The organism is Streptomyces sp. NPDC044044 (assembly GCF_056434405.1).
Genome location: NZ_JBWKFG010000012.1, coordinates 1 through 55408, shown reverse-complemented (window position 1 = coordinate 55408; position 55408 = coordinate 1). Strand labels below are relative to the sequence as shown.

The following is a 55408-nucleotide window of genomic DNA, read 5'->3' as shown; positions in this document are numbered from 1 at the left end:
GCGGGACGCCCCAACTGTTCGCGCCGGGCGAGCGGTTCTCGTACAACAACGCGGCCTACTGCGTGCTCGGCCGGGTCGTCGAAGTGCTGCGCGAGAAGTCGTACGACGCGTGTCTGCGCGAGCACCTCTTCGCCCCGCTGGGACTCACCCACGCGGCCACAGGACCGTACGAGGCGATCCTGCACCGGGCCGCGGTCGGCCACATCCGGGCCACCCCGGACGCCGATCCGCGGCCCGCACCGGTGTGGGCGCTCGTCCGCTCCAACGCCGCGGCGGGCGCGATGCTCGCCATGCGGCCCCGCGACCTGCTGACGTTCGCCCGGATGCACCTGGCCGACGGCGTGGCACCGGACGGCGCGCGTGTACTCGGCGCCGACAGCGCGCGAGCGATGCGCCGACCGCAGGTGGACGTACCGCGCCTGGGGCTCATGGGCGACTCCTGGGGGCTCGGCTGGGAGATCTTCGACTTCCCCGGCGGCACGGTCGTCGGCCACGACGGCGGCACCATCGGCCAGTCCTCGTTCCTGCGCGTCGTGCCGGGGCGCGACATCGCGGTGGCGGTCCTGACCAACGGCGGCAATCCGTTCGGCCTCTACACCGAGATCGTCGGACGCGTCCTGCGCGACCTCGCGGGCATCGAACTGCCCGCGCTGCCGGTGCCGGACCCCCAGGCGCCGCGCGTCGACGCGTCACGGTACGCCGGGACGTACGCGTCGTCGGTCGCCGACACGGTGGTCAGCCAGGACGCCGAGGGGCGGATCTGGGCCGAGCGGACCCCGAAGGGGATCTTCGCCGAAATCGGCGGCGTGCGGGAGCGGATCGAGCTGGTGGCCTCGCGCGAGGGCACGCTGATCGCCGTCGAGCCCGAGAACGGCGTGCACCGACTGCACTCGTTCGTCGGCGACGACGGCAAAGGCCACGCCCAGTTCCTGCACACCGGACGGGCCGACCGCAGGGTGGCGCCGTGAGGGCCGGGTGGCCGTGAGGGCCGGGAGGGCCGGGAGGCCGTGAGGGCCGGGAGGCAGTGAGGGCCGGGAGGCAGTGAGCAACGTGGGCGCCCTGAGCACCGTGGCCGCCGTGAGCGACGTCAGCACTGCGAGCCCTGCCAGCCCTGCCAGCACCGTCAGCACTGCCAGCACCGAGACCACCGCAAGCACTGCGAGCTCCGCCAGCACCGCAGGCACCGAGACCACCGCGAGCCGTGCCAGCACCGCGAGCACCGCGAGCTCCGCCAGCACCGCGAGCCCTGCCAGCACCGTCAGCGCCGCAAGCACCGAGACCACCGCGAGCCGTGCCAGCACCGTCAGCACCGCGACCACCGCCAGCACCGCGACCGTTTACGCCGCCTGAACCCGCGCCCCGGACCGGAGCCGGACCCGCACCGCCGGAGCCCGCGGCAGCGCCCGCCGCACGCACACCACCGCACGCCGCCACGTTCCACCACGTACCACCACACACCACCCACCACCCACCGCAGGGAGACACAGATGAGATCTGCGCGCATCGCCGCGGCAGTCATCGGCGCCGCCGCTCTGGGCCTCACCGGTTGCGGCGGGGCGCCGGACGCGGGCGGCCCCGCGGCTTCGGGCGGCAGCCTGGCCGACGGCAGGAGCTTCACCATGGCGATGCCGTCCGACCCCGGCACGCTCGACCCGGCGATGACCGTCATGGCGACCGCCATCCAGGTCGACCGCTTCCTCTACGACCCGCTGATCCACGTGGCCAGGGACGGCGGTGTGACGGCGGGTCTCGCCGAGAAGTGGGAGGCGGACACCACCACGGCCCGCTTCGCGCTGCGCCCCGGCCTCACCTGCGCGGACGGCGCACCGCTGACGGCGCGCGACGTGGCCGCGAACATCGCGTTCGTGGCCGACCCGAAGAACAGATCGCCGCTGGCCGGCCTGTACGTGAACCCGGGCGCCACGGTGAAGGCCGACAACGGGACCCGTGAGATCACCGTCACCAGCAAGATCCCCGACGCCTTCCTGCTGCGCAACATCGGCATGGTGCCCATCGTCTGCGGTAAGGGCCTGGACGACCGCGGCTCGCTCGCCAAAGGGCAGCACGGCACCGGCATGTTCACCCTCACCGATGCGGTACCGGGCGATCACTACACCTTGACCCGGCGCGAGGACTACACCTGGGGCCCCGGCGCGTGGCAGGCCGGCCAGAAGGGGCTGCCGGACAAGGTCCACATCCGCGTCATCGCGAACGAGACCACCGCGGCGAACCTCCTCCTGTCCGGCGAGCTGAACGCCGTGAGCCTCGGTGGACCCGACCAGCAGCGGCTCCTCGGCCGCGGCCAGTTCCACGCCGATTCGACGTCCGCGCGGGGCGAGATGTGGTTCAACCAGGCTCCGGGGCGCCCCGCACGGGACGAGCCGGTGCGGCGCGCCCTCGCCAAGGCCGCCGACCTGGGGGACATCGGCAAGGTGCTCACCGCGGGGACGGGCAAGCCGTCGCGGGGGCTCCTCACCGTCGCCCCGAAGCCCTGCAAGGGCGACGCGGTGTCCGGGAACCTGCCCGCCCACGACGTGCGCGCGGCCAAGTCCCTCCTCGACAAGGCGGGCTGGAAGGAGAACGCCGACAACATCCGTGTGAAGAACGGAAAGCGCCTCACCCTGACCCTCGTCTACCCCAGTCAGATCGGGCAGCCGGCCGCGTCGGCCGCCGAGCTCGTCCAGAAGGCCTGGCAGGACGTGGGGGCCGACGTGACGATCAAGGGAGTCGACAACACGGGCATCAATCAAGTGGTCGCGGGCAACGCCTCCTGGGACGCCGCCGTGCTGCCCCTCGGCCTGGCACTCCCGCCCCAGCTCAGGCCCTTCGTCTCCGGGCCCAAGCCCCCGGACGGCACGAATTTCGCCCACATCGAGAACGACGCGTACGCGAAGCTCGCCGACAAGGCCTCGCGCATGCCGGGCGCCGAGGGGTGCCCCACCTGGAGCCGCGCCGAGTCGGCACTGATCTCTTCGGTGGACGTGGTGCCCTTCGTCGACGCCGTCGTGCCGACGTTCGGGGCGGGCGCGCGCTTCGAGCTGAGCCACGGCAGCATCACGCCGTCGTCCGTACGCATGTACGGGGGCTGAACGGAAGGCGAAACGCAGGAGTACGCCGCCCGCGGACGACGGCCCTCCAGCGGTCTCGTAACCAAGTGACGCTACGCTGCCCCACGGCAAGGGAGTGATCACCCCTCGCTCTCACACCTCCCGCATACCCATCACATGACCGCACCCGCAGCCCATGATCCGTAGTTGGACGGCGCAGTTTCCATGTCTTGGCTTGAATCCTTCATTCTCGGGCTCGTCCAGGGACTGACCGAGTTCCTCCCGATCTCGTCCAGCGCGCATCTGCGGCTGACCGCGGCTTTCGCCGGATGGCACGATCCGGGGGCCGCGTTCACCGCGATCACCCAGATCGGCACCGAGGCCGCCGTGCTGATCTACTTCCGCAAGGACATCGCGAGGATCATCTCCGCGTGGTTCGGCTCCCTCTTCGGGAAGGTGCCGCGCTCGGACCACGACGCGCAGATGGGCTGGCTCGTCATCGTCGGCTCGATCCCGATCGGCGTGCTCGGCGTCACGTTCAAGGACCAGATCGAGGGACCCTTCCGCGACCTGCGGCTCATCGCCACGACACTGATCGTCATGGGCATCGTCCTCGGCATCGCCGACCGCCTCGCGGCCCGCGACGAGACGGGCGGCAAGCACCGCGCCGTCAAGGAACGCAAGAGCCTGAAGGAACTGGGCGTCCGCGACGGCCTGATCTTCGGCTTCTGCCAGGCGATGGCCCTGATCCCCGGCGTCTCCCGCTCCGGCGCCACGATCAGCGGCGGCCTGCTCATGGGCTACACCCGCGAGGCCGCGGCCCGCTACTCCTTCCTGCTCGCCATCCCGGCGGTCCTCGCGTCCGGCGTCTTCGAACTGAAGGACGCGGGCGAGGGCGGACACGTGTCCTGGGGCCCCACGATCTTCGCGACGATCATCGCGTTCATCGTCGGGTACGCCGTCATCGCATGGTTCATGAAGTTCATTACGACGAAGTCCTTCATGCCGTTCGTGTACTACCGCATCCTGCTCGGCATCGTGCTGTTCGTACTGGTGGGCATGGGTGCGCTGAGTCCCCATGCGGGTGAGTCCGCAGGGTGACGGACGGCTGACCGAGGCCTCACGCCCTGATCAACTCCCAGTCGTCTCCCACTCTCCTGCCCGGCAGCGCAACGGCGGCCCCGCGGACGTGAATCCGCAGCGCCGCTGTTTGGCACTTCCCTGAGGGGCCCGGGTGGGGGGCGCCACCCCCTTCTCGGGCTTTCAAGGCCCCTATCGGTACCGCCCCTCGCCGACCTGCTCCTCCTCATCGCCGACGCCCTCGACGTCCCGCTCCGCCACCTCGTCTGACGTCTCGACTGAGTCCCCGCGAGCGGCCGCCAGCGCTTTGCTGCGGCTCCGGCTGCGAGTTCACCCAGGACGCGAACTCGGCGGCATGCTTGCTCACGCCTCGCTTCCACGCAGTAGTCGATCCCCCCGCGATCTCCCGCCACAGAGCCGCGGTCGCCTCACCGAACGCCGCGACTGCTTCCGGTGAGGCGCTTCGCCACGACGGGACGCGGCCCGCGAACTCACCTGCCTGCTCGACCCGATGCCCGCCATCCATAAGGCGCAGCGCCAGCGCGCCCGGATCGATCCACGCCGCGCCCCGCCCGCGTAGGCCAAGCCCAGTCGACGGGCCGGGCTCGTTCGCCGACGATCAGTACGTCGTCGGGTGCGAAATCCGTGTGCAACGGCGCGTCACCGTCGGGGCCGCGATTCCTTGCAGCTCGGAGAGCGCGCCGCTTCCACGAGCGGGGGATCCGACGACCCGGGCTTGCAGTCGGCGTGACGACCGTCGACCACCTCGTATCCGAGGAGGCTCCAACCATCGAGCTCCGGGTGCGCGTACAAGCTGCCGCTCTCGGTCTCCGGGACAGAGGCGATGCCGCTGCACGACCCTCGCGTTCCCCGTCGAGACGGATGATCTCCGCACGTTCCTCTTCGGTGGCCCCGGGTATGCCCCTGCGTGCGGCCATGGGCCACCACCTTCGGGCAGGCGAGGCCCCGGCCCCTCACAGCGGGAGGGGCCGGGCTGGTTCAGCGTGGATCGGTCAGTATTTTCCGTTCGAGAGGATCTCGCCGCTCTTGTCGTAGACGGTCACCAGACCGTTCTCCGAGTCGTAGCAAGAACCGAACGCGCTCGCAATGAGCTTCCCGTCTGACGCGTGCGGACCCATCATCCCGCCGGTGAAGTCGGTGAACACTTCGGCCGCGTCGAGGATGTCGTTGTTCTTGCCCGCGCCGGTGACCTTGGTGACGTGCTTGGCTGCTGTCTTCTCGCTCGCTGTGCCGCCCTTGGCGACGCATGCCTTGAACTGGTCCGCCTGGCTCCCCTTGTCTTCGGCGGGCGGCTCCTTCTTCGCGTCGTCGGACTTGGGCTTGTCGTTCGTCGTCGCGGACTTGTCACTGCTGGAGGCGTCGGTGGAGTCACCGCCAGTGGCTGCACCGATGGCAGCGATCACGACGAAGAGGGCGACGACACCGAGGCAGCCGAAGCCAAGGATCTTCCCGGTTCTGGACTTCTTCGGGGGCTGCGGCTGAGGCTGGGGCTGTTGCTGTGGGTGTTGCGGTTGGCTCATGGTTCCCCCCGGGGGCTCTGCGCTAAGGGGAGCAGCATGAGCCGGGCGTACCTGCCGTGGAGGCGGTATGACGCGCTGTGACACGAATGAGTGGGAACCAAGGAGCGTTGACGTTCCGGATTCGCCCGCCAAAAGGGGCCGTTCGCCCCCGTGGCATCCATCACACCCGAACGCCAGAACCTGGAGAAGAACGCACCGATGATCATGCCCAAGGTCGCGTCCAAGCAGGAGGCTTGCTGCATCATCACGCTGCACCCGCGGACGCACAGCGAGGCCCGTACCGTCGGGGAACACCTCCGTGAGGGTGGCCCGGTGATCATGAATCTGAGAGAGATGGGCGACTCAGGAGTGAAGCGACTTGTCGACTCTGCCGCCGGTCTGGTGTTCGGCCTGCATGGCAGCATCGAGCGAGGCGTGGCACGCCGTTAACTGGTGTCGACAGCGCGATAGTTGCCCACGCAGGAGTGCTCTCAGCAAGCAGTGGAGGACGGGAACACGCTCAACCGAGCCCCGGGGCAGCCCGCGTCATTGACCCACCCTCGCCGGAGCCATGTGGGGCATCCTGCTGCCGATCAGCTGAGGAGACCAGCGCTGTACGTTGTCACCGGTCCGCCGGGCGCAGGCAAGTCCAGCAGGATCAAGGCGCCCGCCAAGACGACGGGCACCATCATGAACCTTGGCCTGGCGGCGTGGACCATGGGCCACCATGCCGGGCTGCCGGATGCGGAGAGGCTGCTCGATGATCCGACGTGGGTGAAGTGGCGGAGCGGACGGGCGGGCGCACCACCATGCGGCGGCTCAGGTGGCCTGCCGACCAGCCACGGAGGAGGTGCCGCGCGGCCGCTCGGGATGAGCGTGACGCACTACACGCCGTTTTACCGGACACGGATGCGCCGAAGATCACGTTCACGATGACGCCGGACGGCGGCCCCTCGCCCCTGGCACGGGCGGGTCAGTACGAGTCCGTCCGCGTCAACCTGTACGCGGACCAGACGGACGCCGACGCGGCGGCCGAGGCCGACCGGAAATCGCCGCAGGACCGGCCAGCCAAGGGAGGGCCGTCTCCAAGGAGCTCGCCGGGCTCTCCTAGACCCCGCAGGAGCTCTGCTGCCCGTCCGCCGCGCCGGCAGGCACCGCGTCCCTACGATCGCGGCACGCCTTGCAGAACTCCAGGCCCACCCAGATCGCCACGGCGGCGACGGTGGCCAGGACGGTGAGGCCGACCAGGAACGGGATGATCATGCGGGGAGCTTACCGAAGAGCCGCGGCCCCGGACGTGGCCGGGGCGTTGTGACCAATGGCATGCCGAAAGACCCTCTTCAGGAGGGTTTGCCCGGCCTACGGTGATGGGATGTCGCCCCTCGCCCGCATCAGCGCCTCGTACGCCCCGCGCTTCGCCGAGTTCGCCTTCGAGCCCGGCTTCACGGCCGCCGTGGACCAGCACGTCGCGGAGCTTCGCGAGCGGCTCGAGATGCGTGGGGCCGACCTCGTACCTCCGGCGCCGGATCCGGAGATCCTCTCCGACTACGCCCTGGGGTTCCTCGACGCGCTCTCCGAGAACGGGTGGCGGGAGCCGGTGGGCCACGACTACGCGGTGTGCCGCCTCACCGCCATCTCCTGGCTCGTGAGGCGGCACGACCTGGTGCCGGAGTCCTCGGGGTCCTGACGGGCCACGAGGGAGGCGCCGGTCACATGTCGTTGCGTTCGCGCTCCTGCACCGGCTGGTTGGTCATCGCGTCCTGCCGGCCCGCCTGGTAGGCGCTGACGCTGCCACGCGCCTTGGCCGTCTCCTGCTCCGCCGTGTTCAGCCAGCGCTCCCAGCGCTGCCGCATCGGGCCGATGAGCCCGCCGCCCACACCGACGATCAGGATGCCGGCGCCGGCCGCGAGGGCCGCGTACAGGACGGGCTGGGTGACCGTCGTGGCGATGCCCGCCTGGCCCAGCGCCGCGATCACGCCGAGCGCGACGATGCAGGCCCAGACGATCGTGCCGACGGTCTTCCCGTACGACATCGAGGACAGGGCGCTGGTGACGATGTCCCGTACGACGTTGGCCACCGCCATGGCGACGACCATCAGGACGATGGCGACGACGGCGCGCGGAATCCAGGAGACGATGCCGTCGAGCATCGTGGAGACCGGGTTGCTGCCGAAGACACCGAAGCCGAGCTGCAGGGTGATCAGGAGCAGGGCGTAGTACACGACCTTGCAGACGATCCCCGTCATGTCGTACTTGGAGTTCTCCAACATGCGGGACGCGCCCGCCCGTTCGGCGAGTTTTTCGGAGCCGACCTTGCGCAGCACCCGGTCGAGGACCCGGGCGATCATCTTCGACACGAACCAGCCGATGGCCAGGACGACCAGGAAGCCGATCAGCTTCGGCACGAATTGAGCGACCTTCGACCAGGCGTCGTTGAGGCCTTGGGTGAAGTCCACGGAGAGACTGATGTTCTGGGACATGAGTGGTCCTCCACTCGGTGGGCCCCGGTCGCCACGACGGCGTCAGGGCGATGGATCCCCCACGGCGCGCGGCTTCCGGCGCGTCCCTGCCCCCTGGATATCAGGGGCCACGGCCTGGCACGGCGCGGTGATGGGCCGTACGAGTGAAGGCCGGGTGACGTGGCGATTACTGTGCGGATGCTCACTTGGAGGATCTGCCCAGTAGCTGAGAGTTCCGATTGTCGTAGCTATCCCCTAGGCTTGACGCATGCCCTTAAACCCCCAGCCCCGTGGTTCAGCGCGCTCTGCCGCGGAATTGAACGAGCGAATCCGCGGCCTGTGGATGCGTGCCGGCGGCCGCCTCTCGCCCGAACAGCGCCGCGAGTACGAACAGTTGGTGACGGCGTGGGCGACCGCCGTGCGCGAAGAGGTCGTGGAGGCGGCCTAGTTGACGCCGCCTAGTTGATGCCTCGGCGCCCTGAAGGCGCCCCGGGGATGCCCTGAAGGTGCCCTGGGGGTGCCCTGCGATCCTCGTCGGCCGGCGCCTGGTGACAGTCACCGCCGAGCCGTGAACTCCTCGACGCGCGCGATGGTTTCCGCCGTTCTGCTGTGCACGTGACCGTCCATCCCCAGCGCCCGCGCGGCCGTGACATTGGCGGAGGTGTCGTCGATGAACAGCGCCTGCGCGGGCTCGATGCCGAGCAGCCGCAGCGCGATCTCGTAGATCCGCCGGTCCGGTTTGGCGCATCCCGCCTCGCAGGACAGGACGAGGTGGTCGGTGATGTCCGACAGCCCGCCCCGCGCCATGCGGGCGCGGAGGCCGGGCCAGGTGTTGCTGACGACGGCCGTCGGCACGCCCCGCGCCCGCAGGCCGCGCAGGCCCGCCACGAGCTCCTCGTCCCAGGTCTCCCTGGACGCCAGGTCCCGGCGCAGCTCCGCGATCACGTCCGGCCCCGTGCGCAGCCGCTCCCGGACGGTCTCCCACCACGCGTCCGCGCTGACGCGACCGATGAGGACCCCGGAGTCGTTCCCCTCGTACAGCGCGGCCATGAAGGCGGCGGCCGAAAGTCCAAGACGCCTGCCCCAGGCAGCCGAGGCGGCGGGAAGGTACTCGCGGACGAGCACACCGCCGACATCGATCAGTACACCGCGGGAGTGCGGGCTCATGAGCCGTACCTTCGCCGAGCCGCTCCCACGCCCCGTGTCCCGTGTCCCGTGTCGTAGGGGGCCGCCACGTCAGCCCTTGCCCTGGCGCTCCTTCTTCGCGATGCGGCACTTCTGTCGCCCCGTCAGTTCACTGCGGTTGCCCTGGCGTTTGTACGCCGCGATGCGCATCTCGTTCTTCACCGGGCCTCCAAGGTCGGAGTGTTCCTGCTCCTGTGTACGCTCAACTGCCGGGCATAATATGACAGTTCACCGGACCACGACCCGATCCGGCCGCAACATACACGCCGCGATTCCACACCCTTTCCCGCACGTTCCTGCACGCCTCTTGGCTCGGCACCCCCCGTGCCCAACACTGACCCGATGACGCAGCGCGTGGAACTGGCCGCCGTGATGGACCGATTGGCCATCGACTCCCTCATCACCGAGTACGCAGTGACCGTCGACGACGGCGACTGGGACGCCTACCAGCGGCTCTTCACCCCGGACGGACGCGCCGACTACAGCTCGGCGGGCGGCATCGACGCCAGCGCCGCGGAGGTGGCCGGATGGCTGGCCGGGACGATGGAGCTCTTCCCGATGCGCCAGCATCTGATCGTCAACAGGAGGCTGCGGTTCGGGACGCTCGACCAGGACATCGGCGACACCGCGCAGGTCCAGGCCGACTACATGAACCCGATGCGCTTCACGTCACCCGAGGGCGAGGGCGAGGGCGACGGTGCCGAGCGCACGCAGTCCTCGGCCCCCGACTTCATCTGCGGCGGCCGCTACGCCTTCACGGCGCTGCGTACGGCCCAGGGCTGGCGGCTGCGTCAGGTGACCGTGCAGGAGAAGTGGCGCCAGGTACAGCAGCCGTCACGCAACCGTACGCCCGGCTGAGAGACGGCACGGTAGGCGCACTGTCCTAGATCGTCCGGGGCGCGCACACTGGAGGAACGACCGGGCGTCGGGGCGGAGGGAGGCGCTGCATGGACCGAAACAGCGACGACCGGGACCGGCGGTGGCCACGCCTTTCGGCCGCCTCGGCGGCGGGGCTGCTCGCCTCGTCCCGCTGGCGCGGCGCTCTCGCCGTCCTCGCCGGCGCCCTGCCCGCCCTCGCCTTCCCCGCCCCGTCGCTGTGGTGGTTCGCCTACGTGGCCCTGGTGCCCTGGATCCTCCTCGCGCGCTCGGCCAGGACCGGGCGCAGGGCCGCGCTCGACGGCTGGCTCGGCGGCCTCGGGTTCATGGTGGCGGTGCATCACTGGCTGCTGCCGAGCCTGCATGTGTTCACCCTCCTCATCGCCGCGCTGCTCGGCCTGTTGTGGGCGCCGTGGGGCTGGCTGGTGCGGCGACTGCTGGGCGGGATGCCGTCGCCCGGTCGCACCGCGGCCGCGCTGGTCGTCCTGCCGTCCGGCTGGCTGATGGTCGAACTGGTCCGCTCCTGGGAGGGGTTGGGCGGACCGTGGGGTCTCCTCGGCTCCAGCCAGTGGCAGGTGGGGCCCGCCCTGCGCCTCGCGTCGGTCGGCGGGGTGTGGCTGCTCAGCGCCCTGATCGTCGCCCTGAACACCGCCGTCGCCGCGCTCGTCGTGGCCGAGGCCGCACGCCCGCCGGGGACGTCACGCACAGCCGCCCGCACCATCCCCGCCACCGCGGGACTCGTGGCCGTGGCCGCCGTGACCACCTCCGCCTGGGCGTGGGCGCCGCGCCCCGAGGCGTCGGGCGGGATGCGCGTGGCCGTCGTCCAGCCCGGCGTCATCGACGGGGCAGGCAGCGCCGACAAGCGGCTCGCGCGCGAGGAGGAACTGACCCGCGGTCTGGCGGGCCGCGACCTCGACCTCGTCGTCTGGGGCGAGAGCAGCGTCGGGTACGACCTCGCGGAACGCCCCGACGTCGCGCGCCGGATAGCCGCGCTGTCCCGCGAGGTCGGCGCCGACATCCTGGTGAACGTGGACGCGCGCCGCTCGGACGAGCCGGGCATCTTCAAGAGCTCCGTCCTCGTGGGCCCCCAGGGCCCCACCGGCGACCGCTACGACAAGATGCGGCTCGTCCCGTTCGGCGAGTACGTCCCCGCACGCGAGCTCCTCGGCTGGGCGACGTCCGTGGGCAAGGCGGCGGGCGAGGACCGCATGCGCGGCGAGCGCCCCGTCGTGATGGACGTCGGGGACGGCCTGAAGATCGGCCCGCTGGTGTGCTTCGAGTCGGCGTTCCCCGACATGAGCCGTCATCTGACGCGCGAGGGAGCCCAGTTGCTGCTCGCGCAGTCGTCCACCTCGACGTTCCAGTCGAGCTGGGCGCCCGAGCAGCACGCCTCGCTCGCCGCGCTGCGGGCCGCGGAGACCGGCCGCCCCATGGTGCACGCCACGCTCACCGGCGTCTCCGCGGTGTACGGCCCGGACGGCGAGCGGGTCGGGGCGCCGCTCGGCACCTCGGCGAGCGCCACGGCGACGTACGACATTCCGCTGGCCAAGGGCGTCACGCCTTACGTCAGGCTGGGCGACTGGCCCGTGCACGCGGCCCTCGCCGTGCTCGCGGTGCTGTGCGCGGCACTGGGCGTGCGTTCCGTGCGGGGACCCGCGAAGGGGAGGTTCAGGCAGCCTGCTCCTGAGCCGCACGGACCACACGCTCGCACAGCTCATGGGTCGCCAGCGCATCACGGGCACTGAGGACCTTGCCCGCGCGCACGGCGTCGAGGAAGGCGAGGACGACCTGCTCGATGCCGCGCTGGCGGGCCACGGACACCCAGTCGCCGCGCCGCCGCACGCTGGGCTGGCCCTTGTGGTCGATGACCTCGGCGAGGTTGAGCACCTGCCGCTTGGTGTCCTGTCCCGACACCTCGAGGATCTCCTCGGTGGAACCGCTCAGCCGGTTCATCACGCCGATCGCGGTGAACCCGTCCCCCGCGAGCTGCAGCACGACGTGCTCCATGAGCCCGTCCTGGATGCGGGCGCGCACGCCGACGTGGTCGATCGGCCCGGGGGCCAGGAAGCGCAGCGTGTCCACGACGTGGATGAAGTCGTCCAGGACGAGCGTGCGCACGTCCTCGGGCAGGCCGACGCGGTTCTTCTGCATCAGGATCAGCTCGCGCGGGTGCTCGACGCACTGCGCGTAACCAGGTGCGAAGCGGCGGTTGAAGCCGACGGCGAGGCTGACCGACCGCTCGTCGGCCAGGCGCACGAGCCGCTCGGAGTCGGCGAGTTCGTACGCGAGGGGCTTGTCGACATACGTGGCCACCCCCGCTTCGAGCAGCCGCGTCACGATCTCGGGGTGCGCGGCGGTCGAGGCGTGCACGAAGGCGGCGTCGATGCCCTGGGCGAGCAGCGCGTCCAGGTCGGTGTGGCAGCGCTCTTCGGGGATGTGGTGGACGCCCGCGACGCGGGCGAGGGTCGCGGGCGTGCGCGTCTGCAGGTGCAGCTCGACTCCCGGCAGGGTGGTGAGCACAGGCAGGTACGCCTTCTGCGCGATGTCACCAAGTCCGATACAGCCGACCTTAACCACTGTCCCCAGTCTCCTCTGCCCATGTGTCCTGCCGCCGCGGCCTACCGCTGCGCGCGTTCTGTTCCCGCAGCATACGGCTGCTGCGGCGGGCGCCAGTCGGCGATCGAGGCGAAGCTCCGCAGGATGAGGTTCGGACCGAGGCGCGACGCCGCGGCGATGAGCGCGTTGCGTACGGCGATGAGCGGGGCGTTCGTCAGGTGGTTCATGCGGGCGGCGCGCGCCGCCTGCCGGACGATGGCCGTGGTACGCGGCACCCGCACCGCGCTGTAGCCGGCTAGCCCCGCGGTCAGGTCGCCGCCCGGGGCCGCGTGGTGGGCCAGGACGACGGCGTCCTCGATGGCCTGGTTGCCGCCCTGGGCCAGGGTGGGCGCCATGGCGTGCGCGGCGTCGCCGATGAGGGCGGTCCGGCCCCGGTGGTAGTGCGCGAGGGGCGTGCTCATGTGGCGCACGTCATTGCGCAGGATGTCGTCGGGGCGTGCCGCGGCGATGATCGAGGGGATCGGGTCGTGCCACTCGCCGAAGCGGCGCACCAGCTCCGCCTTCTCGCCGTCGGGACTGTGGCCGCCTTCGGGGACGGTGGCGGTGGCGTACGCGTAGATCCTGCCGTCCTTGAGCGGATGGGTGCCCCAGACGCCGCCGCGCCCCCAGGTCTCGTGCGGCTCGAAGGGGCGGTCGGGTGCGGGAACGACAAGTCGCCAGGCCGTGAATCCGGCGTACGTCGGCTGCGGGTGCGCCGGGAACAGGACCGAGCGCACGGCCGAGTTGATGCCGTCGGCGCCCACCACGAGGTCGGCCTCGATGTCCCCCTCGTCGGTCCGGACGACGGCCTTGCGGTCGGCGGCTCCGGGATCGGCGAGCTCGGCCCGCACTCCGGTGCGCAGGGCGTCGGCGGGCAGTGCCGAGACGAGCAGGTCGACGAGGGTCGCACGGTGCACGAGGACGATGTCGCCGCCGAACTCCGCCGCGGTCGCCGCGCCGCTGATCCGCACGAGCCAGCGCCCGCTCTGCGCGCGCATCCCACCCTCGCCCTCCCAGGCGGCGAGCGAGCGGACCCGGTCGCCGAGGCCCAGGACGTCCAGGGCGCGCTGGGAGTTGGGGGCGAGCCCGATGCCGGAGCCGACGGGCTCCAGGGTGGCGGCCCGCTCCAGGACGGTGACCCGCCAGCCCGAGAGGTGCAGGGCGATGGCGGAGGTGAGTCCGCCGATGCCACCACCGATGACGACGGCGTAGGGCCTGCGGTCCGGCTGTGCCATGGCTGACTCCTCTGGACTCATGCACTACATCTGTAGTAGCCGCTACTACATCTGTAGTAGCCGCGATACTGACGCTACTACACCTGTAGTGAATGCGGCTAGGGTGTACGCCATGTCCGTACACCGACGCAGCGCGGGGCCGCCCCGCAGCGAACTGATCGCCGACACGGCAATTGCCCTGCTCGCCGAGCGCGGCATGCGGGGTCTGACGCACCGGGCCGTGGACGAGGCCGCGGGGCTTCCGCAGGGCTCGACCTCGAACCACGCGCGCACCCGGCTCGCCCTCCTGGAGGCGGCGGTGGGGAGGCTGGCGGTACGCGAGGCAGCGGTACTGACCCCTGCCGAGCTGCAGACCCTCATGACCCCCGACAAGAACAACCGCGAGCCGCTGATCAGCGCGCTCGCCCTGGCCCTGCACCGCTACCTGACCGGCGGCCACCGGCACCTGCTGATCTCCCGCTACGAACTGGCCCTGGAGGCGACGCGCCGACCGGAACTGCGCGCCTACTACGACGCTGCGGGGGCCCGGTTCAGAGAGCCGCTGGTGGCCCTGATGCGGACGATGGGGTCGCCGGACCCCGAGCGGCACGCGCTGTCACTGGCGGCGTGGTGCGAGGGCCTCCTGTTCTCACACGCGGCGGGCTCCTCCGGCACGCCCACGCCGCCGAGCGAGGAGTCGCTGCGCGACGGCTTCCGCGAGCTGCTCCGGGGAATGCTGAACGAGTCCTGACTCCCCAGCCACCCACCCGGCGGCGCCGAGCCGCCACGAAGAACCCCGTCCCGCCGCTGCGCGCCGGATCTCCCCACCCACCCACCCGTTCACCCGGCAGCACACCGCGGGGGGAACCGGGCGGGCGGACGAGCAACCGCAGCACCGCCGGACAAACGGGCGGATGGGCGGGAAAGATCCGCCGCGCAGCGGCGAGCAACCGCAGCACCGCCGGGTAAACGGGCGGGCGGACGAGCGAGACCCACCACCCAGCAGCGAGCAACCGCAGCACCGCGGGGTAAACGGGTGGGTGGGTGGGAGAGATCCGGCGCGAAGCGGCGGGACAGACCGGCGTCGGCCCGCAGACGAAATCACCTGACCCTCACCACGGAGTGCCGAAGCAACAGAGGCCCCCCACACCCCCCACCCCCGCTCCCCCCGCCGGCCAGAGGCGAACTCACCCGTGCGGGCCAACTTCCCCCCATTCCCTCGCCGAATACACCCCCCACCCCCCAGAGTTGCGCGAATGCACCGAACCACGACCACCGCCACACTCCTGGTCTCCGTGGCGGTCACCGCCGTCTCCGGCTGTGTGAGCGTCGAGCGGCAGCCCGCTCCCGGGCCGTCCGCCGCGAGCGCCCCGCCCCCGGCGCCCCGCACCGACGGCGACTCCCGCCCCCGGGTCGTGGAGGCCCCCGCCCGCGAGGCCCTGGAGCTCATCGGACCGCCCCGCGGCCCCGCGCCCCGCGCCACCGGCACCGCCCCGAGCGTCCCCACCGCACCACCCCGCACCGCGAACCCCCCACAGCGCTCCGGCCCGCCCCCGCAACGCCACGGTCACCGCCCCGAGGCCGTCGAACCGCCCGCGATTCCCACCGCCGCGCCGACGAACGCGGACCTCTGCGCCCTCGGCAAGCAGTACGGCGGCTGGCGGCCCGGCAGCCCCGAGGCCGTCATCTGCGAAGACGCCTACGGTCATTGACCCGCACCCAGCCCCACACACAGCAGCCCCCCAGCTGCCTCACCCCACCTCACCCCACCTCACTCCACCTCACTCCCCTCCCCCAACCGCATCTCCAGCCTCCCGATGGCCGCCCGAATCCCATCCCCGTACCCGTCGTCCCCCAGAGCCCCGACCGCCCCCCGCGCCCGCCGAATGTGGTTGCGCGCCGCCTCGGGGCGTCCCAGCTTCGCGTAGTCCGCGGCGAGGTTGAGGTGCAGGGACGGATAGAAGCCACGGACCGCGATCGAGTCGTGGTGCTCATGCAGGCGCTCGTCCGTGAGCTCGTCCGCCGCCGACAACGCCCGCAGATCCCAGGCCAGTTCGTCCGACGGATCCTCCTGCGTGTCCGCCATGTAGTGCGCCAGCGTGCAGCGGTGCAGCGGGTCGCCCTCCTCGCCGATCTCCGACCACAGCCCCAGGAAGCGTCCCTGCGCCTCCTCGCGGTCGCCCCCGTGATGCAGCATGACCGCCTGCCCGATCCGGGTCATCATGGCGTCTTCCGCCGCCTGCTCCTGCTGCTCCGCCACCGGGTCCTCCACACTCGTACGCCGTACGGCCATCGTGCACACCGCTCTCGACGCTATCCGCCTCCGCTGACAATCACGGTCAGGCGCGATCGGCCGCGAGGCGCTCCCCCGTACCGCTGGGCCAGCCCGGTGACAGTCCTGGCCGAGCCCGATAAGGCCACGCACGGCGACGGGCAGGGACAGGGGCAGGGGCAGGGGCAGGGCAAGCGAACGGCGGCGCACGCATCGCGCACGCCGCCACCACGAACGAGTTCACCAGCACCGCAAGGCCCCGACCGCGGCCCCAACCCCAGCTCCCCCCGGCTCCGGCTCCGGCTTCACCCGCACCACAAGGCCCCGGCCGAGCTCAGCCCAGGTCAGGCACCCGCCAGTCAATCGCCTCATGACCCTGCGCGGCGACCGCCGCGTCGATCTGCGTGAAGGGGTGCGAGCCGAAGAACTTCTTCGCCGAGAGCGGCGACGGATGCGCGCCCTTCACCACCACGTGCCGCTCCTCGTCGATGAGCGGAAGCTTCTTCTGGGCGTAATTGCCCCACAGGACGAAGACGGCGGGGTCGGGGCGGTCGGCCACCGCGCGGATCACCGCGTCCGTGAACTTCTCCCAGCCCTTGCCCTTGTGGGAGTTGGCCTCTCCCGCGCGGACCGTGAGCACCGCGTTCAGGAGCAGGACGCCCTGCTGGGCCCACGGCATCAGATAGCCGTTGTCCGGCACGGGGTGGCCGAGCTCTTCCTTCATCTCCTTGTAGATGTTGCGCAGCGAGGGCGGGGTCTTCACGCCGGGCCGCACGGAGAAGCAGAGGCCGTGCCCCTGCCCCTCGCCGTGGTACGGATCCTGACCGAGGACGAGGACCTTGACCTGGTCGTACGGAGTCGCGTCGAGCGCGGCGAACACTTCGTCACGCGGAGGGTAGACGGGACCCTTCTCCCGCTCTTCCTCGACGAACTCGGTGAGCTCCTTGAAGTAGGGCTTCTGCAGCTCCTCGCCGAGGACTCCGCGCCAGGACGCGGGCAGCATGGCGATGTCGGTCACGTCAACAACCTCCGGTGTGCGGTCACTTCTCACCACAGAACCTACCGGCGGCCACTGACAATCGGCCCGACCCCGCCCCGCTGCCCGCGGACTCCCGCCACCAGCCGGCCGTGCGCTGCCGACCGGTCCCGCTACCAGCTCGTCTTGCGCTGAAGCTCCCACATCATCATGATCGCCGAGGGGTCCAGGGCGCGCTCGCCGCCCGCGATCTCCTCGCTCGCCATGATGTATTGCTTGCCCTGCCACAACGGGAGCAGCCGTGCGTCGTCGACGAGGAGCTTCTGGGCCCGCTCGAAGTCGTCGGCCACCGCACCACGATCGGCCTCACGGCGCGAGCGCGGCAGCACCTCGTCGGTGATCTCCCGTGACGGGTACGGCGTGTTGAGCACGTTCTTCGTGCCGATGAACGGCGCGATGAAGTTCTCCGCGTCGGGGAAGTCGGGGAACCAGCCACGGCCGAAGACGGGGTACTCGCGCTTCTTGGTGCCCGCGTCGAACTCGGTCCAGGGACGGCCCTTCAGCGTGATCTTGAAAAGACCCGAGTCCTCGAGCTGCCGCTTGATCTCCTTGAACTCCCCCTCGGTCGCCGAACCGTAGCGGTCGGTCGTGTACCAGAGCGTGAGCGGCACCGGTTCGTTGATGCCCGCGCTCTTGAGGATGTTCGCGGCCTTGGTGACGCTGGGGTCTCCGTAGTCGTCGAAGAAGCCCGTGCCGTGGCCGGTGAGTCCCTGGGGGACCATCGAGTACAGCGGCTCGACCGTGTCCTGGTAGATCTTGTGGGCGATGGCCGGGCGGTCGATGACCTGGGCGAAGGCCTGGCGGACCGGCTTCTTCCTGGCCCAGGGGTCATCGGGGTTGAACACCAGGTAGCGGATCTCGGTGCCCGAGCCCTCGACGAGCTGGATGCCCTCGCGCGCGTGCTTGTTGGCCTGCATCTCGACGATGTCCTCCGCCGCGAGTCCGCGGAAGGTGACGTCGATCTGCTTGTTCTTCAGGGCATCGACCATGGTGGCCGACTTCTTGAAGTAGCGGATCGTGACGGCGTCGTTCTTGCGCTCGGCCGCACCCTTGTAGTGGGTGTTCTTGACCAGCTCCGCCCGCTCACCGGCCTTGTACGACTCCAGGGCGTACGGCCCCGAGCCCGCGATCGAGGTGCCTTCGCGGAGCTTGTCCGCCGGGTACTCGCGGGGGTCGACGATCGACATGGCGGGCGTGGAGAGCACGAACGGGAACGTGGCGTCCGGCTTCTTGAGCCGGAACGTGACTGTCCGGTCGCCCTTCGTCTCGACCGAGTCGAGCGATCCGAGCAGACCGGTGGGACCGCCCTTGACGTCGATGCGCCGCATGCGGTCGAAGGTGTACTTGACCGCCTTCGCGTCGAGCTCGTGGCCGTCGGAGAACTTGAGGTCCTCCCGCAGCTCGCAGGTGAAGACCTTGTTCGTGGCGTCGGTGAACTTGCAGGACTCGGCCGCGTCAGGCTCGGGCTCGGCCGCCCCGCTGGGGAAGCTCAGGAGCGTCTGGAAGACGTTCCGGTACAGCTCCCAGGAGCTGTCCCAGGCGGCCGCCGGATCGAGGGTACTGGGGGCACTCATCGTGCCGACGGTGATCTGCTGCTCCTCGTCGGACTCGTCCGAAGAGAAAACTCCGCACCCCGAGAGCAGGGATATGGACACCAGCGCCGCGGCCGGCCGCAGGCCCCGGCGGGGCAGCCTGGTCAGGCCACGGAGACCCGCCGCCGCCACCAGGCGAACTTCACTGAACACGCGCACGCTCCTCGATCGGCCATGCCATGGGTCGGGAGACAATATCGCAATGCCCCGCCGGGCCAACTTGCGGCGCCGACGGGGCACTTGATGCGCATGTACGTCCCTTTTGAATGGCGTACCTGGCGATTGTGCAGCCTTCGTCAGCTGACGCCCGCATTGAGGAAGATGCCGCCATCGACCACGAGTGTCTGCCCCGTGATCCAGTCCGACTGGCTGGAGGTGAGGAACGCGGCGGCGCCCCCGATGTCCTCGGGCATGCCGAGCCGCCCCAGGGGGTACGCGGCGGCGGCCTCCTCCTCCCGGCCCTCGTACAGCGCCTTGGCGAACTGCGTCTTGACCACGGCCGGCGCGATCGAGTTGACCCGCACCTTCGGCGCGAACTCGTGCGCGAGCTGCAGGGTGAGGTTGACCATGGCGGCCTTGCTCACGCCGTACGCGCCGATGAACGGCGAGGGGGCCATGCCCGCGACGGAGGCGATGTTCACGATCGCGCCGCCGTTCTCGCTCTGCCAGGCCTTCCAGGTCTGCTGGGCGAAGCCGAGCGCCGAGATCACGTTGGTCTCGAAGACCTTGCGCGCCACGTTGAGGTCGAGCTCGGCGATCGGCCCGGCCACCGGGTTCGTCCCGGCGTTGTTGATCAAGAAGTCGACCCGTCCGAAGGCCTCCATGGCGCGCTCGACGGCGACCGCCTGGTGGGCCTCGTCGTGGGCCTTGCCCGCGACGCCGATGACGCGGTCGGCGCCGAGCCTCTCGACGGCCTCCTTGAGCGCGTCCTCGTTGCGTCCGGTGATGCACACGCGGTCACCACGGGCGACGAGCGCCTCCGCGATGCCGTAGCCGATTCCGCGGCTCGCGCCCGTGATGAGCGCGGTCTTCCCGCTGTCCTGCACTGTCATCTCCCGCATCCCTCCGGAACAGAACTAGTTGAGCGGGCCGCCGGCCACGTACATGACCTGGCCCGAGACGAAGCCCGCGGCGTCGCCCGTGAAGAACGCGATGGCGTTGGCGATGTCCTCGGGGCGGCCCACGCGCTGCACCGGGATCTGCGTGGCGGCCGCGGCCTGGAAGTCCTCGAAGCCCATGCCGACGCGGTCGGCGGTGGACTTGGTCATCTCGGTGACGATGAAGCCCGGGGCCACGGAGTTGGCGGTGACGCCGAACTTGCCGAGCTCCTTGGCGAGGGTCTTGGTGAAGCCCTGCAGGCCGGCCTTGGCCGCGGCGTAGTTGACCTGGCCGCGGTTGCCGAGCGCGGAGGACGAGGAGAGGTTCACGATCCGGCCGAACTTGGCGTCCACCATGTGCTTCTGGATCGCGCGGGACATCAGGAACGCACCGCGCAGGTGCACGTTCATGACCGTGTCCCAGTCGTTCGCGCTCATCTTGAAGAGGAGGTTGTCGCGGAGCACGCCGGCGTTGTTCACGAGGATCGTGGGCGCGCCGAGCTCGTCGGCGATCCGGGCGATGGCCGCCTCGACCTGAGCCTCGTCGGACACGTCGCAGCCGACCGCGATCGCCCTGCCACCGGCAGCCGTGATCGTCGTGACGGTGTCCTTGCAGGCGGCCTCGTCGAGGTCGATCACCGCGACGGCGCGGCCTTCGGCGGCCAGACGCACGGCGGTCGCCGCGCCGATGCCTCGCGCTGCTCCGGTCACGACCGCGACGCGCTGCTCAGTGGTGGACATGCTGGTTCTCCTCGCCCTTGGGATGCGGCTCTACGGTACGCCCCGATGGTGAGCGACCGCTTAGTACCTTCAGCTGAACGAGACGCTAGAAGCCCTGGCACCCGGTGTCAACGGCACACCGGGAGCTGTGATTCTTCACCTCACCAGGAGGTCGAGGAGTCGGTCCACCTCTGCGGCAGGATCCGCCGTGAGACCCGTGTGCACCGGCCCCGGCTGCACGACGGTCGAGCGCGGCGCGATCAGCCACCGAAATCGCCGCCCGGCATCGTCGCGCTCGGCCTGACCTGCACCTTCGCCCCCCGAGCAGATCCTCTCGACGGCGCCGAGCGCGGCCTTGACGCCCTCGGGGTCGGCTTCCGGGTCCAGGGCCCGCAGCTTGCCCTCGTCGAGATGCGTACGGGCGGCCACGAAGGACTTGGCCCGGCAGTAGACAACCACCCCCGCGTTGAACTGCTCCCCGCGCTCCACGCGCGGCACGACGCGCACCAGGGCGTACTCGAAGACGTCACGCTGGATCGCCTGGGCAGGCAACGGCTGCTCGGTCACTGGTCGGCACCCTTCCGCTGCGGCTCGGGCAGCTGGATCCGTTCGTGGATGGTCTTGGCCCGCGGCAGCAGCGCCGACACATAGGCGCGGCGCACGGCGTCGGGGTCGTCGAAGCCCGGCTCGTCCACGAGCCACACGTCGGGCACATCGGCGGCGGCCTCGGCGAGCAGCTCCTCGGTCACCAGCGGGGCGAGCTCGGCGGCGGCCGTGGCGACGTCGGGGCCGAAGGGGGCGAGGGCGTGGTCGGACGCGTCGTACGGCTTGGCGGCCGCGGTCTCGGCGGTGCGCCAGTTGTGGTGCCAGATCATGCTCGCGCCGTGGTCGATGAGCCACAGGTCGCCGCCGACCACGAGCATGTTCGGGTTGCGCCAGGAGCGGTCCACGTTGTTGATGAGCGCGTCGAACCACACGACGCGGCCCGCCTCGGCCGGATCGACGTCGTGGGCGAGCGCGTCGAAGCCGAGCGCGCCCGAGAGGTACTCCATCCCGAGGTTGAGACCGCCGCTCGACTTGAGCAGCGCCTGCACCTGCTGATCGGGCTCGCCGAGGCCGAGCACCGGGTCGAGCGTGATCCCCGTGAGGCCCGGCACCCGCAGCCCGAGGCCGCGGGCCAGCTGCCCGCAGATCACCTCGGCGACGAGCGTTTTGCGGCCCTGTCCGGCCCCGGTGAACTTCATGACGTACGGCGCGTACGTTCCCCGGCCGTCGACGGCTTCGACGAGGCCGGGGAGCGATCCGCCCTCCCGCAGGGGCGTCGCGTACCGGACCGCGGTGACTTCGGTGAGCATTGCCCCAGGTTAGTGCCGGTCCGAACTCGGCTCGCGCAAGAAGTGCTTGAGCGTTTGAACACGACGGTGCGCGGTCTCGTACCACCGGACATGACCCTTTCGAAGGAACCTCTGCCCGCGCCCTCCCGCCGTTCCGTCGTCGCGGCGGCGGGTGTCGTCAGCCTGGCCGCCGCGCTCGCCGCCTGCGGGGAGAGCGACGACTCGTACGACTCCGATCCGGCCGCGGACAAGGCGCCCGACAAAGCCGAGAAGCCCGAGGGCGCCGCCGGGGCCGTGCTCGCCAAGACCTCGGAGATCCCGGTGGGCGGCGGCAAGATCTTCAAGGAGGAGGGGGTGGTCGTGACCCAGCCGACGGAGGGCGAGTTCAAGGCCTTCTCGAACCGCTGCACCCATAAACAGTGTCCGGTGACGAGCGTGCAGGGCGGCACCATCAACTGCCCTTGTCACGGAAGCAAGTTCGCCATCGCGGACGGGAGCGTGAAGGCGTCCCCGGCGACGAAACCACTGCCCGCCGCCGAGATCCGCGTGGACGGGGACTCGATCACACTGGCCTAGGACGCTTCCAGCTGCCGAGGATGTCCTCGGTGGTGGCGATGGTGGCCACCAGGGCGAGCGTGTTGCGGATCATCGCGGGTGCATAGTCGGAGGGGACTCCCGCGATGGCGTCCGCCGCCACGACGGCGGTGTAGCCGAGGTTCACGGCGTCGAAGACGGCGTTCGGTATCGCCACGTTCGCCGACACACCGGTCACCAGGAGGGTGCGGCACCCCAGATTGCGCAGCAGCGGATCGACGTCCGTTCCCGCGAGGGGCGAGAGCCCGTGCAGCCGCCGTACGACGAAGTCCTCGTCGGTCACCTCGATGGGCGGCGCGATCCGTACGGCCTTGGTCCCGGACAGCTGCTGCACGGGCAGCCGCCCGGCGGCACGGAAGAGGCGCGCGTTGTGGTTGGCGCCCCGCCCGTCGGGCCGCCGTTCGGCGACGGCGTGCAGGACCTGGACGCCTGCCTGGTGGGCGGCGGAGACGAGCCGCGCGACATTGGCGAGGCAGCCCGACGTGCGCGCCTGGTCGGCGAGTTCGGGCAGTGCGCTCTCCGTCCCCACCACGCCCTGCTGGCACTCGACGGTCATCAGTACGGTGGTGGCGGGATCGAGGAGTTCCCTGAGCTGTTCGTACGACGGCATGGCTCCCCCTGTCCGGGTCGTCCAGGTCATCCGGGACTGCCGAGGCGACCGGCGCCCGGGATGCGCGGAGGCTAGCGGCCATTGCGCCACGGCGGAAGAGACCGCATGCTTTCCTGACGTACGAAACTGACGACCAGTCAGTTCTCTTCGTGCGCCCACCTTTTCCCTTTGCCGCGGGAGGACCGATGGCCGTCACACAGCGCAGGGGCCGCAGGATCATGATGTCGCCGGGCGAGCTCGACGCGTTCCTCGCCGAGGAGCGCACCTGCCGGGTCGCCACCGTGTCCGCGGACGGCGCCCCGCACGTCAGCGCGCTCTGGTTCGCCTGGGACGGCACGTCCTTGTGGCTGTTCTCGATCACCCGCAGCAAGCGCTGGGCGGACCTGCGGGGCGACCAGCGGATCGCCGTGGTGATCGACGCGGGCGTGGAGTACGGGGAGCTGCGGGGCGTGGAGCTGTCCGGGACGGCGGTCTTCGTCGCCGAGTCACCGCGCGTGGGCGAGCCATGCCCCGAACTGGACGCCCCTGAGCGGCTGTTCGCCCAGAAGTACTTCGGGATGGACACGATGCCGTACGACGGGAAGCACGCCTGGATCCGGCTCACGCCCGACGCGATCGCGTCCTGGGACTTCCGGAAACTGGCCGAGCTGCAGGCCCGCCCCTGATCACCGGCCCAGAGCCGCCCCCGCCCCCTTGAGCGCCTCCACAGCGGCCCTGATCGACGGCCGGCGGTCCGCGTCCGCGCGCCACACCACGTACACCTGGCGGCGCACCCGGTGCCGCACCGGGACCGTCCTGACCCCGGCAGGCATCGGATCGCGCCCCAACTGGGGCGCCACGCACACGCCGAGACCCGCGGCCACCAGCGCGAGCTGGGTGTGGTGCTCCTCAGCGCGGTGGGCGATCCGGGGCTCGATGCCCTTGGCGCGCAGCGTGAACATCAGCCACTCATGGCAGAACTCGCCCTCCGCCCAGGTGATCCACTCGTCGTCCGCGAACTCCTCCAGGTCCACCTCGTCGCGGTCGGCAAGGGGGTGCCCCGCGGGCATGGCGACGTCGGTGGGGTCGTCCAGGAGGGCTGCCTTGACCAGGCCCTCGGGCATCGGCAACGGCTTGTTGTACCAGTCGAGCACCACCGCCATGTCGATGTCGCCGCGCACCACGGCGGCCACCGCGGGCTGGGGCTCCAGCTCCTGGGAGCGGACACGCAGGCCGGGATGTCCGGCACTCAGCGCGGCGAGCGTGGTGGGCAGCAGGCCGCGCATCGCCGTGGGGAACGCGGCGATGCGCAGCTCACCGACGGCCTTGCCGCGCTGTTCCTCCAGGTCGGCCCTGGCGAGCTCCACCTGGGAGAGGATGCGCGCGGCATGCTCGGCGAGCAGCCGTCCGGCGTCGGTGAGGCGCACCCCGCGGCCGTTCTTGGCCAGGAGCTGCTGGCCCACCTCGCGCTCCAGCTTGGTCATCTGCTGGGAGACGGCCGACGTCGTGACGTGCAGTCCCGCCGCGGCGCCGCTGACCGAGCCGTGCCGGGCCAGTGCGTCGAGCGTGCGCAGGCGCTCCAGGTTCAACATGTAAGCGATGCTACGGGATACCAGGCAGTTTATTTCGCTTGTTCTACGAGGTCGGCTGCTTCAAGGTGACGTACATGAGCGCCACCACCACCCCGTCCGGCTCCCTAGCCGCCCCCTCCGCCCCTCCCTCCCCCGCGGATCCGAAGAGCCGCGCCCTCGGCTGGCGCCTCCGCTTCGGCATCCTCTCGCTGATCTGGGGCTTCAGCTTCCTGCTGATCAAGGTCGGCACCGAGGGCTACGCACCCTTCCAAGTCACCTTGGGACGGCTGGTGTTCGGCACCGCGGTCGTCGCGGCCGTCCTCGTGACGAAGCGCGAGCGGCTGCCGCGCGGGGCACGCACGTGGGGGCATCTCGCGGTCTCGGCGCTGCTGCTCAACGCCCTGCCGTTCTCGCTGTTCGCGTACGCGGAGCTGACGATCCCGTCCACGCTCGCCGGCATCTGCAACGCGACGTCGCCCCTGTGGGGCATGGCGCTCTCCCTGGTCGCGCTCTCCGAGGACCGTCCGACACGGCGCAGGGTCGCGGGGCTCGGCATCGGGTTCCTGGGAGTGCTCACGGTCCTCGGCGCCTGGCAGGGCTTCAGCGGCCTGGACTTCGGCGGTACGGCGATGGCACTGCTCGCCTCGCTCTGCTACCCCATCGGCTGGATCTACGTGCGCCGGACCCTGGCCGGTTCCTCCCACTCGAACCTCTCCCTGACCGGCGCCCAGCTCCTTGTCGCGACCGTCGAACTGGCCGTGGTGACCCCGCTGTTCACGTCCCTGCCCACGCACTTCCCCGTCGCGCCGCTCCTCGCGATCGTGGCACTGGGTGCCGTCGGCACCGGGGTCGCCTTCCTGATCCAGTACGGCCTCGTCGCCGAGGTCGGGCCGACGACGGCGCAGATGGTCACGTACTTCGTCCCGGTCATCGCCACCGCCGCGGGCGTCGCCGTGCTCGGCGAGTCCCTGAGCTGGTCGACGCCGGTCGGCGCGGTGATCGTCCTGGCGGGCGCGGCGCTCACCCAGTCCAGGCCGCGTGATCGCTCACGGAAGCCCGCTCACTCATAACGCCGCGCGGGAGCGGGCCCGGTGGCGGAGGCGACGGCGTCCGCCACCGCTTCGATGTCACCGTCCCCGAGCGTCGACACTGTGATCCGCACCCCGGGCCGCGCACTCATACGGAACCGCGCCCCGGGCGCGACGGCCCACCCCGCGTGCAGCAGCCTGGAGACCGCACCCGTCTCGTCCGGCACGGGCACCCACACGTTCATGCCGCTGCGCCCGTGCGCCGTGACGCCCCGCGCGGCGAGCGCGGCGATCAGGGCGTCACGGCGCCGACCGTAGGACGCCGCCACCTCGGCCGGGTCCACCGCCCCGTCCGTCCACAGCCGCACCACGGCGCGCTGCGACAGATGGCTCACCCACCCGGGGCCGAGCCGCTGGCGTCCCTGTACGCGATCGACGGTGACCGCGTCCCCGGTGAGCAGGGCGAGGCGCAGGTCAGGGCCGTACGCCTTGGCCGTGGAGCGGACGAAGGCCCAGCTTCGGGTCACGCCCGCCAGGGGGTGCAGCGGCAGGTCGACGATGGCGTGGCCGTGGTCGTCCTCGATGAGCAGCACGTCCTTGTGCACGGAGAGCACTTTTCGCAGGGCACGCGCGCGTGGAGCACTGATCGCGGCGCCCGTCGGGTTCTGGGCGCGGTCGGTGACGATGAGCGCCCGGACGCCGCCGCGCAGCGCGTCCTCCACGTCGGCGGGCAGCGGCCCGTCGTCGTCGACGCCCACCGGGACCGTACGCAGCCCGAGCACCGGCATCAGATCGAGCAGGCTCCCCCAGCCCGGGTCCTCGACGGCCACCGCGTCGCCGGGCTTGAGATGCGCCGCGAGCACGCGCTCGATGGCGTCGAGGGACCCGGAGGTGACGGCGACGGGACCGTCCGGCACGCCGTCCTCGTCGAGGGCCACGCGCGCGTGGCGGGTCAGATCAGGGTGCACGGCCTCCTGCCCGTACAGCACGGGGTTCCGGTCGCCCTCCGCGGCGGCGGCCGCGAACACCTCGGCGAGCGGCGGGAGCAGCGCCGTGTCCGGATTGCCGTTCGACACGTCGCGCACTCCGGCGGGCACGTCCACGCGGATCAGCTCGCGCACCGTCGTCGCTGGCTTGGGACGTACGCGGCTGCCGCGCCGCCCAGCCGTCTCGATGACGCCGCGTTCGCGCAGCGTGCGATAGGCGGCGGCCACCGTATTGGGATTCACCCCGAGCCGCTGCGCCAACTCACGCATCGGCGGGAGCAGTTGCCCGGGTTCCAGGTCTCCGCCACCCACCGCACGCTCCACGCTGGCAGCGATCTCAGCTGCGCGCCGGCCTTCGATCCGATACTCTCCTAGCACAAAACAGATTATGCACTAGTGCAATGGAGAAGGCAATGAGCGTCGTATCCGAGTCCGGCATCGAGGCCGGCGTCGAGACCGCCACCGACACCGCCTCGTACGCGCCGACCGAACTCACCGTCCCCACCCGCGGCCGGGACCGCGCCGCGTACGACCAGGAATTGGTGCACGCGATACTCGACGAGGCCTACGTCTGCCACCTCGGCTTCGTGCGTGACGGCACCCCCGTCGTCCTGCCGACGCTGTACGGCCGGGTGGGCGAGCGCCTGTACGTGCACGGTTCGACGGGCTCCCGGCCGCTGCGGATGGCGGGCGGCGCCCGGCAGCAGGAGGAGGACCCGGGGCTCGCGGTCTGTGTGACCGTCACCCACGTCGACGGCCTCGTCCTGGCCAGGTCGGCCTTCCACCACTCGCTCAACTACCGGTCCGTGGTGATCCACGGCACCGCCCACCAGGTCACGGACCCCGAGGAGAAGCGCACCGCCCTCGACGCGCTCGTCGACCACGTCGTGCCGGGCCGCTCCACCGACTCCCGCCCCGCGAACGCCAAGGAGCTCGCGGCCACCGCCGTGCTCAGCCTCGACCTCGCCGCGGTCTCCGCCAAGATGCGTACCGGCGCCCCGACCGACGACGCCGAGGACCTCGACCTCCCGTACTGGTCCGGCGTCGTCCCGGTGCGCAACGGCTACGGCGCCCTCATCCCGTCGGCCGATCTCGACCCCGGCATCGCCGTCCCCGACTACCTCAGCGAGCTGTGATGCTGATCCACCCCTGGGACGCCCCGCGCTCCGACGCCGAGTGGCAACAGTGGCTCGCCGGCCACGACTTCGGGCAGCTCGCCGTGAACGGCCTGCCCGGAGAGCCCCCGCACGTCCAGCCCGCGCACTTCGTGTACGAGGCCGACCACGGCCCGCAGGGCCGGGTAATCACGCACCTGGCGCGCCCCAACCCGCTGTGGCCCGCGCTGGAAGCCGATCCCGAAGTGCTGCTGAGCGTGGTCGACGACTACGTGTACGTACCGGGCCCCTGGAAGGCCCCCGCGGGCACCCCTGCCGAGCACGGGGTGCCGACCAGCTTGTACGCCGCCGTCCAGCTCCGCTGCACCGCCCGCGTCGTGGACTCACCGCAGGTCAAGGCCGAACTCCTCAACCGCCAGGTCGCCCACTTCCAGCCGGAGGGAGGCACGGACCCGGCCGTGGCGGGCGAAGACCCCTTCGGCCGCCTGCTCTCCGGCATCCGTGTCCTGTGCCTCGAAGTGACCGGCGTACGGGCGAAGTTCAAGTACGCGGGCAACAAGCCACAGGACATCCAGGACCGGATCGCGGCAGGTCTCGCGGAACGCGACGGCCCGCGTGACGCGGCGGCGCAGGCTCACCAGCTGCGCCGCCGCTGAGCGCCCCGTCAGGGGCGCGGGGAACTGCGCGCCCAGCCCCCACGGGCGCGCGGTTCAGGACAACACACGCGGGGCACGGCCACTCCAACCCTGTCCCGCGAGAACCCTCCCCCGCCGCGCAGCGACCGTCTCGGCGACCGCGAGGCCCGTCACCGCGGCCAGCATCAGCAGGGTGCCGAGCACCGTCGACACGGTCAGCTCCTCGCCGAGCAGCACGACCGCGATGACCGCGGCGCTCAGCGGCTCCAGGAGCGTGATCACGGAGACGGTCGCCGACCGGATGACGGCGGCGCCCGCGAAGTACAGGGCGTAGGCGACCGCCGTCGGGATCACGACGATGTAGAGCAGGTAGAGGCCCATCCGCGCCGGGTCGGCCGTGTGCGGGACGAGCCCCTCCACCGCGGCCAGCGGCAGCAGGCAGACGGACACCACGGCGAACGACCAGACGGTCGTGTCGGACGAGTCGGCGCCGCCGTCCCGGCCCCACCACCGCGTGAGCAGCGTCATCGCGGCGTAGGCGGCGGCCGAGAGCAGCCCCCACCCGACGCCCACCGGACGCACGCTCGCGCCCCCGCCGCCCAGGACGAGCACCACGAGCCCGGCGAGCGCCCCGGCCACGGCCACGACGCCGCCGCCCCCGAGCCGCTCCGCCATGGTGAACCGCGCCCCGAGCGCGATGAGTACGGGCCCGGCGCCCATCGTGACCACCGTGCCGACCGCGAGCCCGGTCGACTCGACGGCCGCGAAGTAGGCGGTCTGGAACACGGCGAGGGCCACGCCGGTCGCCACGATCCGGGGCAGCCTGCGCCGCAGCGGCGCGCTCTCGGCGACGTACGCGGACCGTCGGCGCGACCGCACCATACGGACGGCGTAGAGCAGCACGAAGCCGCCCGCGCAGCGCCAGAAGGACAGGCTGACCGGCCCCATGTCACTGGCCTTGAAGACGAGCGCGGCGGCGGCACCCGCGGTGCCCCAGGCCGTACCGGCGACGATCAGATAGAAGAGGCCTCGCCCGACGGACAGGCCGGAGGCAGCAGTCGACACATGCGACACGTGAATTCTCCGCAGAAAGGAAAAGAGAGGTCCTTGGCTCCGTCTGCGGGCAGCGTCGTCCCACCCGGCCACCGGCCGGGTGTGATCCAGGAGGTGCCCGCGCCTAGGCGGCGGGAGGCGGAAGAACGAGCGCGCGTGAATGCATGATCAACACCTTAGGCGGCGGTGCCGGTCGGCGACAACCGTTCCTTCGGCTCCGGCGCCCCGCCCGCGGCGGGCCCCTCAGGAGGTTTGGAGGGCGTGGACGACTGCGCGATGAACGCCCCCGCGAGCACCACGGCGCCCCCGATGATCTGCGGCGCCGACAGGTGTTCGCCCAGCATGACCCAGGCGAGCACGGTCGCGATGACCGCTTCCAGACAGGCCACGACCCCTGCCACCTGGGGCGAGAGCCGGCGCACCGCGAGCACCCCGGTCACATACGCCACGACGGTCGCGACGATCACGATCCAGCCGACCAGCGCCCACGCGGGCACGGCCGAGCCGTCCATGTCCGCGCTTCCCGCGAGCACCGACCAGTCCATGCCCCAGGGGCGCGCCACGACAGTGAGGACCGCGGTGCCGATCAGGAGCCCGAACGCGATGACGCCGAGCGGATCAGGGGCGTCGTCGCCCGCGTCGCTGCCCTGGTCGGACAGGACGAAGTAGCCGACCTGGCAGCACGCGGCGCCCAGCGCGAGGAGCAGCCCCACGGCGTCGAAGCTCAGCCCGGCCCACGCCTCGACGACACAGGCGAGCCCGCCGACCGCGAGCACCACGCCCACCGCGGCCGCCCGCGTCACGGGCCGCCGCTGCACGAAGCGCACCCAGCCGAGGACGAGCGCGGGGGCGAGGTATTCGACCAGGAGCGCGACACCCACGGGGATACGGGAGATCGCCGCGAAGTAGCAGGCCTGGACGCCGGCCACGGCCAGCAGGCCGAAGCCGAGCAGGAGCGCGGGCCTGCGGAGCAGCAGCCCGCGGTGGCGCCAGGCGACCGGCAGCATCACCAGGGCGGCGCCCGCCACCCGCAGCCACACCACGTGCAGCGGGTCGAGGCCCGCCTCGATCAGCGGCTTGGCCGCGACACCCGAGCCGCCGAAGGCGACCGCCGACCCCAGGGCGAGCCCCAGGCCGACGCCTCTCCCCTGGCTCGGCATCGAGCCTGTCTGTTTCCCCTGAGACGCTTGCACCGGCACATCATGGCAGGACGTGTCATGAGCGTCACCCCCGATAGACCCTGTCTCAATCGGCGGACGTCCCGGCGTACGGATCGGGGTACGGATCGGCGTACGGATCGACATACGTCCCGGCGTACGGATCGCTCTCGACCCGCCGCAGGATCACCTGCGCGTCGGCTCCGGCCCGGCCGAGGACCTCGACCGCGCGGCAGTCCGGATCGGCGACGAGCGCCACCAGGAGGTCGATGCCGAGCGCACGCGGTTCGCCGCGCCGGTCGGCCCGCCCGATGGCCGCCTCCATGGCCGCGGACGCGGACGGCGACCAGCCGGTCTCCTTCACGGACGCGGAGCCGCCCTGGCGCACCAGCGGCACCGCTCCGGAGTCCTCGACCGTCCCCTGCCACTGCAGGCCGTAGCCGATGCTGCGCTGGACGAGATAGCCGAGGAGCCGCACCACCTGGTCCCCGTCGTCGAAGGCGGCCCGCACGTCGGGGTCGGTCTCCAGGAGCGAGTGCAGCAGATGCGCGGTGTCGATCTGCCGGTCCCCGTCCCGTACGGCACGCCGGCGCGCGCCGGCCACCACCGAGGCCAGCGTGGCGCTGAGCCGGGAGTCGATGTCTGCTCGGGTCGGGCCGGGCTCGGCGCCCTGCGGGGTACGGCTTTGCACATCTCCCACCCCATCAGCCCCCGAAGGAGGCGTCATCGGCGGTGGGAAGCATCTTCGCGTCCGACACAGGTTGGGTACGCATGTGTGGCTTCTCCTCCTTACGGATGAGATCCCACCCTTGTTCCCCCAGGGGCGCGCGCCGCCTTGATTCGCGCCGGGAACGCAACCGTGGCGCACCGGTCACTCGTCTTTCAGGCATGGAGTGCGGGTGCTGGATGGTCGCGCTGCCGGCGATCGACGGCAGGCAGTACGTGTATCGGGTGTACGCACCCGATGACGCGCTGCCCGCCGACCTGTTCTGGGAGGCCTGGCACTGCCACGACGAGGGTCCCTTCCCCAGGGCGTGCGACCTGTTCGACGCGGCGGTCATACGCAAGGTCGGCTGACCCCCGGCCGAGCGAGCCGCGCAGGAGATCTATGCGGGCCGCGTCCCGACGACGACCGTCGCGTACAGCTCCTCGTCGCTCACCGACCGCGCCACGAGCCCGCCGTCGGTGACCGCTTCGAGCGCGTACGGCACCTGCCGCTCGCTCGTCTCGAACAGCAGCCGGCCGCCGGGCGCCAGCCAGCGCCCCGCGTCCGCGGTCACCCGCCGCAGGACGTCGAGGCCGTCCGCTCCGCCGTCGAGCGCCACGCGGGCCTCGTGGATGCGGGCTTCCGGCGGCAGGAGTCCGACCTCTTCGGTGGGTACGTAGGGGACGTTCGCGAGGAGTACGTCGACCCGGCCCCGGAGGGCACCGGGCAGCGGCGCGTAGAGGTCGCCCTCGTACACCCGTCCCCCCACGTCGGCGACGTTGCGCCGGGCGCACCGCACGGCCGCGGGGTCGATGTCGGCGGCGTGCAGCTCGACCCGGTCGACGGCGGCGCCGAGCGCGGCCCCCAGCGCACCCGAGCCGCAGCACAGGTCGACGACGACGGCCCCGGGCCCGGCGAGGGCGGCGGCCTCCCGCACGAGGAACTCGGTGCGCCGCCGGGGCACGAAGACCCCGGCGTCCACGGCGATCCGCAGACCGCGGAACTCCGCCCACCCCAGGACGTGTTCGAGCGGACGGCCCGCGACGCGCCGCTCCACCATGGCGGCGAGCTCGGCGTGGTCACGCGCAGTGGCGAGAAGCAACTCCGCCTCGTCCTCGGCGAAGACGCAGCCGGCGGCGCGCAGCCTGGTGACGACGGCGGAAGGGGTGAGGGGTTCTATGGGCGATGACGCGGGTGACGAAGGTGAAACCGACATGAGAAGTGGAACCTTTCGGGATGCCTGTGGGGCTCCCTCGGTCACCTATGCCGGGTGAACCGCGCGGTCGCGAAGGGGGAGCGCCCTACCTGCTGCTGCGGTGATGGGTCTCACCTCCCGGGTCTCTCTGCCCGCGTCCGTCGCGGGGAGGGCAACAGTACCCGACCCCGTACGGGGCGGCTCGGGCGGAGTGTCCACAATATCTGACGGTTCATCAGTATTGAATGTTCCGGGGCGTGCGGCTACGTTCCGCGACACCGCAGCTGCGCCCCGCCGCAGCGCCCAACGAGAAGGGGTCGTCGCATGGCCGAAGTCAGCGCGGAAGCACGGATCGAGGCGCCCGCCGAGAAGGTCTGGGCCCAACTCACCGACTTCTCCTCGTACGGCGAGTGGAACGCCACGCACACCAATTTCCCGAAGGGCGGCCCCACCACGCTGGAGGTGGGCGGCACGTTCGCGGAGAACATGAAGCTGATGGGCTTCCCCGCCGAGGTCAACTGGACGATCGAGGACCTGGAGAGCGAGCGCACCCTGGCCATCAAGGGCAAGGGCCCGATGGGTGTCACGGTCGGCACTCGATACACGCTCGCCCCCGACGGGGGCGCGACGAAGGTACGCATAGACGGGGAGTTCACGGGCGCGGCGGTCTCCCTGATGGCGGGCAAGCTGAAGGACTCGGCGACGGCGGCGCTGGACGAGTCGCTGCGGAAGCTGGCAGGCCTGGTGACCTGAGCTCCCGCCTTCACGAGTTCCCACCTTCACGAGCCCCGGCCCTTCACACGAACGCAAAGAGGCGCCCCACACGAAAGTGCGGGGCGCCTCAATGGCGTTGGGGGTCGTCGACCCCCACCACCTCAGTCCTCATCGGCGAGGATCAGGTACAGCTTCTTGCGGGCGTCGTTGATGACCGTGAGGGCCTTCTCGCGCTGGTCCTTGCTGCCGGTCTTCCAGACCTGGCCGAACGCCTCCATCAGGCCGAAGCCGGCCTGCCGGATCTCGTTCAGCGTCTCCCAGTCGACCCCGCGCCCGGCCTCTTCCCAAGGCGCGTCGGGACCTTCCTCGGCCGCGGTGACGCCGGCCTCGGTGAGCGAGAAGAGCTTCTTGCCGCCCTCGCTCGCGCTGCTGATCAGGCCCTCGTCCTCCAGGAGCTGGAGGGTCGGGTACACCGAACCGGGGCTGGGCTTCCATGCCCCGCCGCTGCGCTCGGCGATCTCCTGGATCATCTCGTAGCCGTGCATCGGCCGGTCCTTCAGGAGGGCCAGGATCGACGCGCGTACGTCGCCGCGCCGTGCCCTGCCTCGCGGACCGCCCCTGCCGCCTCGTCCGCCCCAGGGGCCACCGGGCCCACCGGGACCGCCGAAGCCGGGCCCAAAGGGACCGAACGCGGCGCGCCGCCCCTCGAAGCCGCCGCGACCCTCGTGTCCGGGGCCGCACTTTCCGCGTCCGTGCTCGTGTTCGTAACCGTGGGAACGCATGGCAATCACTCCTCAGTGTGCTTGATGTTGTATTAGCAGGTGATCTATCGCGCCATCGTTGATCTGTCGCGATGCGTCAACGATATATCGGAACTGTTCGGATGACAAGGCTCCCCGGGAAGGTGGGCAGAGCCGCAGGTCAGGGGGGTTGCGCCGGGGAGAGCGGAGTGCAGAGGGCTGTGCGGCGGGCCGGTCGACTGCACGGCAGCGATACCCGGGGACGGGCCACCAACCCCCGATTGGCCTTGTCCCGCCCTCACATCGGCCCGCTAGCGTCATCGACATGCCGACTTCTCACCGCATCCGCATCGTCGACGCCTTCACCGACCGCCCCTTCGAGGGCAATCCCGCAGGCGTCCTCCTCCTCGACGCCTTCCCCGAGGACGCCTGGCTCCAGAACGTGGCCGCGGAGGTCAACCACGCCGAGACCGCCTTCGCCCACCCCCTCCCCGCGGACGGCGAAGCCGACTGGACTCTGCGGTGGTTCACTCCCGCCACCGAGGTCGACCTCTGCGGCCACGCCACGCTCGCCACCGCCCACGTCCTGCAGGTCACCGGCACCGCCCAAGGCCCCGTACGGTTCGCCACCCGCAGCGGCGTACTGACCACGTCGGCGCGCGCCGACGGCACCGTCACCATGGACTTCCCGACCGCCCCGCTCACCCCGGCCGAGATTCCCGACGGCGCGGCGCAGGCGCTCGGCGCCGAGCCGCTCGCGGTGTTCGACGCCGGAGCGAGCCTCGGCGACCTGCTGGTCGAGCTCGCGGACGAGAAGACGGTGCGCACCCTCACCCCGGACCACAAGGCCCTCGCCCAGTACTCCGAGCGCGGCATCATCGCCACCGCACCCGCCGAAGACCCCACCCGCGGCTACGACTTCGTCTCCCGGTGCTTCTTCCCCAACGTCGGCATCGACGAGGACCCGGTGACCGGCAGCGCGCACACGGCCCTGGCCCCCTTCTGGTCCCAGCGCCTCGGCCGCGCGGAGCTCACCGGCCTGCAGGCCTCGGCCCGCAGCGGCCTCGTCCGCACCGAACTGCGCGGCGACCGCACGCTCCTGACGGGCCGTGCCGTCACCGTCATCGAGGGCGAGCTCCACGCCTGACGCGCTGGACGCACCGGACGCGCCTGGCGTGGGTGTGGGGACGTACGACTGGGTCGTACGTCCCCACACCCACGCCAGGAACCACCCTCCTGCCCGCCGCCTAAGGCGTGGGCAGCCAGCCCACCTTCCCCGCGAGCAGCGCGTATCCGACGAACGCACCGATGTCCAGCAGCGAATGGGCCACCACAAGCGGCCCGACCCTCCCCCATCGCCGGTACAGGAGCACGAAGACCACCCCCATCGCCATGTTCCCGATGAACCCGCCGATGCCCTGGTAGAGGTGGTACGAGCCGCGCAGCACCGAGCTCCCGACCAGCGCGGCCATCGGCGTCCACCCCAACTGCCCGAACCTGCGCAGCAGATAGCCGACGACGATCACTTCCTCGAGCACCGCGTTCTGCACCGCGGACAGCACGAGCACCGGGTACTTCCACCACACGTCGGGCAGGTCCTCCGGCACCACCGTCAGGTTGAACCCGAGCCCCCGCGCCGCCAGGTAGAAGGCGATCCCGGTGCTGCCGATCACCGCCGCGACCGCCGCCCCGCGGCCCAGGTCCGGCCAGGGCCTGCTCCGGTCGAAGCCGATCGTGCGCAGCCCGGCGCCCTCCCTGATCAGGAAGTGCGCGACCAGCGCCACCGGCACCAGCGCCGTCGTGATTCCGAACAATTGCCACGCGAGATCAAGCCATGGCCGCCCCGGAGCGGCCGACGCGTTCATGGTCGCCGCCTGGTCCTTCAGACCACCCGGTTTGGTGACCGATCCGACAAAGCTGATCAGCGCGGACACACCGCTCGCGCCCAGTGAGAGCGCCAGGACGAGCAGTGTCTCGTCCCGGAGGATCCGTCGCGATGGCCCCTCGCCCCGAAAAGAACCGGCCAACGGCCCGGACTCCGCTTGCACTCCGCCTCCAGTTGAGTAATCCCGCCTCATCCCCATCTCCGCCCCGCTAGGGTCTCGAATGTAGTTGCGAAGATCGTGCGCGACAGGCCGAGGGGGACGGACGCCGATTGCGGTCATGCCACCCCCTCTTTCCTTGCTTCATCGCTCAAGGAGGGGCACCACCGCCATGGGACGTCACAGCTTGCCCGATGAGTACGGGACGGACGCACCCGACCCACGGCCACGCACCCGCGGCCGCACGGTGGCCATCGCGACGGCACTCGTCCTGACGGTCGCCGCCGGCACGGCGGTCGCCGTCCGCAGCGACCTGCTCAACTTCGGCGGTTCGTGCAGCGACGACGCGGTGCGCGTGGACGTCGTGGCCGCCCCCGCCATCGCCCCCGCCCTGCGCACGGCCGCCGACGACGCGCGCGAGAAGGAGGTCTCCTCCGACGGATCGTGCATCGACGTGCGGGTCACCGCCCGCGATTCGTACAAGGTCGCCGACCAGCTGCGCACGGGCAAGGGCGATCCCGGCTACGACGTGTGGGTACCGGACTCCGCACTCTGGCTCCAGCGCGTCGGCCTGGGCGGCAAGCAGACCAAGGTGTCGCCCGCGGGGAACATAGCCTCGTCCCCGGTTGGCATGGCCATGGTCCCTTCCGCGGCCGAAGGCCTGGGCTGGCCCGAGAAGACGTACAACTGGCCGGAGTTGACCGGCGCGGCGATGAAGGGCGACAAGCTGCGGCTCGGCGCCGCCGATCCCGCCCGCAGCGCGACCGGCCTGCTGGCGCTCGCCAAGCTGAGCACGTCGGCGAAGAAGTCGGGCGGCAAGGACGGCGACACCCAGGCCGCCGGGATGGCCAAGGCCCTGTCCGCGCGCACGTCCGACAGCGACAGCCAGCTCCTGGACACCCTGGCCCGCGACTCCTCCGGCACGGAGCAGGGCAACCCGCGCCGCAATCAGGCACTGATCCTCTCCGAGCAGGCCGCGTTCGAGCACAACGCCTCGGCGGGCGAGGAGAACAGCCTGGACATGTTCTATCCGAAGGACGGCTCGCCGCGCCTCGACTACCCGTACACGCTGGTCCAGGAGGACGAGCTGTCCACGGACCAGAGCCGGGCCGCCCTGCGCTTCATGACCCTGTTCAGCGACAACGAGGGACGCGCGATCCTGGAGAAACACGGCTTCAGGACCGGCTCCGACGACCCCTCCGAGAAACTCGTCACGGCGGCCGGCGGCCGCACCCCCCAGCCGTACTCCGACGATCCGAGCGAACCTCCCTCCGAGAAGGAGCTCCAGGAGACGCTCGGCATGTGGACGATCACCGTCCAGAGCGCCAGGATCAGCACGGTGGTCGACGTCTCGGACTCCATGGGCGAGTTCGTGCCGGGCCGGGGTCAGACCCGGATGGAGGTCACCAAGTCCTCGCTCCTGCAGGCGCTCGCGGGGTTCACCGACGAGGACGAGATCGGCCTCTGGGAGTTCGCCACGCTCCTGGACGGCAAGCGTGACTACCGCAAGCTCGTGCCGACCGAACGCCTCGGCGACCGCAAGGGCGGCGGCACCCAGCGGGACAAGGTCTCGGAGGCCTTCAACGACCTGGCGCCCATCCCGGGCGGCGCGACCGGCCTGTACGACACCACGCTGGCGGCGTACAAGGAAGCCACGTCCACGTACGCGAAGGGCAAGTTCAACGCGCTCGTGGTGCTCACGGACGGTGCCAACCAGGACCCCGGATCCCTCTCGCGCAGCAACCTCGTCTCGCAGCTGGAGAACCTCTCCGACCCCAAGCGCCCGGTACCGCTCATCGCGATCGCGGTCGGCCCGAACGCGGACAAGGAGGAGGTCGTGCAGATCGCGGAGGCGACCGGCGGATCAGGTCACCAGGTCGACGACCCGGCCCAGATCCACGCGGTCATCCTCAAGGCCATCATGGAGGCGGGCAGCCACGGCTGAGCCCGCCCGCCCCCTGTGTGCCTCAGCTGAGCACCGCCGGTTCGGGCAGCCCCACCGGCCAGGTGTGCACCGGGTCCCCCGCGTGCATCAGCTCGGCATAGCGCCGGGTGGTCGCGGCGAGCGCGTCCTCGCGTTCGAGGCCTGTCTCCAGGGCCTGGTGGTACGTCGCCGCCTGCCAGGACGCCCCGTTCACCCGCCGCCTGCACCGCTCCTCGATGACGCCGAGATAGAAGTCCCGGTCGGCGGGCTCGACTCCCCACGCGTCGAGCCCCGCCGCGGCGAGCGGCAGCAGCTCGTCGCGCACGAGAGCGACCGCGGGCACCTCGACGACCCCTCCGTACCGGCCGCGCCGCGGCCACTGCAGCCGGGCCTCGATGCCGTCGCGGCACGCGGTGTCGAAGTTGGCGGCCGCGGCCTCGAAGGGCAGCCGGGTCCACACGGGCCTCGGCTCCTCCGCCAGGGCGCGTACGACGCCGTAGTAGAAGGCCGCGTTGGCGATGACGTCGGTGACGGTGGGGCCCGCGGGCAGGACGCGGTTCTCCACGCGCAGGTGCGGGACACCGTCGGCGATGCCGTAAACGGGGCGGTTCCAGCGGTACACGGTGCCGTTGTGCAGGACGAGTTCGCCGAGCTGCGGCACCCGGCCGTCGTCGAGCACCTCCAGCGGGTTCTCGTCGTCCATGAGGGGAAGCAGCGCGGGAAAGTAGCGCAGGTTCTCCTCGAAGAGCTCGTACGCGTCGCTGATCCAGCGCTCACCGAACCAGGTCCGCGGTCGCACGCCCTGTGCCTGGAGTTCGGGCGGCCGGGTGTCGGTGGACTGCAGGAACAGCGGTGGCCGCGACTCGCGCCACAGCTCGCGCCCGAACAGGAACGGCGCGTTGGCGCCGACGGCGATCTGCGCGGCGGCGACGGCCTGCGCCGCGTTCCACACGTCGGCGAATCTGCCCGGCGTGACCTGGAGGTGCAACTGCACGGATGTGCACGCCGCTTCGGGCGCGATCGACCCCGACGTGCAGGTCAGCCGCTCCACGCCCTGGATGTCCAGGACGAAGTCCTCGCCGCGCGCGGCCACGATCTGGTCGTTGAGCAGCGCGTAGCGGTCGACGTCGGAGAGGTTTCCCGAGACCAGGTCGTGGTGCGCGAGCGTCGGCAGAATGCCGATCATCACGATGCCCGCGTTCACCTCGTTCGCTTTGCGGTGGGCATAGGCGAGGCCGGTGCGCAGCTCCTCGGCGAGTCGGTCGAGAACGCGTCCGCCCAATCGATGCGGTGCGATATTGACTTCAAGATTGAACATTCCGAGTTCCGTCTGGAAGTCGCGACTCGCGATGCGTTCGAGTACTTCCGCATTCAGCATTCTCGGCATGCCGTCGGGGCCCGCGAGATTCAGCTCTATCTCCACACCCATCAGGTTCTTGGGCCGGTCGAACCGCTCCTCGTCCAACAGCCTCCGCAGCCCCGCGAGACACTGGCTGAGCTTGCTCCGGTACTGGCTCCGCTCAGCCAGGTCAAACGTTCCTGCTACGACCTTCTCCCCCATCGAAGCGTCCCCTCCTCGGATGGGCAGCCAATGATCCGGCCGCTGTGTCTCGGTGGATGATGCCCAGGATGATGCCCTGCAATGTGATCGATAACGCCCCGCACATGCCTCCGGCCCAGTACGCTCGACGCACGATCCGTGCGGCACATTCACCAGGCATGAACGGACGTCGGGGAATCCTCGCACCGCACCCTGGTGAAAAACACCGATGAGAATCGGCCGACCGCTCCCGAGAAGGGTACCGAGGTCAAACGTCCGGGCCCATCCGGAATCGGGATGAAGCCCGCAAAATGGCGACCGGATAACGCCTTGCAGGCAATATCTGGTGCGGTTAGACGAAACAAAGCCTGAACACGTGTCGTATAAACTCCGCGAACGAGGCAGAGAGTTGGCGCTCGCGGTCCCCTGCCCCCGCCCCCTCTGACTTCGGAGCAGACAGCGACGTCCGCACCTGTCCTCGTTCCACCGTGCCTGTCGAATGAGAGAGGCGACCCATCATGCCGCTGCAAGTCCCCCCGGCTCCCGCGCCCGCCCTGCGCAGCGTCCTCGCGGCACTCGGTTCACCCACCGCCGTACGCGAAGCCCGCACCCCGTCCCTGCGCGCCGCACAGGGACCGACGAGCCCCGAACTCCCTTTGCCCGTCCATGTACTTGACCGGATCACCCCGTCGGGCACATCGCCCACCCGGCTCGCCGGGTGGCGCTTCCTGATCCGCTCCGGCGAGCGAGCCGTCGCCGCCGCGGACACGATGCTGACACCTGACGGATGGGCCTTCTCCCACTTCTTCGAGGGCCCCTACATCGCGTCCACCGAGCGCGCCCTGCGCCACGCCGAGGCGATGCCGATGCCCTACCAGCCCCGCCTCTTGTCCGTACCCGAGCTCTACATGCTGACACTTTGGCTGCACGGCGACTGCACGGCGGACGGCGCGGGCGGTCACCTCGCGCCCTCCGACATCCTCGTGCCCCTGGCGCCCGCGCCTCCCGGCATCGCGGCGCACCGCCCGCACCGCGCCGCGGATCTCCTGAAGGTCCTCACCCACCGCATGGCCCCGGCGCCGCTGCTCGGCTCACCCGTCTGACCTCGCCGTACGTTCACGTGCCCCGCCGCCGTTCCCGGCCGCGGGGCTCGGCGCGTCCGGCGCCCGTACAGACGCACGCACGGATGCCCATACGGACTAGCCCGGTATGACCACCCCGAACCACCCGAAGAGACAGTGCAGTTGGGCTGAACCGTCCGGGCGGGTGATACGTCATTAAGCAGTAAGGAGCGCTGCAGCCAAATCCCTGCGGATTGACTGCCGTAGGGCAACACTGGGACCGGACCGACTAAACGGGGGGCGGCCATGAACACCGCATCGAGCCGCAAGGCAGACGTCACAGCCATCACATCGCAGCGAAAGAACCCTTCCATGTGCCAGCACCAACCACCGTGCCCGACCGCCGACTCCGCCGACCGGGAAGCCGCGCTCCTCACGGCGAGCCACCCGGAGCAGGGATGGAGCCTGCTGTGCAACGGCGTCCTGCTCTTCGAGGACACCGGTGAACTGCTGCCGGACGGCCAGATCATCGCTCCGCACCGGCCACTGGGCACGGACGAGATCATGACCGCCGCCTGACGCGGCGACACACGGCACTCAGAACAAAGGGGCCGACCCGGAGCAACAACCTCCGGACCGGCCCCCACGCATGTTCGGGACCCGATATCAGTCCTCGTACGCATCCAGCGGCGGGCAGGAGCAGACCAGATTCCGGTCGCCGTACGCCTGGTCGATGCGGCGCACCGGCGGCCAGTACTTGTCCGCGGCCACGACCCCGGCCGGGAAGACGGCCTCCTCGCGGCTGTAGGCGTGCTCCCACTCACCGCCGAGCGCGGCAGCGGTGTGCGGAGCGTTCCGCAGCGGGTTGTCATCGGCCGGCCACTCGCCGCCGACCTTCTCGATCTCGGCGCGAATGTTGATCATCGCCTCGCAGAACCGGTCGATCTCGACCAGGTCCTCGCTCTCGGTCGGCTCGATCATCAGCGTCCCCGCGACCGGGAACGACATGGTCGGCGCGTGGAAGCCGTAGTCGATGAGCCGCTTGGCGATGTCGTCGACGCTGACGCCGGTCGCCTTGCTCAGCGGGCGCAGATCGATGATGCACTCGTGCGCGACGAGCCCGCCGGGACCGGTGTAGAGCACCGGGAAGTGCGGCTCGAGGCGCTTGGCGATGTAGTTCGCGGAGAGCACGGCGACCTGCGTGGCGCGCTTGAGGCCCTCGCCGCCCATGAGGCGTACGTACGCCCAGGAGATCGGCAGGATTCCCGCGGAGCCCCACGGCGCCGCCGAGATCGGACCGACGCCCGTCTCGGGGCCCGCGGCCGGCTGCAGCGGGTGGTTGGGCAGGTACGGCGCGAGGTGCTCACGCACACCGACCGGACCGACGCCGGGGCCGCCGCCGCCGTGCGGGATGCAGAAGGTCTTGTGCAGGTTCAGGTGCGAGACGTCGCCGCCGAACTTGCCGGGCTGGGCGAGGCCCACGAGGGCGTTGAGGTTCGCCCCGTCGACGTAGACCTGGCCGCCCGCCTCGTGCACCTGGGCGCAGATGTCAGCGACGTGCTCCTCGAACACGCCGTGCGTGGACGGGTAGGTGATCATGAGCACGGACAGCTCGTCGCGGTGCTTCTCGATCTTGGCGCGCAGGTCCTCGACGTCGATCTCGCCGTCGTCGCTGGTCTTCACGACCACGACCTTCATGCCGGCCATCACGGCGCTCGCGGCGTTCGTGCCGTGCGCGGAGGACGGGATGAGGCAGACGGTGCGCTGCTCGTCGCCGTTGGCGCGGTGGTAGCCGCGCACGGCGAGCAGTCCGGCCAGCTCGCCCTGCGAACCGGCGTTGGGCTGCAGCGAGACCTTGTCGTAGCCGGTGACCTCGGCGAGCCGCTCCTCCAGCTCACGGATGAGCGTCAGATAGCCCTGCGCCTGCTGGGCGGGCGCGAAGGGGTGCAGCTGCCCGAACTCGGGCCAGGTAACCGGCTCCATCTCCGTGGTCGCGTTGAGCTTCATGGTGCAGGAGCCCAGCGGGATCATGCCGCGGTCGAGCGCGTAGTCGCGGTCGGCCAGCTTGCGCAGGTAGCGCAGCATGGCCGTCTCGGAGCGGTACTGGTGGAAGACGGGGTGCGTCAGGTAGTCGTCGGAGCGCAGCAGGCCGCCGGGCAGCGAGTCCTCGGTCCGCGCGTCGAGCGTCTCGATGTCGGCCTCGACCCCGAACGCGGTCCAGATCGCGGTCAACTGCTTGCGCGTGGTGGTCTCGTCACAGGCCAGGGAGACGTGGTCGGCGTCGATCTGGTGGATGTTGACGCCGCCCTCGCGGGCCGCGGAGACAAGCTCCTCGGCCTTGCCGGGCACCCGCACGGTCAGGGTGTCGAAGTACGCGCCGTGCACGACCTCGACCCCGCCGGCGGTGAGCCCCGCGGCGAGCACGGTGGCGTAGCGGTGGGTGCGCCGCGCGATCGCCTTGAGTCCTTCGGGCCCGTGGTAGACCGCGTACATTCCGGCCATCACGGCGAGCAGCACCTGAGCGGTACAGATGTTGCTGGTGGCCTTCTCGCGGCGGATGTGCTGCTCACGGGTCTGCAGCGCGAGCCGGTAGGCCTTGTTGCCGTCCGCGTCCACGGAGACTCCGACGAGCCGCCCCGGCAGGCTGCGCGCGAACTTCTCGCGCACCGCCATGTAGCCGGCGTGCGGGCCGCCGAAGCCCATCGGGACGCCGAAGCGCTGCGTGGTGCCGACGGCGATGTCGGCGCCCAGCTCGCCGGGCGAGGTGAGCAGTGTCAGGGCCAGCAGGTCGGCTGCGACGGAGACGACGGCACCGAGCTCGTGCGCCTGCTCGATGAGGGGCTTTATCTCGCGTACGGCACCGGAGGCGCCGGGGTACTGGATCAGTACGCCGACGACACCGCGCTCGGCGACCTCGGCCGGGATGCCTTCGCTCAGATCGGCGACGACGACCTCGACACCGGTCGGCTCGGCGCGGGTCTGGATGACGGCGATGGTCTGCGGCAGCGCGTCGGCGTCGACGAGGAAGACACCGTTCTTGACCTTGCCCATGCGCCGCGACAGGGCCATGGCCTCGGCGGCGGCGGTCCCCTCGTCGAGCAGCGAGGCACCGGAGGTCGGAAGCCCGGTCAGCTCGGCGACGACGGTCTGGAAGTTGAGGAGCGCCTCGAGCCGTCCCTGGGAGATCTCGGGCTGGTACGGCGTGTAAGCGGTGTACCACGCCGGGTTCTCCATGACGTTCCGCAGGATCACGGGCGGAGTGAAGGTCCCGTAGTAACCGAGCCCGATCATGGAATCAAGCACCTGGTTGCGGTCCGCGAGGGAGCGCAGCTCGGCCAGGACCTCGGCCTCGGTGCGCGCTCCGGGCAGGTTCAGCGCCTCGGCGTTCTTGATCACATCCGGCACGGCGGCGGCGGTCAGCTCGTCGAGCGAGCCGTATCCGACCTGCGCGAGCATCTTGGCCCGTGCTTCCACATCGGGGCCGATGTGCCGCTGCTCGAAGGGAATGCCCTGCTCGAGCTGTGAGAGCGGGATACGAGGGGTGGCGGTCATTGCGGAGGCCTCCTGGTCTGACGCGACCTGCGAGGGGCACCACGGCGCGGGTACCCGGACGGCCTCCCCCTCTGTCATCTCAACCTGAGAGCTTCACCGGCCCGTGCCTCGCGAGAGACGTCGTACCGGCTTTCACCGTCGGTGAGGAAGGGTTTCGAGCGTGCCCGCCCGACGCCCGCCCTACTTTCCAGAGTGACCTCGTCCGTGCGGTACAGGGGCCTGAGAGATTCCGGGGAGGAGTTGCTCCTTCGGCGCCCCCGGTGTCTCCACCGGGGAGCTCTCCCGCACGGGGTCAGCAGCCAAGCGCCAGCCTACCAGCGAGGAGATGGAGGATCCCTCGAGTGGCCGCCTGCCCCGAAGTGCTCTTTCGTAGTGATTACGAACGAACAAGGATGAGTTACGCCCCACTTCGACAAGCCTCGACCAGTTGGAGGGCCCGTGCAGACCGACATCGATCCGCGCAACCTGATCGGCCGCAAGGCGTTCGACCGGAACGGGGCCAAGATCGGCACGATCGACGAGGTCTATCTCGACGACGCCACCGGCGCCCCGGAGTGGGCGGCCATACGCACCGGCCTGTTCAGCAGGGACGCGTTCGTCCCCCTTGAGCCCAGCGAGCTCACGAGCGACGGCACCCTGCGCATCCCCTTCGAGCGCTCCCTGATCAAGGACGCCCCCGATTTCGGCGTGGGCCGCCACCTCTCCCCCGAACAGGAACTGCAGCTCTACCACCACTACGGCCTGGACATCACACCCCCGCAGTCACCACTGCCACCGGACCAGGACTTCGGCAAGATCGCGGGGCAGGAGGGCATCTGACGCCCGCCGAGCGCTCCGGCGACCACACCGGCAGCCGCTCGGACCTCACTGCGACTCCAGCGCCTCGGGAGAGGCCACCAACGGCATGGGCTCAGTGGGCTCGAGCGCCGGATCATCCGTACGGAACGTCCGCACCCGCCCCGGGGCCACCGAATCCGGTGTCTCGAAGCGCACCGTGACCCGCCCCAGGCCGCTGCCCTGCACCCACCCGTACCCGTACTCGGCATGCCGCACGTCGTGCCCGGCGGCCCACCGCCGCTCGGCCGGAGCGACCGGCTCCTCCGCCGCCTCGACGGCGGGTTCCTCCGCGGTCTCCGCGGCCCGCTCCTCCTCGGCCTCGCGCTGCGCCTCCAGGGCCTCCGCGGCTTCGGTCCGCGCCTGCTCCTGGGCCTGGGCGAAGAGATCCTCCTGCGTGTAGTCGGCAAGCCCCGTGACGCCCACTCCAAGGAGCCGCACGCCCCCGGTGGTGTCCACGGACTCAAGGAGCCGCGCGGCGGCCTCCCGCACCACCCCAGGGTCGTCCGTCGGCCCACGCAGCGTCTCGGAGCGCGTCAGGGTCGAGAAGTCGAAGCGCCGCACCTTCAGGACGATGGTCCGCCCCGAGTGCCCTGCCGCCCGCAGCCGCTCCACACAGCGGTCGGCGAGCCGCGCCACCTCGCCCCTGACCCGTACCCGGTCGTGGATGTCCACGTCGTACGTATCCTCGACGCTGACCGACTTGGACTCCCGCTCCGCCACCACGGGCCGCTCGTCCCGCGCCAGCGCCATCGCGTACAGCGCGCTCCCGTGCGACTTCCCGAGGAGCCGGACGAGCTCGTCCTCGCCCGCCTCGGCGATCTCCCCGACCGTCATGATCCCGCCCCGCCGCAGATGGTCCCCGGTGGCAGGACCGACACCGGGCAGGGTCCGCACCGGCATCGGCGCCAGCAGGTCCCGCTCGGTCCCCGGCACTATCAGGCGCAGACCGTCCGGCTTGGCCTCCTCCGAGGCGATCTTCGCCAGCATCTTGCAGGCTGCGAGCCCGACCGAGCCCGCGAGCCCCGTCACCGCCTTGATGTCCGCGCGCAACCGCTCGCCCACGGCCAGGGCCGACGCCTGGTCGTCGGCCACACCGCCGGCCTCCAGGTCGACGAACGCCTCGTCCAGGCTGAGCGGCTCCACCAGCGGCGACAGCTCCCGCAGCAGCGCCATCACCTGGTCGCTGATGTCGCGGTAGAGCGCGAAGCGCGGCACCAGATAGGCGGCATTGGGCGCCAGGCGCCGCGCCTGCCCCATGGGCATCGCCGAGTGCACACCGAACTTCCGCGCTTCGTACGAGGCGGTGGCCACCACACCCCGGGGTCCGAGCCCGCCCACCACCACGGCTTTCCCGCGCAGACTCGGCTTCGCGGCCTGCTCGGCAGACGCGTAGAAGGCATCCATGTCGAGATGCAGAATCGTGGGCGCGGTTCTCACACCTCTGATGCTGCCCTACGCCACTGACAACGCACCGAGATCGCCACCCCCGCACCGAAGGCGTCGGCTGCCTCAGACGGCCCTGTTGCGCCGCCTCGCGAGCTCGTCGGCGGGGTTCTGCCGCACCAGCGTCTCCCCGGTGTCGATCCGCTCCCCGTGCAGCTGGGAGAGCGCCGCATCCACGTCCCGCCACACGACACCCACGGCGATCCCGAAGACGCCCTGGCCGCCTTGGAGCAGCTCGTGGACCTCGTCGGGCGACGTGCACTCGTAGACCGTCGCGCCGTCGCACATGAGCGTCATCCGCTCCAGATCCTGGAAGCCGCGGTCGCGCAGATGCTGGACCGTGGTCCGGATGTTCTGCAGGGACACACCCGTGTCGAGGAACCGCTTCACGATCTTCAGGACGACGACGTCCCGGAAGCTGTAGAGCCGCTGGGTCCCCGACCCGCCGGCGGACCGCACGCTGGGCTCGACGAGGCCCGTACGGGCCCAGTAGTCGAGCTGTCGGTAGGTGATGCCGGCGGCCGCGCACGCGGTCGGCCCCCGGTAACCGATCTGATCCTGTTCGGACTGTCCGGACGTGGCGTCCCCGCTCCCCTGAACCGCCATCGGCCTCTTCGGAGAGTGACCGGCCGCGCTGCTGGTGAGCGGATACGGACCGCCCATCGCCGTACCGTCGCCGCTGCTTCTCACGCCGACCTCCGTCCTTGACCTGCCTGCACGACGGTAGGCAGTCACCAGGGGCTCGTCAACGATCGCCACACTCGGCACGCCGAGTGATAATCACCCTAAGAGTGGTTTGCCGTATCGCACGATCGGGAAAGGCTGGCCGAATGGTCCGCCGGGCCCCTTCGGGAGCGACGGACTACTGGCTGTTGGTACCGAAATCCTCGGGCGAGATCTGGTCGAGGAACTCGCGGAACTTCTCCACCTCGTCCTCCTGCTCGTCCGGGATGGCGATGCCCGCGTCGTCAAGGACACCGTCGCTGCCGTAGATCGGCGTTCCGGTGCGCAGAGCGAGCGCTATGGCATCGGACGGCCGGGCGCTCACCTCGACTCCGCTGGCGAATACCAGTTCGGCGTAGAAGACCCCTTCTCGGAGGTCCGTGATGCGCACCTCGGTGAGCTCCTGTCCCACCGCCTCCAGCACGTCCTTGAACAGGTCGTGGGTCAGCGGCCGTGCGGGCGCCATCCCCTGCTGTGCGAAGGCGATCGCGGTCGCCTCACCTGGTCCGATCCAGATGGGGAGGTAACGATCGCCTCCCACTTCACGCAGGAGCACGATCGGTTGGTTGGAGGGCATTTCCACCCGGACACCTACGACGTCGAGCTCGTTCACACAGCAACCCTAGGACGTGCCCGGCCGGTTTGGGTAGTCGGGCACCCCTTGAGTCAGGGCAACCGCACCCCGAGCGCACTCTGCACCAGTGCAGAATGCAGCTTTCCTGTCAGCCCCGCGAGTTCCTTCGTACGGGCTTCCGCATGGGCTCTGGTCTGCGGATTACGGTGCCTGCGCAGCGGCGCCACGACCTGGTCGACGAGACCCGCCTCGCGTTCCGCCGCCGCCTTCATGGCCCGCAGATGTCTGGGTTCGATGCCGAACCGCCCAAGTTCGACGACGAGCGCGGCCACCGTGACGGCCTCCGCGTCGTAACCGCCGTCCGGCAAGGGCACGATGAGCCCGTACGTCTCCCAGTCCGCGAGCTGCTCCGCTTCGATCTCGGCGGCGGCAAGGAGCTCGGCACGGCCCACCCGGGCAGCGGTGGGCTCATCGGCGTCACTCACGCCCCAGGCGTCACCCGGCTCGCGTGGCTGCCCCAGGGAGGGCAGAGGGGCCCGTTCTCCGCGCTCCAGGGCGTCCAGGTGCTCCCGGATGACCTTGAGCGGCAGATAGTGGTCCCGCTGCATCCGCAGGACGTGACCGAGCCGCTCGACGTCTTCCGGGCTGAACTTTCGATAGCCGGACGGCGTGCGCTCCGGCTCGATGAGCCCTTCCGACTCCAGGAAGCGGATCTTGGAGATCGTGACCTCGGGAAACTCGTCACGCAGCGCGTTCAACACGGCGCCGATGCTCATCAGCCGACGGTCCTCGGCGGCGGTGCCGTTCCCGGCACCGCCCCTCGGTGTTTGAAGCATGGACCTTCCTGACAGGTCAGATACCGATGCCCCGCTGGCTCGCGTAGAAGACCAGCCGGTACTTGCCGATCTGCACCTCGTCGCCGTTCGACAGCGCGACCGAGTCGATGCGCTCCCGATTGACGTACGTGCCGTTGAGGCTGCCCACGTCGGCGACGGTGAAGGAACCGTCCCCGAGACGACGGAACTCCACGTGGCGGCGCGACACGGTCACGTCGTCCAGGAAGATGTCGCTCTGCGGGTGACGCCCCGCCGTGGTCAGCTCGCCGTCCAGGAGGAAGCGGCTGCCCGAGTTCGGACCCCGGCGCACCACGAGGAGCGCGGAGCCGAGCGGCAGTGCGTCAACGGCGGCCTGGGCCTCCGGCGAGAGGGCTGGCGAGGCGGTCTGCCCCGTCACCTCGGCGTCGTAGGCCTCCAGGCCCGAGATGGAGATGGTGGAGGTCGTCTCGGAGGGACGCTCCGGCGCGGCCCCGGCCCGCAGCGGCGCGCCGCAGTTGGAGCAGAACCGGCTCGCCTCGGCGTTACGGTTCCCGCACCTCGTACACACCAGGGCCATGGACGGATCCTCCTGCCGCGGCTGCCCCGCGGGGGCATTCGATGCGTACGGATCGGGGGTAAACCCTCCACCCGTACTTGAGGTTGACGGTTCTCCGAAACCTATGCGGCCCGGACCGGCAGGGTCAACAGACGACGCGCCCTGCGCGCCCGAAATGTCACCGCCTGGCCCACCGACCTGGTCACGGAACATCGGGCGCTCGGCGCCCTGCCCCTCGGACCCCTCGGCATCTCCATGGCGCGGGGCACGGTGCCGGGCAGTGGCGGGATTGCCGCTGTCCTCACGTGCGCTCTTGCCGAACAACTTCGCAAACAACTTCACGGGCGATTCCCCTTGACCGAAACAGACCCGCCCGTGGGGCAGGACGAACCCTGATTGCACACACCGGCGTACATCGGCAGCGCAGACATCCTCACAACGTCCGCATCCGCCAAACAGTTTCCACCACGCACCACGCTTACGGTGCGCCGACCCCCCGCAACCTCATGCCCTCGACCGGCGGCCCCCATGCACCCCCGCCTCACTGGGACGACGACCGAGCGTAGTCAGGCCGCTTCGCCGCTCGCAAGGCGTCCACCACGATCTTCTCCGCTCGCGTCACGGTGACGGTGGCCTGCTCCTTCTCCAGAGTCTGCACCACGCCACCTGGGATGTTCAGTGCCGGCTCGAGGTCCTGCGGCTTGCCGATCACCTTGAACCGGTAGGGCTTGCCGATCTTGCGGCCGTCCACCCGGACACCACCACTGTCCGTATCCGACAGATAGGTGTTGGCCACTACGCGTACGTCATTGATCTGGATGGCCTCGGCACCCGCGGCGCGCAGCTCCTGAATGGCGTCGAGCAGCATGTCCGCCTCAACCGAACCCTTCTTGTCATCGATGGTCAGCGTGATGCCAGGACCCTGCGCGGCGACGGTGCCCGCCAGAATGCCGAGTTGACGTTCTTTCTCGACCGTCTGCTTGCGGGCCTCCTCGGCCTGGTCCGAGCTGTTCTCGAGCCCGGTGCGCTGGTCCTCGAGACGCTGCTTCTCACTTTCCAGACGCTCTGTACGGTCATCCAGTTCATCGAGGATGCGTACGAGATCTTCCTGACGTGCGCCACGGAGCGCGCTGCTGTCGTTGTTGGAGCGCACCTGGATGGCGAGACCGAGCCCCAGCACGAACAGCAGCAGGGCGACGATGAGTTGGGGGCGCGTGACGCGAGGCGGCCACAGCCCCTCCGCGAGCCGCTGACGGCCGCTGAGCGACGCCTGCTCGTCCTGTCGCTCGTCGTGCTGTTCGTCGGGCTCGGGCGCCGCGCCCTGCACGGGCTGCACCGGCTCGGTGCCGTGCACCTCGGCGGGAAGCTCCTTGCCCCGGTTGTTGCCCCGGTTCTCGCCCCCGTGCGTCTCGTCCGTACCCATTCGCGTCACGCCCTGAAGATGTGTCGGCGGATGGCGGCGGCGTTCGAGAAGATCCGGATGCCGAGCACCACCACGACACCGGTGGAGAGCTGCGCGCCCACGCCCAACTTGTCGCCCAGGAACACGATCAGGGCGGCCACGACCACGTTCGAGAGGAACGACACCACGAAGACCTTGTCGTCGAAGATCCCGTCGAGCATCGCGCGCAGGCCTCCGAACACCGCGTCCAGTGCCGCCACCACGGCGATCGGAAGGTACGGCTCGACCACGGCCGGAACCTCGGGCCGGACCAACAATCCGGCCACGACTCCCACGACGAGGCCCAGTACGGCGATCACGATGTGCCCTTTCCTGCCTTCGGCTCTGCTGTACGTACGGTCACACTCGGTGCTGCCGGCAGCAGGACGTCTTCCTGGACGGAAATGCTGGTCCGTACGCCGAAGTTCTCCTGCAGAGCATGCAGATACTGACCGTCGCGACTGTTCTGGAATCTCGTGCTCAAGCGCTGCCCGTCACCCACGGCAAGCACCGTATACGGCGGCACCAGCGGCTTGTTGTCGACCAGTATCGCGTCACCCGCGGCCCTGATCGCCGACAGGGCCGTCAGCCGCTGGTCGTTGATGGCGATCGCCTCCGCGCCGGACTGCCACAGGCCGTTGACGACCCGCTGCATGTCACGGTCGCGCACCCGTCCGGTGTCGGAGAACCCCGCGCTCTCCCGCGGCCCGCCCCCGCCCTGGTCGGCTTCCTTGGCGTCGTCCACCACAAGCTTCACACCGCGCCCATGGACCTTGGTCGCACCGGAGAGCAGGGACACCAACTCGCCCTGGCTGCCCCCGTGTTTCCTCAGTGCCTCGCGCTGCCGTTCGCCCACGTCGTCGCGGAGCGTCTCGACGTCCCCTTCGAGCTCGTCGGCGTCCGAGGTCGCCGACTCGATGCGGTCGATGAGCTCCGCGCGCTCCTTGGCGACGACCGGAGCCGCTATCCGCGCCTGCGCGGCTCCCACCGTCACGACAAGCGCCGCGAGGACGAGTCCCAGTGCGAGGCCGAGCTTCGCCCGCAGCGGACGCGGCACACCACCAGCGCCTTTGGCCTTCTTGCGGGCCGCCGCCTCCGCGTAACCCTCGTCCAGACTGTGGTCCATGACCGTGGTCAGCAGCGACATGGACGCGTCCGGGCGCCGGGGGCGCGAGGGGGTGCTCCGAACGGGGGGCTGCTGCGGCATGCCGCACATCGTCGCACGTCGCGGGCGTTACCTCCGAATGGCCCCACCGGCGTGCCGGACGGCACCTCTCACGGGTGCCGTCCGGCTCACGCCACCGGTCAGCGACCGGCGCTGTCCACCACGGTGGACCACTCGTCGAGCAACGCCTGGGCGGAGGCGTCGTCGGGCCCCTCGGCCCACAGATGAGTGACGGCTTCAGCGGGATCCGGCAGCACCAGCACCCACCGGCCATCGGTCTCCACGACCCGGACGCCGTCGGTCGTGTCGACCGACCGCTCCCCCGCCGCCTCGACCACGGTCCGCATCACGAGCCCCTTGACCGCCCACGGCGTCGCGAGGTCACGCTTCAGCACATGGGCGCGCGGGATACGCGCATCGATCTGGCTCAGCGTGAGCTGCGTCCGCGCCACGAGACCGATGAGCCGCACAAAGGCGGCCGTACCGTCGAAGACGCTGCTGAACTCCGGGATGATGAATCCACCCCGGCCGTCTCCACCGAAGATCGTCGACTCATCGCGCCCCACGCGCGTCAGATCGTCGGGCGACGTCGTCGTCCAGTCGACCTGGGTCCCGTGGTACGCGGCCACCTGCTCGCCGATGCGCGTCGTCGTCACCGGCAGTGCGACCCGCCCACTGCGGCGTTCCGCGGCGACCAGATCGAGCATGACGAGAAGTGCGCGGTCGTCCTCGATGATCCGCCCCTTCTCGTCGACGAGCGAAAGCCGCTCGCCCACCGGGTCGAACCGCACACCGAAGTCGGCACGCGACGAGGCCACGATCTCGCCCAGCCGCACAAGTCCCGACCTGCGCGCTTCACGGGTCTCGGTCGGACGCGACTCGTCGAGACCCGGGTTGACGGTCAGCGCGTCGACACCCAGCCGCCCGAGGAGGCTCGGCAGCACGAGGCCCGCACTGCCGTTGGAGGCGTCGACGACCACCTTCAGGTCGGACTCGGCCACGCCTGTCGTGTCGACATTGCGCAGCAGCGAACCGGTGTAGGAGTCGAAGACGCTGGACGGGAAGTGCAGGTCCCCGATCTCCCCGGGAAAGGCCCGCCGGTACTCCTGGCGCGCGTACACCCGGTCCAGCTTCCGCTGGCTCCCCTGCGACAGGTCTGCCCCGCGCGCATCGAAGAACATGATGTCGACGGAGTCCGGAACCCCTGGTGTCGTCCGGATCATGATCCCGCCGGCACTGCCCCGAGCCGTCTGCTGCCGCGCCACCGGCAGCGGTACGTTCTCCAGGTCTCGTACGTCGATGGCGCTGGCCTGCAAAGCCGAGATCACCGCTCGCTTCAGCGCCCGGGCGCCTCGCGAATGGTCACGGGCCGTGGTGACGGTCGAGCCCTTCTTGAGGGTCGTGGCGTACGCCCCAGCAAGCCGCACCGCGAGCTCCGGCGTGATCTCCACATTCAAGATCCCGGAGACCCCGCGCGCACCGAAGAGATGCGCCTGGCCCCGGGACTCCCAGATGACGGAGGTGTTGACGAACGCGCCGGCCTCGATCGTCTTGAACGGGTAGACCCGGACATTGCCCTGGATAATCGATTCCTCACCGACGAGGCACTCATCGCCGATGACGGCACCGTCCTCGATGCGGGCGGCCCGCATGATGTCGGTGTTCCTGCCGATGACACAGCCTCGCAGGTTGCTGTGCTGGCCGATGTAGACGTTGTCGTGCACGACGGCCCTGTGCAGGAACGCGCCGGTCTTGACCACCACGTTCGAGCCCACCACGGTGTGCTCACGAATCTCGGCGTCGGCCTCGACCTTCGCGTAGTCGCCGATGTAGAGCGGCCCACGCAGCGTGGCGTCCGGGTGCACCTCGGCCCCTTCGGCGACCCACACACCGGGCGAGATCTCGAAGCCGTCGAGCTCGACGTCGACCTTGCGCTCCAGCACGTCGGCCTGAGCCTTGACGTAACTCTCGTGCGTGCCGACGTCCTCCCAGTAGCCCTCGGCGATGTACCCGTAGACGGGCTTGCCTTCCTTCATGAGCTGGGGGAAGACGTCGCCGGACCAGTCCACCGACACGTCGGCGTCGACGTAGTCGAAGACCTCGGGCTCCATCACGTAGATGCCCGTGTTCACCGTGTCGGAGAAGACTTGCCCCCAGGTCGGCTTCTCGAGGAAGCGCTCGACCTTTCCTTCTTCGTCCACGATGGTGATGCCGAATTCCAGCGGATTGGGAACGCGCGTCAAGCAGACGGTGACGAGCGCGCCCTTCTCCTTGTGGAAGTTGATGAGCTCGGTGAGGTCGAAATCGGTCAGAGCATCACCGGAGATCACGAGGAAAGCATCATCCTTCAGTGCTTCCTCGGCGTTCTTCACACTCCCGGCAGTGCCGAGTGGCTTCTCCTCATTGGCATAGGTGAGCTCCATTCCGAGCTCTTCACCATCGCCGAAGTAATTCTTGACCAGGGAAGCCAAGAACTGGACTGTTACTACGGTCTCGGTGAGCCCATGCTTCTTGAGCAGCCGAAGCACGTGCTCCATGATGGGCCTGTTGGCCACAGGCAGGAGCGGCTTGGGCATGCTCGAGGTCATAGGGCGAAGGCGCGTGCCTTCGCCTCCGGCCATTACGACGGCCTTCATGTCGGAAGCGTCCTCCTCAATAGACGACGATCTAGCCGACTTAGCCCGCCAAAATAGACCCGTAAATGTCACTTACGGGACTGCAAGCCTCTACAGCTGCCAAATCGGCAAGCTCAATCGGCCGTGGCGTCCGCACGGACAAGTCGGCGGACCTGAACCACGTAGAGGATCCCTGCCCACCAGTACAGAGTTGTACCCCATCCTGCGAACGCCCATCCGAAAATAGCAGCGAGAGTGCTGATCCAGCCACTTCCGTCACTGAGGAGCAGTAGTGGAAAGGCGTACATCAGGTTGAAGGTGGCGGCCTTGCCCAGGAAGTTCACCTGAGGCGGCGGATAGCCGTGACGCCTGAGGATCCCGACCATCACCAGCAGAACCAGCTCGCGCAGGAGCAGCACCGCGGTCAGCCACAGCGGAAGAATCTCCCGCCACGTGAGCCCGAGCAATGTCGACAAAATATAGAGCCGGTCGGCCGCAGGGTCGAGCAACCGCCCAAGGTTGCTGATCTGATTCCAGCGCCGGGCCAGCTTGCCGTCGAGATAGTCACTGATGCCGCTCAGCATCAGCACCAGCAGCGCCCAGTGGTCACTCTTGGGCCCGCCGAACTCCGGCCTGAGGATCAACCACAGGAAGAGGGGTACGCCGAGGAGACGCGCCATGCTGAGGATGTTCGGGATGGTGAGGACTCGGTCCGTCTGGACGCGAGTCTCCTGGACCTCCACCCGGGGGCCTCCTGTGGGAAACGAGCCGATGATGCCCCCTGACCTTACCCTCAGTTGTCAGCCGGCGGTGCAGAGGGGTGGTCAAGGCCCAGAAAGACCCCGGAAAAGGTCCAGAAACACAAAAAGCCGTGGTCCCTGGACAATAAAGTCCAGGGACCACGGCGATAAATTGAGTTCGGCGGCGTCCTACTCTCCCACAGGGTCCCCCCTGCAGTACCATCGGCGCTGTGAGGCTTAGCTTCCGGGTTCGGAATGTAACCGGGCGTT

The 55408-nt window shown here is 70.2% G+C and carries 56 protein-coding genes, 1 rRNA gene, 1 pseudogene and 1 riboswitch (1 of these 59 cut by a window edge); of the genes and pseudogenes, 23 read left to right on the top strand and 35 right to left on the bottom strand.

The window, feature by feature from the left end; translation table 11 throughout:
• The 4 genes from AC07AG_RS37625 to AC07AG_RS37610 all read left to right on the top strand — a co-directional run.
• Positions 1-968: the 3' portion of a serine hydrolase domain-containing protein gene (locus AC07AG_RS37625; RefSeq protein ID WP_478761118.1), read on the top strand. Its footprint begins 442 nt before the window's first position; the window shows 968 of its 1410 coding nt (coding positions 443-1410); its start codon lies beyond the left edge, outside the window; the stop codon is at positions 966-968.
• A 109-nt stretch (positions 969-1077) separates the two neighbouring features.
• The gene (locus AC07AG_RS37620; protein WP_478761116.1) at positions 1078-1350 is read left to right on the top strand and encodes a hypothetical protein; all 273 of its coding nucleotides are present in this window, start codon (positions 1078-1080) and stop codon (positions 1348-1350) included.
• A 137-nt stretch (positions 1351-1487) separates the two neighbouring features.
• Entirely contained in the window at positions 1488-3089 is a 1602-nt protein-coding gene (locus AC07AG_RS37615; protein ID WP_478761114.1) for an ABC transporter substrate-binding protein, read from the top strand.
• 183 nt (positions 3090-3272) lie between these two features.
• Positions 3273-4148 carry an undecaprenyl-diphosphate phosphatase gene (locus AC07AG_RS37610; protein WP_478761112.1) on the top strand — a complete coding sequence of 292 codons (876 nt, stop codon included), beginning with the start codon at positions 3273-3275 and terminating at the stop codon, positions 4146-4148.
• 992 nt (positions 4149-5140) lie between these two features.
• Here the strand turns inward: AC07AG_RS37610 and AC07AG_RS37605 are convergent.
• Positions 5141-5668 carry a hypothetical protein gene (locus AC07AG_RS37605; protein WP_478761110.1) on the bottom strand — a complete coding sequence of 176 codons (528 nt, stop codon included), beginning with the start codon at positions 5666-5668 and terminating at the stop codon, positions 5141-5143.
• A gap of 144 nt (positions 5669-5812) precedes the next feature.
• Between AC07AG_RS37605 and AC07AG_RS37600 the strand changes: the two are divergent.
• Positions 5813-6079, top strand: a pseudogene (locus tag AC07AG_RS37600) (cell division protein SepF); the annotation flags it as partial.
• Positions 6080-6754: 675 nt separating this feature from the next.
• On the opposite strand, the gene AC07AG_RS37595 reads toward AC07AG_RS37600, so the two are convergent.
• On the bottom strand, positions 6755-6910 hold the full coding sequence (locus AC07AG_RS37595) for a hypothetical protein (protein WP_478761109.1): 156 nt from the start codon (positions 6908-6910) through the stop codon (positions 6755-6757).
• Positions 6911-7019: 109 nt separating this feature from the next.
• Here AC07AG_RS37595 and AC07AG_RS37590 point away from each other — a divergent pair, with 109 nt between their 5' ends.
• Positions 7020-7334, top strand: coding sequence for a DUF6401 family natural product biosynthesis protein (locus AC07AG_RS37590; RefSeq protein WP_361047674.1), 315 nt, complete (start codon positions 7020-7022; stop codon positions 7332-7334).
• A gap of 22 nt (positions 7335-7356) precedes the next feature.
• Here AC07AG_RS37590 and AC07AG_RS37585 read toward each other — a convergent pair whose 3' ends face one another.
• Entirely contained in the window at positions 7357-8127 is a 771-nt protein-coding gene (locus AC07AG_RS37585) for a mechanosensitive ion channel family protein (protein WP_478761107.1), read from the bottom strand.
• 295 nt (positions 8128-8422) lie between these two features.
• Here AC07AG_RS37585 and AC07AG_RS37580 point away from each other — a divergent pair, with 295 nt between their 5' ends.
• Complete coding sequence (locus tag AC07AG_RS37580; RefSeq protein ID WP_425575231.1) at positions 8423-8554, top strand: hypothetical protein; 132 nt, start codon at positions 8423-8425, stop codon at positions 8552-8554.
• Between the two features lie 107 nt (positions 8555-8661).
• Here AC07AG_RS37580 and AC07AG_RS37575 read toward each other — a convergent pair whose 3' ends face one another.
• A complete protein-coding gene (locus AC07AG_RS37575; protein ID WP_478761106.1) occupies positions 8662-9273 on the bottom strand; it encodes an HAD family hydrolase in 612 nt (203 codons plus the stop codon).
• Positions 9274-9633: 360 nt separating this feature from the next.
• Between AC07AG_RS37575 and AC07AG_RS37570 the strand changes: the two genes are divergently transcribed.
• Together AC07AG_RS37570 and lnt are read left to right on the top strand one after the other, a co-directional pair.
• Positions 9634-10149 (top strand): nuclear transport factor 2 family protein, encoded by a 516-nt coding sequence (locus AC07AG_RS37570; RefSeq protein WP_478761104.1) that lies wholly within the window; start codon positions 9634-9636, stop codon positions 10147-10149.
• A gap of 89 nt (positions 10150-10238) precedes the next feature.
• On the top strand, positions 10239-11912 hold the full coding sequence (gene lnt, locus AC07AG_RS37565) for an apolipoprotein N-acyltransferase (RefSeq protein ID WP_478761102.1): 1674 nt from the start codon (positions 10239-10241) through the stop codon (positions 11910-11912).
• On the opposite strand, the gene AC07AG_RS37560 is transcribed toward lnt, so the two are convergent.
• Positions 11836-12744, bottom strand: a complete 909-nt coding sequence (locus AC07AG_RS37560; protein WP_478761100.1) for a Gfo/Idh/MocA family protein — start codon at positions 12742-12744, stop codon at positions 11836-11838. The two genes, lnt and AC07AG_RS37560, sit on opposite strands and share 77 nt — an antisense overlap.
• A gap of 41 nt (positions 12745-12785) precedes the next feature.
• The gene (locus tag AC07AG_RS37555; RefSeq protein ID WP_478761098.1) at positions 12786-13997 is read right to left on the bottom strand and encodes an FAD-dependent monooxygenase; all 1212 of its coding nucleotides are present in this window, start codon (positions 13995-13997) and stop codon (positions 12786-12788) included.
• A 112-nt stretch (positions 13998-14109) separates the two neighbouring features.
• Here AC07AG_RS37555 and AC07AG_RS37550 point away from each other — a divergent pair, with 112 nt between their 5' ends.
• Positions 14110-14727 carry a TetR/AcrR family transcriptional regulator gene (locus AC07AG_RS37550; protein WP_478761097.1) on the top strand — a complete coding sequence of 206 codons (618 nt, stop codon included), beginning with the start codon at positions 14110-14112 and terminating at the stop codon, positions 14725-14727.
• A 505-nt stretch (positions 14728-15232) separates the two neighbouring features.
• Positions 15233-15688, top strand: a complete 456-nt coding sequence (locus AC07AG_RS37545; RefSeq protein WP_478761096.1) for a hypothetical protein — start codon at positions 15233-15235, stop codon at positions 15686-15688.
• A 59-nt stretch (positions 15689-15747) separates the two neighbouring features.
• Here the strand turns inward: AC07AG_RS37545 and AC07AG_RS37540 are convergent, their stop codons facing one another.
• The 7 genes from AC07AG_RS37540 to AC07AG_RS37510 all read right to left on the bottom strand — a co-directional run bounded on the left by AC07AG_RS37540 (position 15748) and on the right by AC07AG_RS37510 (position 22048).
• Positions 15748-16269 (bottom strand): hypothetical protein, encoded by a 522-nt coding sequence (locus AC07AG_RS37540; protein WP_249591261.1) that lies wholly within the window; start codon positions 16267-16269, stop codon positions 15748-15750.
• 313 nt (positions 16270-16582) lie between these two features.
• Entirely contained in the window at positions 16583-17266 is a 684-nt protein-coding gene (ung, locus tag AC07AG_RS37535; protein ID WP_361047649.1) for a uracil-DNA glycosylase, read from the bottom strand.
• A gap of 131 nt (positions 17267-17397) precedes the next feature.
• Positions 17398-19008 carry an ABC transporter substrate-binding protein gene (locus tag AC07AG_RS37530; protein WP_478761466.1) on the bottom strand — a complete coding sequence of 537 codons (1611 nt, stop codon included), beginning with the start codon at positions 19006-19008 and terminating at the stop codon, positions 17398-17400.
• Positions 19009-19172: 164 nt separating this feature from the next.
• Positions 19173-19928, bottom strand: coding sequence for an SDR family oxidoreductase (locus AC07AG_RS37525; RefSeq protein WP_478761094.1), 756 nt, complete (start codon positions 19926-19928; stop codon positions 19173-19175).
• Between the two features lie 24 nt (positions 19929-19952).
• The gene (gene fabG, locus AC07AG_RS37520) at positions 19953-20714 is read right to left on the bottom strand and encodes a 3-oxoacyl-ACP reductase FabG (RefSeq protein ID WP_361047646.1); all 762 of its coding nucleotides are present in this window, start codon (positions 20712-20714) and stop codon (positions 19953-19955) included.
• A gap of 135 nt (positions 20715-20849) precedes the next feature.
• On the bottom strand, positions 20850-21260 hold the full coding sequence (locus tag AC07AG_RS37515; RefSeq protein ID WP_478761093.1) for a DUF3037 domain-containing protein: 411 nt from the start codon (positions 21258-21260) through the stop codon (positions 20850-20852).
• Positions 21257-22048, bottom strand: a complete 792-nt coding sequence (locus AC07AG_RS37510) for a HipA family kinase (protein WP_478761092.1) — start codon at positions 22046-22048, stop codon at positions 21257-21259. Before AC07AG_RS37510 ends, AC07AG_RS37515 begins: the two co-directional genes overlap by 4 nt.
• 90 nt (positions 22049-22138) lie before the next feature.
• Here AC07AG_RS37510 and AC07AG_RS37505 point away from each other — a divergent pair, with 90 nt between their 5' ends.
• Entirely contained in the window at positions 22139-22603 is a 465-nt protein-coding gene (locus AC07AG_RS37505) for a Rieske (2Fe-2S) protein (protein WP_478761091.1), read from the top strand.
• On the opposite strand, the gene AC07AG_RS37500 is transcribed toward AC07AG_RS37505, so the two are convergent.
• The gene (locus AC07AG_RS37500; protein ID WP_478761089.1) at positions 22590-23231 is read right to left on the bottom strand and encodes a cysteine hydrolase family protein; all 642 of its coding nucleotides are present in this window, start codon (positions 23229-23231) and stop codon (positions 22590-22592) included. The two genes, AC07AG_RS37505 and AC07AG_RS37500, sit on opposite strands and share 14 nt — an antisense overlap.
• A 185-nt stretch (positions 23232-23416) precedes the next feature.
• On the opposite strand from AC07AG_RS37500, the gene AC07AG_RS37495 reads away from it, so the two are divergent.
• Entirely contained in the window at positions 23417-23896 is a 480-nt protein-coding gene (locus tag AC07AG_RS37495) for a pyridoxamine 5'-phosphate oxidase family protein (RefSeq protein WP_478761087.1), read from the top strand.
• Here the strand turns inward: AC07AG_RS37495 and AC07AG_RS37490 are convergent, their stop codons facing one another.
• Positions 23897-24802, bottom strand: coding sequence for a LysR family transcriptional regulator (locus AC07AG_RS37490; RefSeq protein WP_478761086.1), 906 nt, complete (start codon positions 24800-24802; stop codon positions 23897-23899). It lies immediately after the preceding gene.
• Between the two features lie 74 nt (positions 24803-24876).
• On the opposite strand from AC07AG_RS37490, the gene AC07AG_RS37485 reads away from it, so the two are divergent.
• The gene (locus AC07AG_RS37485; protein WP_478761084.1) at positions 24877-25851 is read left to right on the top strand and encodes a DMT family transporter; all 975 of its coding nucleotides are present in this window, start codon (positions 24877-24879) and stop codon (positions 25849-25851) included.
• Here the strand turns inward: AC07AG_RS37485 and AC07AG_RS37480 are convergent.
• Positions 25842-27173, bottom strand: coding sequence for an aminotransferase class I/II-fold pyridoxal phosphate-dependent enzyme (locus AC07AG_RS37480; RefSeq protein ID WP_478761083.1), 1332 nt, complete (start codon positions 27171-27173; stop codon positions 25842-25844). The two genes, AC07AG_RS37485 and AC07AG_RS37480, sit on opposite strands and share 10 nt — an antisense overlap.
• Before the next feature lie 35 nt (positions 27174-27208).
• On the opposite strand from AC07AG_RS37480, the gene AC07AG_RS37475 reads away from it, so the two are divergent.
• Positions 27209-27931, top strand: a complete 723-nt coding sequence (locus tag AC07AG_RS37475; RefSeq protein ID WP_478761082.1) for a pyridoxamine 5'-phosphate oxidase family protein — start codon at positions 27209-27211, stop codon at positions 27929-27931.
• On the top strand, positions 27931-28566 hold the full coding sequence (locus AC07AG_RS37470; protein WP_478761080.1) for an FMN-binding negative transcriptional regulator: 636 nt from the start codon (positions 27931-27933) through the stop codon (positions 28564-28566). Before AC07AG_RS37475 ends, AC07AG_RS37470 begins: the two co-directional genes overlap by 1 nt.
• 54 nt (positions 28567-28620) lie before the next feature.
• On the opposite strand, the gene AC07AG_RS37465 is transcribed toward AC07AG_RS37470, so the two are convergent.
• The 3 genes from AC07AG_RS37465 to AC07AG_RS37455 form a co-directional block, all read right to left on the bottom strand.
• A complete protein-coding gene (locus AC07AG_RS37465; protein WP_478761079.1) occupies positions 28621-29610 on the bottom strand; it encodes a DMT family transporter in 990 nt (329 codons plus the stop codon).
• A 164-nt stretch (positions 29611-29774) separates the two neighbouring features.
• A complete protein-coding gene (locus AC07AG_RS37460; protein WP_478761077.1) occupies positions 29775-30758 on the bottom strand; it encodes an EamA family transporter in 984 nt (327 codons plus the stop codon).
• Between the two features lie 85 nt (positions 30759-30843).
• Complete coding sequence (locus AC07AG_RS37455) at positions 30844-31446, bottom strand: peptidase (RefSeq protein ID WP_478761076.1); 603 nt, start codon at positions 31444-31446, stop codon at positions 30844-30846.
• A 197-nt stretch (positions 31447-31643) separates the two neighbouring features.
• Between AC07AG_RS37455 and AC07AG_RS37450 the strand changes: the two genes are divergently transcribed.
• Positions 31644-31832 (top strand): hypothetical protein, encoded by a 189-nt coding sequence (locus AC07AG_RS37450; protein ID WP_478761074.1) that lies wholly within the window; start codon positions 31644-31646, stop codon positions 31830-31832.
• A 29-nt stretch (positions 31833-31861) separates the two neighbouring features.
• On the opposite strand, the gene AC07AG_RS37445 is transcribed toward AC07AG_RS37450, so the two are convergent.
• Positions 31862-32677, bottom strand: coding sequence for a putative protein N(5)-glutamine methyltransferase (locus AC07AG_RS37445; protein WP_478761072.1), 816 nt, complete (start codon positions 32675-32677; stop codon positions 31862-31864).
• A gap of 303 nt (positions 32678-32980) precedes the next feature.
• Between AC07AG_RS37445 and AC07AG_RS37440 the strand changes: the two genes are divergently transcribed.
• Positions 32981-33409: a type II toxin-antitoxin system Rv0910 family toxin gene (locus AC07AG_RS37440; protein ID WP_478761071.1), complete on the top strand. Its 429-nt coding sequence runs from the start codon at positions 32981-32983 to the stop codon at positions 33407-33409.
• 122 nt (positions 33410-33531) lie between these two features.
• On the opposite strand, the gene AC07AG_RS37435 is transcribed toward AC07AG_RS37440, so the two are convergent.
• Positions 33532-34152, bottom strand: coding sequence for a PadR family transcriptional regulator (locus AC07AG_RS37435; RefSeq protein ID WP_478761069.1), 621 nt, complete (start codon positions 34150-34152; stop codon positions 33532-33534).
• A 283-nt stretch (positions 34153-34435) separates the two neighbouring features.
• Here AC07AG_RS37435 and AC07AG_RS37430 point away from each other — a divergent pair, with 283 nt between their 5' ends.
• Positions 34436-35257 (top strand): PhzF family phenazine biosynthesis protein, encoded by an 822-nt coding sequence (locus tag AC07AG_RS37430; RefSeq protein WP_478761067.1) that lies wholly within the window; start codon positions 34436-34438, stop codon positions 35255-35257.
• Between the two features lie 100 nt (positions 35258-35357).
• On the opposite strand, the gene AC07AG_RS37425 is transcribed toward AC07AG_RS37430, so the two are convergent.
• Entirely contained in the window at positions 35358-36158 is an 801-nt protein-coding gene (locus tag AC07AG_RS37425; RefSeq protein ID WP_478761065.1) for a CPBP family intramembrane glutamic endopeptidase, read from the bottom strand.
• A 166-nt stretch (positions 36159-36324) separates the two neighbouring features.
• Between AC07AG_RS37425 and AC07AG_RS37420 the strand changes: the two genes are divergently transcribed.
• Entirely contained in the window at positions 36325-38097 is a 1773-nt protein-coding gene (locus tag AC07AG_RS37420) for a substrate-binding and VWA domain-containing protein (protein ID WP_478761064.1), read from the top strand.
• Positions 38098-38119: 22 nt separating this feature from the next.
• Here AC07AG_RS37420 and AC07AG_RS37415 read toward each other — a convergent pair whose 3' ends face one another.
• Entirely contained in the window at positions 38120-39637 is a 1518-nt protein-coding gene (locus tag AC07AG_RS37415) for a glutamate-cysteine ligase family protein (protein WP_478761062.1), read from the bottom strand.
• A 497-nt stretch (positions 39638-40134) separates the two neighbouring features.
• On the opposite strand from AC07AG_RS37415, the gene AC07AG_RS37410 reads away from it, so the two are divergent.
• Together AC07AG_RS37410 and AC07AG_RS37405 are read left to right on the top strand one after the other, a co-directional pair.
• On the top strand, positions 40135-40719 hold the full coding sequence (locus AC07AG_RS37410) for a hypothetical protein (protein WP_478761061.1): 585 nt from the start codon (positions 40135-40137) through the stop codon (positions 40717-40719).
• A gap of 330 nt (positions 40720-41049) precedes the next feature.
• On the top strand, positions 41050-41256 hold the full coding sequence (locus AC07AG_RS37405) for a DUF5999 family protein (RefSeq protein WP_323178639.1): 207 nt from the start codon (positions 41050-41052) through the stop codon (positions 41254-41256).
• Between the two features lie 87 nt (positions 41257-41343).
• On the opposite strand, the gene gcvP is transcribed toward AC07AG_RS37405, so the two are convergent.
• Positions 41344-44229, bottom strand: coding sequence for an aminomethyl-transferring glycine dehydrogenase (gene gcvP, locus AC07AG_RS37400; protein ID WP_478761059.1), 2886 nt, complete (start codon positions 44227-44229; stop codon positions 41344-41346).
• Between the two features lie 197 nt (positions 44230-44426).
• Positions 44427-44524, bottom strand: a riboswitch (glycine riboswitch).
• 143 nt (positions 44525-44667) lie between these two features.
• On the opposite strand from gcvP, the gene AC07AG_RS37395 reads away from it, so the two are divergent.
• Positions 44668-45048 (top strand): PRC-barrel domain-containing protein, encoded by a 381-nt coding sequence (locus tag AC07AG_RS37395; RefSeq protein ID WP_478761057.1) that lies wholly within the window; start codon positions 44668-44670, stop codon positions 45046-45048.
• 45 nt (positions 45049-45093) lie between these two features.
• Here the strand turns inward: AC07AG_RS37395 and AC07AG_RS37390 are convergent, their stop codons facing one another.
• From AC07AG_RS37390 to rrf, 11 genes are all read right to left on the bottom strand, one after another.
• Entirely contained in the window at positions 45094-46503 is a 1410-nt protein-coding gene (locus AC07AG_RS37390; protein ID WP_478761055.1) for a DNA polymerase IV, read from the bottom strand.
• Positions 46504-46575: 72 nt separating this feature from the next.
• A complete protein-coding gene (locus AC07AG_RS37385; protein ID WP_478761053.1) occupies positions 46576-47199 on the bottom strand; it encodes a MerR family transcriptional regulator in 624 nt (207 codons plus the stop codon).
• A gap of 172 nt (positions 47200-47371) precedes the next feature.
• Entirely contained in the window at positions 47372-47845 is a 474-nt protein-coding gene (locus AC07AG_RS37380) for a bifunctional nuclease family protein (protein WP_006123076.1), read from the bottom strand.
• 53 nt (positions 47846-47898) lie between these two features.
• Positions 47899-48642, bottom strand: a complete 744-nt coding sequence (gene ftsR / locus AC07AG_RS37375; protein WP_478761051.1) for a transcriptional regulator FtsR — start codon at positions 48640-48642, stop codon at positions 47899-47901.
• 16 nt (positions 48643-48658) lie between these two features.
• Positions 48659-49636 carry an FHA domain-containing protein gene (locus AC07AG_RS37370; protein WP_249593143.1) on the bottom strand — a complete coding sequence of 326 codons (978 nt, stop codon included), beginning with the start codon at positions 49634-49636 and terminating at the stop codon, positions 48659-48661.
• An 82-nt stretch (positions 49637-49718) separates the two neighbouring features.
• Positions 49719-50600: a DUF881 domain-containing protein gene (locus AC07AG_RS37365; RefSeq protein WP_478761050.1), complete on the bottom strand. Its 882-nt coding sequence runs from the start codon at positions 50598-50600 to the stop codon at positions 49719-49721.
• Between the two features lie 5 nt (positions 50601-50605).
• On the bottom strand, positions 50606-50938 hold the full coding sequence (locus AC07AG_RS37360; RefSeq protein WP_030794354.1) for a small basic family protein: 333 nt from the start codon (positions 50936-50938) through the stop codon (positions 50606-50608).
• Complete coding sequence (locus AC07AG_RS37355) at positions 50935-51834, bottom strand: DUF881 domain-containing protein (RefSeq protein ID WP_478761049.1); 900 nt, start codon at positions 51832-51834, stop codon at positions 50935-50937. Before AC07AG_RS37355 ends, AC07AG_RS37360 begins: the two co-directional genes overlap by 4 nt.
• 89 nt (positions 51835-51923) lie before the next feature.
• Positions 51924-54419, bottom strand: a complete 2496-nt coding sequence (locus AC07AG_RS37350) for a sugar phosphate nucleotidyltransferase (protein ID WP_478761465.1) — start codon at positions 54417-54419, stop codon at positions 51924-51926.
• Between the two features lie 113 nt (positions 54420-54532).
• Complete coding sequence (gene clsA / locus AC07AG_RS37345; RefSeq protein ID WP_249591227.1) at positions 54533-55141, bottom strand: cardiolipin synthase ClsA; 609 nt, start codon at positions 55139-55141, stop codon at positions 54533-54535.
• Between the two features lie 173 nt (positions 55142-55314).
• Positions 55315-55408, bottom strand: a 5S ribosomal RNA gene (gene rrf, locus AC07AG_RS37340); the annotation flags it as partial.

What these genes read in the sequence shown, in the direction of transcription:
- AC07AG_RS37615 (WP_478761114.1), top strand. Translation starts at nt 1,488, where the DNA reads ATGAGATCTGCGCGCATCGCCGCGGCAGTCATCGGCGCCGCCGCTCTG.
- AC07AG_RS37610 (WP_478761112.1), top strand. Translation starts at nt 3,273, where the DNA reads ATGTCTTGGCTTGAATCCTTCATTCTCGGGCTCGTCCAGGGACTGACC.
- AC07AG_RS37605 (WP_478761110.1), bottom strand. Translation starts at nt 5,668, where the DNA reads ATGAGCCAACCGCAACACCCACAGCAACAGCCCCAGCCTCAGCCGCAG.
- AC07AG_RS37595 (WP_478761109.1), bottom strand. Translation starts at nt 6,910, where the DNA reads ATGATCATCCCGTTCCTGGTCGGCCTCACCGTCCTGGCCACCGTCGCC.
- AC07AG_RS37590 (WP_361047674.1), top strand. Translation starts at nt 7,020, where the DNA reads ATGTCGCCCCTCGCCCGCATCAGCGCCTCGTACGCCCCGCGCTTCGCC.
- AC07AG_RS37585 (WP_478761107.1), bottom strand. Translation starts at nt 8,127, where the DNA reads ATGTCCCAGAACATCAGTCTCTCCGTGGACTTCACCCAAGGCCTCAAC.
- AC07AG_RS37575 (WP_478761106.1), bottom strand. Translation starts at nt 9,273, where the DNA reads ATGAGCCCGCACTCCCGCGGTGTACTGATCGATGTCGGCGGTGTGCTC.
- AC07AG_RS37570 (WP_478761104.1), top strand. Translation starts at nt 9,634, where the DNA reads ATGACGCAGCGCGTGGAACTGGCCGCCGTGATGGACCGATTGGCCATC.
- lnt (WP_478761102.1), top strand. Translation starts at nt 10,239, where the DNA reads ATGGACCGAAACAGCGACGACCGGGACCGGCGGTGGCCACGCCTTTCG.
- AC07AG_RS37555 (WP_478761098.1), bottom strand. Translation starts at nt 13,997, where the DNA reads ATGGCACAGCCGGACCGCAGGCCCTACGCCGTCGTCATCGGTGGTGGC.
- AC07AG_RS37550 (WP_478761097.1), top strand. Translation starts at nt 14,110, where the DNA reads ATGTCCGTACACCGACGCAGCGCGGGGCCGCCCCGCAGCGAACTGATC.
- AC07AG_RS37545 (WP_478761096.1), top strand. Translation starts at nt 15,233, where the DNA reads ATGCACCGAACCACGACCACCGCCACACTCCTGGTCTCCGTGGCGGTC.
- AC07AG_RS37540 (WP_249591261.1), bottom strand. Translation starts at nt 16,269, where the DNA reads ATGGCCGTACGGCGTACGAGTGTGGAGGACCCGGTGGCGGAGCAGCAG.
- AC07AG_RS37525 (WP_478761094.1), bottom strand. Translation starts at nt 19,928, where the DNA reads ATGACAGTGCAGGACAGCGGGAAGACCGCGCTCATCACGGGCGCGAGC.
- fabG (WP_361047646.1), bottom strand. Translation starts at nt 20,714, where the DNA reads ATGTCCACCACTGAGCAGCGCGTCGCGGTCGTGACCGGAGCAGCGCGA.
- AC07AG_RS37510 (WP_478761092.1), bottom strand. Translation starts at nt 22,048, where the DNA reads ATGCTCACCGAAGTCACCGCGGTCCGGTACGCGACGCCCCTGCGGGAG.
- AC07AG_RS37505 (WP_478761091.1), top strand. Translation starts at nt 22,139, where the DNA reads ATGACCCTTTCGAAGGAACCTCTGCCCGCGCCCTCCCGCCGTTCCGTC.
- AC07AG_RS37500 (WP_478761089.1), bottom strand. Translation starts at nt 23,231, where the DNA reads ATGCCGTCGTACGAACAGCTCAGGGAACTCCTCGATCCCGCCACCACC.
- AC07AG_RS37495 (WP_478761087.1), top strand. Translation starts at nt 23,417, where the DNA reads ATGGCCGTCACACAGCGCAGGGGCCGCAGGATCATGATGTCGCCGGGC.
- AC07AG_RS37490 (WP_478761086.1), bottom strand. Translation starts at nt 24,802, where the DNA reads ATGTTGAACCTGGAGCGCCTGCGCACGCTCGACGCACTGGCCCGGCAC.
- AC07AG_RS37485 (WP_478761084.1), top strand. Translation starts at nt 24,877, where the DNA reads ATGAGCGCCACCACCACCCCGTCCGGCTCCCTAGCCGCCCCCTCCGCC.
- AC07AG_RS37475 (WP_478761082.1), top strand. Translation starts at nt 27,209, where the DNA reads ATGAGCGTCGTATCCGAGTCCGGCATCGAGGCCGGCGTCGAGACCGCC.
- AC07AG_RS37470 (WP_478761080.1), top strand. Translation starts at nt 27,931, where the DNA reads ATGCTGATCCACCCCTGGGACGCCCCGCGCTCCGACGCCGAGTGGCAA.
- AC07AG_RS37460 (WP_478761077.1), bottom strand. Translation starts at nt 30,758, where the DNA reads ATGCCGAGCCAGGGGAGAGGCGTCGGCCTGGGGCTCGCCCTGGGGTCG.
- AC07AG_RS37450 (WP_478761074.1), top strand. Translation starts at nt 31,644, where the DNA reads ATGGAGTGCGGGTGCTGGATGGTCGCGCTGCCGGCGATCGACGGCAGG.
- AC07AG_RS37445 (WP_478761072.1), bottom strand. Translation starts at nt 32,677, where the DNA reads ATGTCGGTTTCACCTTCGTCACCCGCGTCATCGCCCATAGAACCCCTC.
- AC07AG_RS37440 (WP_478761071.1), top strand. Translation starts at nt 32,981, where the DNA reads ATGGCCGAAGTCAGCGCGGAAGCACGGATCGAGGCGCCCGCCGAGAAG.
- AC07AG_RS37435 (WP_478761069.1), bottom strand. Translation starts at nt 34,152, where the DNA reads ATGCGTTCCCACGGTTACGAACACGAGCACGGACGCGGAAAGTGCGGC.
- AC07AG_RS37430 (WP_478761067.1), top strand. Translation starts at nt 34,436, where the DNA reads ATGCCGACTTCTCACCGCATCCGCATCGTCGACGCCTTCACCGACCGC.
- AC07AG_RS37420 (WP_478761064.1), top strand. Translation starts at nt 36,325, where the DNA reads ATGGGACGTCACAGCTTGCCCGATGAGTACGGGACGGACGCACCCGAC.
- AC07AG_RS37415 (WP_478761062.1), bottom strand. Translation starts at nt 39,637, where the DNA reads ATGGGGGAGAAGGTCGTAGCAGGAACGTTTGACCTGGCTGAGCGGAGC.
- AC07AG_RS37410 (WP_478761061.1), top strand. Translation starts at nt 40,135, where the DNA reads ATGCCGCTGCAAGTCCCCCCGGCTCCCGCGCCCGCCCTGCGCAGCGTC.
- AC07AG_RS37405 (WP_323178639.1), top strand. Translation starts at nt 41,050, where the DNA reads ATGTGCCAGCACCAACCACCGTGCCCGACCGCCGACTCCGCCGACCGG.
- gcvP (WP_478761059.1), bottom strand. Translation starts at nt 44,229, where the DNA reads ATGACCGCCACCCCTCGTATCCCGCTCTCACAGCTCGAGCAGGGCATT.
- ftsR (WP_478761051.1), bottom strand. Translation starts at nt 48,642, where the DNA reads ATGCTTCAAACACCGAGGGGCGGTGCCGGGAACGGCACCGCCGCCGAG.
- AC07AG_RS37365 (WP_478761050.1), bottom strand. Translation starts at nt 50,600, where the DNA reads ATGGGTACGGACGAGACGCACGGGGGCGAGAACCGGGGCAACAACCGG.
- AC07AG_RS37355 (WP_478761049.1), bottom strand. Translation starts at nt 51,834, where the DNA reads ATGTGCGGCATGCCGCAGCAGCCCCCCGTTCGGAGCACCCCCTCGCGC.
- AC07AG_RS37350 (WP_478761465.1), bottom strand. Translation starts at nt 54,419, where the DNA reads ATGAAGGCCGTCGTAATGGCCGGAGGCGAAGGCACGCGCCTTCGCCCT.